Consider the following 57,671-nt stretch of genomic DNA (forward strand, 5'->3'; position numbering starts at 1 on the left):
CAGTCTCCAAGCTGGATTTATCCCCTTTTCCTGCACCCTCTTGACAAAAGTGCAATCCCTCTAACCTCTCACCGATGGGTAGGGTGAGTCCATTACCTACATTTAAATTCGGATCAATTGAGTTGATGCCAGCAGCACGACGCGCTGCTTTTTCTAACACCTGAGACGTTCTTTTTCTCCGAGCCATGATCTGAACCTTGTAATCCAATACGGTTAATATTCTTTACTTTAAAAAACTTCCGTATTGATCAGCTTGAGAGAACTCCAGCAATTATCCAATGGTTTTTGTTACATAGCGATGGTTGTCATGAATGCGCGATCTACTGAAATGAGAAAGCAATCAAGCTTTTGAGAAAACAATATGTATTTTTGCTTGCTAAATTTACTGAAATGAGAAAGCAATCAAGCATTTTGACAAAGCAATATGCCTTTTTGCTTGCTGAATCTACCGAAATGAATACGCGATATACCGAAATAAGAAAGCAATTAAGCATTTTGAGAAAGCAATATGTCTTTTTGCTTGCTGAATCTACTGAAATGAGAAAGCAATCAAGCATTTTGAGAAAGCAATATGGCTTTTTGCTTGCTCAATCTACTGAAATAAGAAAGCAATATAGCGGTTCTCGTTTACGTGAGGTACACCCGTAGGGGCACGGCACTGCCGTGCCCCTACACCTGGCAATATAATGTTGTACCGCATCTGAGTGGGAACTATATGCTTGATTGCTTATTGAAATCAACTTGAGCAGGTATTAAAACCTTCACAAGCTTAAGTAAGATATTATTCACTGTTAGACGCTCAAGGAGGGTGCTAGAGCTAAAGTTTTTGTCAGATCAGCAAGGAGAATGCGATCGCAGAGGTTAAACAATTCTACCTCGGTCTGGGTTTGTCGCATCAGCCGCAGGAAATGACCTTCAGCGTCAACACTCAGGGCAATGTAGTTGAGGAACATTTTGAGGTAGCCTACACGCGATCGCTCTGGCATAGTTGCCGCAGTGGGGGTTTGCCATAAACGATCAATATAGTTGCGTACCTCTACTAAAGGAACGGGCGTGATCGGCTCGAAGCGCAAAGCCTGCCGAATTTGGTTAAAAAGCCAAGGATTCCCGATCGCCCAGCGTCCCACCATCACACCCGCCGCACCCGTTTGAGAAAGCACTTCTTGGGCAGTTGTCGCAGAGTTAATATTGCCATTGGCAAGCACTGGACAATTGACTCGTCTGACCGCTTCACCGATCAAATCATATTTCACTGCCCCGTGGTACATATCTTTCACTGTGCGACCATGCAAACTCAGCAAATCAATGCTGTGGCGATTAACTATATCTAGAATTTCGTAAAAGTTATCTGTATTTTCAAAGCCTACGCGCATCTTGACCGTCAAAGGTCGATCGTTGATTGCCTGCCGCAGTTCTCCTAAAATCCGATCCACTTTTTCTGGTGAGAGCAACAATCCACCCCCAACATTTTTGCGATAGATTCTAGGTGCTGGACAGCCCATATTCAAGTCAACTCCAGCGATATTATAGTTGCAAAGTTCCTTTGCTGTTCTTACCAAGTCTGGAATGCTTTCGCCAATCATTTGAGCAAAAACAGGGCGACCCGTGTCGTTTTCGGTGATTGCTGCCAGAATGCTACGATTGAGCCGTGAGGTATCATTGACGCGGAAATACTCGGTGAAAAAGTAGTCAGGACTGCCGTAGTGGGCAATAACCTTCATAAACCAAAGGTTTGTCACATCCTGCATGGGCGCTAGAGCGGTGAGGGGTAAGTATGGATAGAGCGAATGGGGGAGCGATACCTGGGACGACATAGAAATGAAGAGCGTTCGACAAAGCATCACTCTATCAAATTCAGAAAAATAGTGCTTACATTCGGTAAAAGCAGATACTCAAGATGTATCCAGCAAAAACCTTCGCCTTCACCAGCCTAGCTATGCCCAAAGACTTCTCGTGTTATAGCAAGAAAGAGAGGTCGTTCTTTCAAACAGCAGTGCTCTTGCTAATCTTGGTCGATTGTTATCGCAATGGACTACGCTCCACCTACCTTAAGAGCGATCGCCTCTTAGTCTCGCTCAAGAAGCAGCCCAAAAGTTATAGAGGTGTCCCAGAAGGCTGCTGCACCCTATCGTTAACAGTTTTTGGTTCTACAAAAGCTTCTCGACCTGTAATCAATCTAGAGCGACGATTACGAGTGATATAATTCCACGCCCACTGAAATACTACTAGTAATTTAGTGTCAAACTCGATTAAGAAGTAGATGTGAACTAGTAGCCAAAATGCCCAAGCAATGAAACCTGTGAGTTTGATTAAGCTTAAATCTACAACAGCTAAATTTTGCCCAATCATCGCCAAACTACCCACATCGTTGTAATGAAATTGTGGCAAAGTCTTACCTTGAAGCCGTCGTCGAATTAGTTTACCTACATACTCTCCTTGTTGTTTAGCTACAGGTGCAACACCAGGTAAAGGTTTAGCATCTTGATGGGAGAAGTTGGCTAAATCTCCAATTACGAAAATGTTGTCATAACCCTCGATAGACAAGTCAGGTTCTACAATTACACGCCCAGAGTAATCGCGCTCTACACCTGTAGTTTCTGCTAAGACTTTCCCCATTGGCGAACCTTGAACACCTGCTGCCCACAATATAGTTTTTGAGGCAATTTCTGTAAATTCATTGTCTTGCTTGAAAGTAACAATATCACCTTCAATATTTGTCACCCTGGTGTGAGTGTGGAGTTCTACACCCAACTTTTGCAAAGATACTGCTGCTGATGCGGATAATTCTGGCACCATGTGTGGGAGGATGCGAGGGCCCCCTTGTAATAGTAAAATTTTCGTTTCTGAGGTGTCGATGCTGCGGAAATCTTCTTTGAGAGTTTTGTATGCCAATTCTGCGATCGCACCTGCTAATTCTACACCAGTCGGGCCACCCCCCACAATCACAAAACTCAGCCAAGCACGGCGTTTTTCGGGATCTGTTTCTTTTTCTGCTGCTTCAAATGCGCCAAATATCCGGCGACGCATTTCTATCGCATCTTCCACAGTTTTCAAGCCAGGAGCAACTTTTTCCCAATTATCTTTACCGAAGTAGGAATGGTTCGCACCTGTGGCAACAATTAATGTATCATAAGGTACTACTTCATCACCCAAAATAACTTGTTGCGCTTTTGGATCAATTTCATTTACTTCTCCCAACAACACCTTTGTATTCTTGCTTTTCTTAAATACAGATCGCAATGGTGCGGAAATATCAGAAGGTGATAGCGTACCTGTGGCAACTTGATATAAAAGCGGCTGAAATAGGTGAAAGTTACGTTTATCAATGAGAGTAACATTTACATTCGCTGCATTCAGACCCTTTGCTGCATACAGTCCACCAAAACCACCACCAATGATAACAACCTGATGTGGTGCATTTTTATCAAGTGAGACTTCCATAAGAAATATTGCCTTGTGTTAAGAACTTGTAACTATTCTTAACAAAGATGTAACAGCATTATGATAGAGGTTGCTGTTTATTTAGAACAATTGAAAAAATCATAAAAGTAGTCAAAGTTAGTTCTTACCCTACAAAGAAAATCCCTGTTGTTTTACTCGATTGGAACAGCTTGGTATAAGGTGACTCTCGAACCGCACGCCTCTCCAGCACCAAATTAAAACAAAAACTACTTGCGCCGTTCTGTAATGACACCTTTTTTGCTTCTGTTTGAAATTATCACAAACAGAAGACTCAACATTGTACCAAGGCATTCTATTATCTATTTTCTTTTCCTAAGCACTACCAACCGTTTTATTTTCAAGGCAGGTCTAGACAGTCAAAAGCAATTTCTTTAGAGACACTCGGCTGCATTCGTTAAGCAGTATAGGATTTGACTTTAATTGGTTGTGTCTATGCTTAAACTTCAAGCAAAGGGAGGGTGACGGTAAAGGTTGTACCAACTCCAACTTGACTATTGACTATAATCTCGCCTCCGTGTGCATCGACACATTTTTTGACGATCGCTAGTCCCAAGCCAGTACCAGGGATGTTTCCCACATTGTCTGCACGTCGGAAAGGCTGAAACAATCGCTTTTGGTCTTCTTTAGGAATACCAATTCCCCAATCTTGAATTCGGAAAATTACCGCTTTTTCCTGACCAATTAGTTCAAAGCGCACTATGCCACCTGGCAGTGAATATTTAATAGCATTGCTCAGTAAATTGCCCAAAATGTGCCGCAGCAAGCTTTCATCCCATAATGCTTCGTCTAATTGCCCAAAACTGTCGAACACTAAAGTCAGATGCTTATCACTTGCCATTAATCGAACTTCTTCGACCATTTGGCGGCAAAAAGCTTCTAAATCTAAGCAGATGAGTTCATACCCCAGCCTACCAGAATCAGCTTTCCCAATGAATGTAACTTCATCCAAGAGCTTTGCCATATTTTTGATTGCCGAGCGAATCATTTGTAAATGATTCAGTTTTTTCTCTTTGGTCAATCTTTCATCCTGGTTTTGTAGCAAACCAGCAGCCAAGAGAATAGTATTTAGGGGATTGCGGATGTCATGGGAGAGCATCGAGACAAATTCAGATTTAAACTGGTTGAGTTCATTGGCTTTCACCAGTTCCGCAGTTCGTTCTTCAACCCGAATTTGTAACGTCTCATTGACCGTGCGTAATGATTCTAAAACCTGCTTGCGCTCGATCGCATAACGTAGCGATCGCACCAACACATCTACATTTACCTGGCGCTTGACTAGATAATCTTGTGCCCCCTGCCGGACTGCCTCAATTGCCAGTTCTTCATCATTTGTATTAGTTAGGACAACAATTGGGATGCTTGGCGCTTGACTAATGAGCGGAGGTAGAGATGACAATCCTTGGCTGTCAGGTAGAGTTAAATCTAACAAAATAACATCATAATTACACTGACTTAGTTCCTGAAATGCTTCCCCCAATCGTTTCACATGAACCAGAGTAAACTCTTGGGACTGGGCTTGCGCCAGAAACTCTTGTAACAACCTTGCATAAGCTAGGTTATCCTCAATTAACAAGATTTTTACTGAGTAGCTCACAACCATAATCTTCGGGTTTCACCCCCTATTGCTCCTCTATCTTGTAATTAATCATTTGTCATTTGTCCCCTTGTCTCCCCCTGCCTCCTCTGCTCTCCCTGCTTCCCCTGTTCCCTCTGCTTTACTCCGATGGTAGCGTCACAGTAGAGAGCCAAAAATCTTCAATACTCTTGACGATTTGAAATAATTGATTGAGGTTGCGAGATTTAGTGATATAGCAATTTACGTGTAAATTGTAGCTGTGAAAAATGTCATCCTCATTTTTTGAGGTTGTTAGCACAACAACTGGAATACGCTTTAGTACTGGGTCGGCTTTTATTTCCGCCAGTACTTCTCGACCATCTTTTTTAGGCAAATTCAAATCCAGCAGGATGAGGTCAGGGCGCGCTGCATCAGCATATTCACCTTCTTGGCGTAAATAAGCCATAGCATCTATGCCATCCCTGACCGTTACCACTTGGTAGGGCACTGAACTATTTTTCAATGCTTCTTGGATTAAGCGAATGTCAGCTTTATTGTCCTCGACCAAAAAGATGGTTTTGTGTTTTTCTCCCGTTTCTACGCTCAAGTTCGCGTCCTCCAACTGGAATCGTAAAGAAGAAGGTTGCGCCTTCACCCAGTTCTGACTCTACCCAGATTCGCCCTCGGTGACATTCGACAATCTTCTTACAGATGGCTAAACCCATACCTGTACCAGTATATTCATCTCGTGTATGTAAGCGCTGAAAGATGACGAAAATGCGATCACTAAATTTTGGGTCAATGCCAATACCATTATCCCTAACTGAGAACAGCCATGCATCTTCTATTCTTTCTGCTCCCACATGGATTTGTGGCGGCTGGTCACTATGGAACTTAATAGCGTTACCGATGAGGTTTTGGAATAGCTGCATCAGTTGGGTGCTGTCAGCCATGACTATTGGTAAGGGATCGTGAGTGATAATAGCGCCAGTTTCATTAATGCGTTGACGCAAATTGCCCAACGCCCGATTTAAGGCTTTCTCTACCTCGGTCATTTGAAATGCGATCGCTTGCATATCCACTTTCGAGTATGCCAGCACATCATCAATCAACGTCTGCATCAGGCTAACTCCCTGCACAGCGTAACTAATAAACTCCTGAGCATCTTCGTCAAGTTCTTCGCTATACCGCATCTCCAAGAGCTGCACGTAATTCACAACTTGATTGAGTGGTTCTTGCAAGTCATGGGAGGCGACGTAGGCAAACTTTTTCAATTCGGCGTTAGAACGTTCTAAATCCTGCGCTAACTGGGCTAGTTCATCGGCTTGACGCAGCACAATATTAACAATTGCTTTCCGCAGTTCTAATGCTGCTTTAACTTCGACATCTTTCCAAGGTAAAGATGTCAAGCGAACCGTTTCTTTCCACAGTTCAAATGATTTGCGTGGACATAGGCGAACATTTCCTTCTGACTGGCTAACTTCAAACGCCTTATTAGGATCGCCACCCCAATTTACAGTTTGAATTACTTCCGGTCGGAACCACAAAACATAATTTCGCTTGGCGATGGGAATAGCTAACAAACCACTGGCGACATTTTTAAAACTTTCGGCATCTGGATAAATGTGTGGTAGAGAATCTGTATAGAATACTTCTTCCTCAACATTATTCTTAAGCCATTGGACTAAAAAATTCAGGTCTTCTTCTCTAGGTGTTTCACCGACTACTGTGCAATTTCCTCCAAAACACACAGCTGCGCCTTGAGCGCTGGCCAAATCTAAAAGATACTGCGGGTTTTTAACTAAACCATCAATGAAGTTTTCTTCTTGAGACATGTATTCAATCAAGACTGATTGAAGGTGTGTCAGATTTATCCGGTGATAGTAGTCTTGAGTCTCTTCTCTAGCAGAGATTTCTGCAAATATTACTCGCCCCAAAAATTCGCAAGCTTTACGCAATTCGTAAGAAACATATTTAGGGGACTGATGATGACAAGCAATTAGTCCCCAGAGTTTTTGGTCTTTAATTAAAGAGATAGTCAGCGAAGCACCAACCCCCATATTATGCAAGTACTCCATATGGCAGGGAGCAGCACTTCTGAGAATAGAGTTGGTTAAATTAATCGGGCGATCGCTAATTGGATTATTGACAGGAAAAAGTTTTACTGGCTGAGAATAAGAATCCGGTATGATTCTGATCGAGTTGGCAGCAAATAATTTTCTCGCTGGTTTAGGAATATCTGACTCTGGGTAATGGAGTCCTAAGTATGGTTCTAGGCTTTCTAGTTTTTCTTCAGCGACAACGGAACCATGTCCATCATCATCGAATTTATATAGCATTACCCTGTCAAATTCCGTTATTTTCCGAACTTCTTGAACGATAACTTGACAGAAATCACGGAGATTTGCTGTTTTTTCTAGTTGGTTTATGGAGGCTCTAGCAAGGTGATAAAAGCTTAAAAATGGAATATTTTCCTGAGTAATAGCAGGTTCTAATTCCAGAATTAAAAATCCCTCTTGATTGCGGTGAAATATTGCATCAAATACTATGTAGTCATCACCTTTTTTTCGCACCCAAACTTTTGTGGGATTGATGAAATCAAGATTTTCCCCGGATAGCCCTGTTTTAATTCTCTCTATTTGAAAGGGATCAAGTAAATCTTCTAGTTTTTTGTGCAACATATTTTCGGGAGCAATTCCGAAAATATTTAATGTATTAGTACTAACTTGTAATATTTTTAGCTCAGGCTCCTCTAAGACTAACAGGACACCATGAGGCTGAATTTGGCTAGAAATATGAATCGGTGCCTCTTTCAAGCTAATTAAATTAATACCTGGGAATTGTAAGTTCATTTCCATGACGATCCTCCTGTGTTATCCGGGAGCATCAAAACTAGAGTATCTATAATAACGGAGAATGATGAATGTAAGGAATTTTATAATTTTAAATTCATCATTTTTACTTAGTATCTAATTTCCCATGCCCTGGTGTTGCGTTTTGCAGCCTTAGTATCATCTGCTTGCGCTTTGAAAAGTCTAACAGTCGCTAAAGTTACATAGCGATAAGAAATGTGAAATGCATGTGATTAAATAATTCTGTATATGTGTAGATATGTTAAAAAACAGAATTCAGAAGCCAGAATTCAGAATCGCTCAAATTTGGCTGAAGTTAGAGAACGCGAAACATTCCAAACTCAAAAGAAAACTAAAAATCAAACTATCCTCATCAGGTTTACTTGTATTTCATAGTTTGTGACATTAAACCACATACTAACTAAGCATCTGGGGGTGATCACTAAGACATTAGGGGTAATATTGGTCAGCCAGGGATACCAAACAGAGGCAAACAGGGTTAACCCATCGGATATCTAAAGGTAAACTGGGGCTTTGAATATCACTTTGAATATCATTTACCCCAGTTTGTCTGTTTTTGATTGTCCTAAAAGGCTGAAAGCCTTGAAGGCGGCACCCGGATTTGAACCGGGGGTGGAGGTTTTGCAGACCTCTGCCTTACCACTTGGCTATGCCGCCACACCATGAAATATAGAGCTTTGTTTTGTCTACTGCTCTATAACTTAAAGAGATAAAGAGTATTTAACAATGCTAATTTAACAATAATAGCACAAGTTTAACCTAGTAAGCGCCTAAGTTTGACTTGACTTTTGACTGTTTGACTTTACCAATCGAGCATGACAACAACATCTGCCTGACGTTAAAATAAATGTATTAAATATTACATAAAAAAGCACAAATGCTAAGGAAATTATTACCAGAAATAGCAAAGGTAGTCGAGTTAGAAAATCACCAAATTTTTTGACAGATGTAAATGATGAAGATCAGTATTCGATATGACCAGCCAACCGAGAGAATCCCCTTGGCTGGCAGGATGCTGGCAAAACTGGTACGAAAGGACGAAAGAATTTGGGTGCGATCGCACCCAATCAAAAACAGATCAATCTCGTCAGAGATCACTTCTTACACCTTCACTTCATCGGCAAAATTACCCCATCGGACAAAGTGAAATGGGCCAGCGATGGAACCCCAGAGATGTTCATCTGTGTCTAAATCCCTTCCCCGATCGAGGCTAAAAAATTCTTTAGCGTCAATCTCAAATTCGTTATCTAGATAAGTATTTTTGCCGTCACGAACCACAATGCAGCATTTACCAGGTTCAACCCTACCTTTAAAGCTAGTACCTGTCCAATCTACAACCATATTGCAACCTGGCATTTTTTCCAATTGGTCAACGGATAAAACTTTTAAACGTTCGGGATCACGAGATGCGCCGTAAAATTTTTGTTCTTCTTTGATCGTGTAGTGTTCAATAACAATGTAGTTTTCTGCCGGAATCAACTTCATTACCCGCATCCGGTAAGGTTGATTGAGCATAAAATCATAAGCTTGTTCGAGAAACAAACTTACCCCTGAGAACAACTCCAAGGGAAGGGGACGGATACATACACGAATGTGAGCATACAAAGGCGGATTTTCAAAAGCTTGTTCTTGATTGCTAAAGTCAGCTGCCATCCAGCGGGCTAAGGTGGCGATATCAGTAGAATGAGTCATTACAAGATAATCAAGTAGTTGCTTAAAAATTAACTAGGATTATTTTGACACTCCACAGACTGAAAAAACTGGCTGTGATAACTTCTGGTGCGTCCGCTACGCGTAGCAAGATACCGTTCGCCCCTGTTTCCCGTAGTAAAGGTTAGAGTAGACTTTGCCTACGCAATTTTTCATAGTTCCAGAGTTTTAGTTCCAGAGTGCTTAAAATCCCATTGCCTCGGCGACTGCGCCCAGTTTTGCTGCAATTCCCTGTTTAAATTGACTGTGATTGTGTTTAATAGCTGTATCTGGGTCTTTTAGACCATTGCCTGTGAGGACACAAACCACTGTCGCCCCTGTGGGAATTTGGTCTTTCACCTGCAACAACCCGGCTACAGAAGCGGCGCTAGCAGGTTCGCAGAAGATACCTTCTGATGCTGCCAAAAGTCGATACGCATCGAGAATTTCTGCATCGGTAACGGCGTGGAAATTCCCCTGACTTGCGGTTTGCGCTGCGATCGCTAACTCCCAGCTAGCAGGGTTGCCAATACGAATTGCTGTCGCTAGAGTTTCGGGATGTGCTACTGGCTGACCATGTACTAACGGGGCTGCACCTGCGGCTTGAAATCCCATCATTCGCGGTAAGCGATCGCACTTCCCGTTTTGATGATATTGACAAAATCCCATCCAATATGCTGTGATATTCCCTGCATTGCCCACGGGGATGCATACCCAGTCTGGCGCATCACCCAGCACATCAACTATTTCAAAGGCCGCTGTTTTCTGCCCTTCTAGGCGGTAGGGATTGACCGAATTTACCAAAGTTACCGGATAGCTTTCGGACATCTCGCGGACAATTTCTAGCGCTTGGTCAAAATTACCTTTAATTGCCAATACTTCCGCCCCGTACAATAATGCTTGGGCTAACTTGCCCAGTGCCACATAACCGTCGGGAATCAGTACAAAGGCATTCATGCCCCCACGCTTTGCATAAGCGGCGGCGGCGGCTGAGGTATTTCCCGTGCTGGCACAAATTACTGCTTTTGCTCCTGCTTCCTTGGCTTTGGAAATTGCCATAGTCATCCCCCGGTCTTTGAAGCTGCCGGTGGGATTGAGACCGTCATATTTTACAAAAACCCGCACTTGTCTACCAATGCGTTCTGCGATCGCTGGCACTGGTATGAGGGGTGTGTTACCCTCCAACAAAGTGACGATCGGTGTTTTTTCGCTGACAGGCAAGTATTCGCTATAGGCTTCTATCAGTCCGGGCCAGGGTTGGCGATGAGATTTAGCAGCAGACAGGCTCAAAGTCACGGGATTTAAAATTTCTTAATGTAAGGATTGGATATTTAGAAAGGGTGGCATAGGGAAGCGCAGGATGGGGAAGAGGAAGAAAGTGAATTTTTCCTTGCCAGTTCCCAGCCCCTTAATTCCAAAAGAATATTACTTAAGAATATTATTTTTTGTGGTGTAGGCGTTTCACTTGCCATTTTTATTCAGAATGTCAGTTTATCATAACCGCCACAGCGACCTTCGGTTTAACAAATTCGGCTGGGAATGCTGACGGAGAGAAAAAAGACAAGACTCGGTAACAATTAATACAAAAATAATTTACGGGCTATCAATTAAGTATTTCTAAATACCGTCGACTGTACAGAAGCTTTGCACAGTTGGGGCGATGTGTTCTCAGGAACACAGCCATTATGTTCACCGTCTCTTATGATTGAACCTAAAAACCATTAGAGTAATTGATTGAAAATATACAATAATTTAATAAAGCTTAAAAGAGCATTATTATAATATTTACTAATGGTGTGAGTTAAGTTGTGGATTTAATTAGCGATGCCTACTTGTTTATCTAGTGTTTCCGATCGCGAGTCCCAGGCTAACTGGGTCAGTAAGTTAACCAAGTCTTATTATCAAGACGATCAGCAAGCTAAATTGATACATTTACAAGCAGAGGTAGATTCTCTGTTGCAGCAGTTGGAAAATCTGAAGCACCAACGTCTAGCCGAAACCAACCAAAAAGAATAAGTCGGTCTTGAAGATAGCGATGTCTATGACGGGCTACGCCTACGCTTTTCCCCTCTCTAATCTAAATTTGAGTAAGGGCGTGCTATTCAAAGCGCTGATTTTTCTCTGACCAGCGCCTCAAACTGTAGTTATGAGCATTTTCTACTAATAAAGCTAAGGATTGCACGCCTGAAAGCTTGGCGATCGCAGAGAGTTTTTGTAAGTAATTTCCTGTAAAATCAGTGTAAATGACTTCATTCTTATCAGACAAAATTATAGTCCGGTCACGGCGTTGCTCTGTGTTTTCCCCCTGAATTTCAGGTGTAGGCTGACTCAAGGATGCTATTGCTCCTGCTGAGATAGTCAGTATGATTTCTGGTTGAGCGTTATTTGTTAAATCAATCACTTGAACGGGCCAATCACCCAATTTTTCCTGCATCTGCTCAAAGCTAGGAATACCACCAGACGGAACTTCACCAGATTGCTGTAAAGATTGCCACAGACTCGATAACATTACCTTCATCCCTTGGGGATTTTGTTGATACAGTTCTTGTAGAGTAATGGGAGATGGTTGTACCCATTCCAGCGCTGCATTTGTCAAGGCTAAAGGTTTGGGTTGCAGAACATCGTTTTGATTCTCTGGAATTTTTGGGCCAGCAGCTAATAGGCGTAAAACTTTACCCTGTAGTTGCACCGCTTTGATAGCGGCTATCGTAATTTTTTGTTCTCCATTTGGTAACCAGACCACAATCTGGATTTCAGGGTCAGAACTGATTCCCAAAGTTTCCCAGAAAAATTTGGCGGCGGAAGTTTTGGGTGGGTTCAAATTCTCAAAGGGGGAATTTAACCAGCGTTTCCCATCATGAAATGCACTCACCTCTACCTGATACCAAACTTGGTTATCTGGGAGTTTCAAGTCTGCTGAGGATGGTTGCAGCCATTCGGTGCTAGTAACTTGAGTGATTGGTTGGACTGTACCAACAATCTGACTAGGGTGAGTCGAGGATATTTGCGACTTTTTACCCTCACCATTGAGTTTTGCTAATAGACCTTGAATATAGGCAAGGTCATCTTTTGTAATTTTTAGTTGCGCCTTCAACCAAGAATTAGCATGTCCTTCTCCTCGCTGAACAGCTAAAATCAAAGCAAACCAAGCTTGTACTTCTCGTCTATTTGGGTTCACCCGCAACGCTGCTACTGTGCGATTCCACAATCGTTTTTCATCAGCTTTGAGTAGGGTAGCAATTTCTTGGGCATTATGTGGCGACGCTTCAAACACCTGTAAAGCTTTTTCCCAACGTCCATCAATCAAATCTGCCAGCACTTCTTGACTAGGACTTGCCCAATTTTTCTGGGCTTGGGTTTTAGTAAGTTGGGAGTGCAAGCGAATCAAATCCATTTGCGCTTGCGCCGCCTCTGGCAAAACTCCTTTGCGCTGTTTCTTGATGAATTTCAACCATTCAAAGGCTGGTGTCCACAGTCCACTACGGGCAATTGACAGGGCATTTTGATATGCAGAATCCTTGAGGGCTGCTGATTGGAGGGTAATCGCTTCCAATTGAATTGGTTTGAGGAATAACTTCAGACGCTTAACTTGATAAACCTGTAAGTGCGGTTCTAAACCGACTGTTTGATCAACAACTAACTCTTTTGTACCATCACCAGTTACTTGCTGCCATTTGGGCAATTGTCCATTAGGACTAGTCCAAGACAACATTTGTAATAAGTTTGTGCGTTCTGGATTGTAGTATACGACGTGACCATAGGCGAACGCACCAGTTCCTTGTTGACGTTGACCCCGCAAATTAAACCAAACCCCTGGTAATGGTGTCCCACCTTCAATGCGTTGCACCTCAGTTAAAGGTAGGGGAATATTGATATCCTGAGATTCTGATATCCCATCAAGCAAGGGAGAAGTCACAAAGGATTCTTCTGGCCCAGTTACAGATAATTGAGTCGCCAGATAGTAGTAATTTTCTGACTGAGATTTAAACTCTAACTCCTTTGAGCGCTCGTAAACCCTGAGTTCCACAAGTTTTTCACAATCAGATTGACAATTAGCACGCTGTTGAAAAACTGGCAGTAAAAATGAGTTTTCCGCATCCTGATGTAAAGGCAGAGTTTTCCCAAATATTTGGTTTTTTTTACTCAAATCGAGTTGAATTTGTTTGAGAGTTTGGGGGCGTTCATGATTACCAAGGGGGATTTGTGCCCATGCAGGTAAAATTTTATTTAGCCAGCTTACCTGATCTGGATTGAAGATGAAGAGAACGCTAATCCAAGCAAAAGCCATAATTAGACTAGCACTACTCAACAGAATTGCGATCGCTAGCGTTGACGACAACCAACTTCCCCGTTTTAGCTTTTTCTGGGGTTTTTTAGCGACACGTTTCATCACACCTGCATGAGGTTTATTTGGTTTAGAGGCTTTTGGCGTCAGCTTACGTGAGCGATTTGCCATATTAGTTTTCAATCAATCCATTAAATTAGGCATTGGGCATTGGGCATTGGAGATTGGGTATTAGTTATTCACCACGTCCCCACATCCCCGTGGCTCGCCCATTCCCCATTCCCCAGAGCTTAATACCCTGTTATACTCGCCCTTTCAGAAGTTGCCCAGAAGCATTAAGTCTAATTTGGGACAAAATCCGTAAATTTCCCCATGTGAACGCTAGATGATCGGGAATACACTCTTCACTTAAGTATGTGAGCAGAGTGTAAAAAATTGAAAGGTAGATTTATTAGTAGCCGCAGTCATAGCAAAACCTGGATGTTCGCATGGTTACTAATTGCGGGAGTAAATGGAGTTGCACAAAAAGCAGTAGCACAAGAGTACACAAACACAATAACTACTCAGGAGTTAGAAGTTAGGAGCCAGGAGACAGAAGTTAAGAGTGATAATATTATTCCCTCATCTCCATCCCTCTCCCCAAAAGATCCGATGGCACAAGTTACATCGGTTTCTCAACTCAAAGACGTACAACCGAACGATTGGGCATTCCAGGCATTACAGTCTTTAGTAGAACGCTATGGTTGTATCGCCGGATATCCAGATAGCAGCTATCGCGGTAATCGTGCGTTAAATCGGTATGAATTTGCGGCCGGTGTGAATGCTTGTCTAGATAGAGTCAACGAATTAATCACTACAGCCACCAGCGATTTAGTCACCCGCGAAGATTTAGCAATATTACAAAAATTGCAGTCAGAATTTGCCCCCGAATTAGCAACTTTGCGGGGTCGTGTAGATAGTTTAGAAGCTAGAACCGCCGAAATCGAAGCTAACGAATTTTCAACAACAACCAAACTCAGTGGACTACTGATAGTTGGCATTCAAGGACGCACTAACAATCGTGGCGATGTTAATCCTAGAGATGGACAAAAAGATACAGATGATGCAGGGACAAACGTTAATGTTATGTCTCTGGCGCAGTTGTATTTAACTAGTCAAATCACTCCCAGTAGTTACTTGTTTATAGGTCTTATAGATGGAAAAGGTACTACTGCGCCGAGATTTACCAATAGTGTTTCCCGGAATGATGTTTTACTCGGCTATGAATTTCCTACAAATAGCTTGATTGTAAGTGACCTTAATTTTCATTGGCTAGTGACAGATAAATTAGCAGTGATGGTGGGAACGGAAGGCGTAAGTATGCCAGCTGCTTTCCGAGGCCCCAATCGAGTAGAAAGTGCTGCAACAGGACCGTTATCTTATTTTGCCCAAAGAAACCCTATTTTAAATATGGGATACGGTCACGGCGGTATAGCTATTGATTGGCAATTTGCTCAACGCGCTAGTTTGCAAGCAATTTATACTAGTTATCAACCAGGAAATCCCGGTCAAGGCAGCGGTTTATTTGATGGAACCACCACTACAGGCGTGCAATTGCTGCTGACACCAACCGATACTCTAGATTTAAGTTTGTATTACGTTAACAATTACTCCTCAGATGGTTGTTTACTAACCTTTGTTGGCGATGAATGCTTAACTTCAGTTAATACTACTACCGGAAAATCAGCACCCTTGCAAACCAACGCCGTGGGTGCGACTGTAACTTGGCAAATTTCTCCCCGCATTAGCGCAGGTGCGTGGGGTGGTTATACTAAATCTTACATTCCTGGGCGGTCTGGAAATGTAGAGACGACAAATTATATGGTGTTTCTGAATTTCCCTGATTTATTCGCTAAAGGAAATTTGGGGGGAATTTATGTCGGTCAACCTCCTAAAATCACCAGTAGCAACTTACCTTTAGGAAATAATGTCCCTGATTTTGTCAATACAGGTTTAGGACGTGCAGGTGGACAACCAGGGACAACCACTCAAATTGAGGCATTTTATCGTTTCCAGCTAACAGACAACATCAGCATTACACCAGGAATAATTCATCTCTTGGAGCCTGGTCACACACCAGATAGTGACTCAGTTACCATCGGGATTCTGCGGAGTACTTTTACTTTTTAATTTCGCTTGCACATAAATATTATTTAACTTATTGAACTTAAATATTTACAGATGTTTATACCCAATTGGACGCAACATACAATGAAAATCTCTTTTTAAATATCCTATACTCAATCCCCTATAAACCATGCTCCATTTTCAATGGATATAAAAAAGGTTTGGCTCATGGCCAAACCTCTATATAAATCCAGTGCATAACAACATCCCGAATTAATTTACTCATTATTATATTCATAGGGCATCTTCCCATAGGATGTGTGCAAATATCCTGAAACCTGATAGAACATTACCTGAGTATCTCTGAATACTAAAATAAAAAATTAATCTGCCATAGGCTAGAGGCTACGACAGATTTATTGAGATGTTAAAGTTAGTAAAATAGTTAGAAAGATTTTTACTTCCAGAACTTGCATTAAAGCGATTTTTCCAACTAGCAAGCAAAATAAAAGACGGGATGATTTATCCCGTCTAAATAGCTTGGAAGTGGCAATACACCTTGGACTCTGGAAAAAATAGCACAAATAAAATTCAATAGGTTGTAAGGCTAGCAAATAATATGAACAAAAAGAATGCTCGTTTAGTTGACTCTTAATGTTTTAATCATTTGCATTCTAGTAAATCTAACATAGTTTGATTGTAATGTAATGCCAAAATGCCAAATAATGAGCAACAAAAAAGACGGGGGTTAGCCCGTCTCCTGTATAATAAGTAAAACATCTTGGTAATTTCTGCAATATATCAAAATACTTTAATCACAATCTGCCAAATTGCCAAATACTTACCAATAAAGCATAAATATTAATTTCTCTGTAGTTGGATATTTTTATCAGCTATAAATTTTGCTCTCGCCAAAAAATAATAGTTACTCAAAGGGTCTAGTTATGAATTGCAACAAGAGAATATAGTTTTAAATTGTGGTTAATTAACGTGAATCCGACACCTCATATCGTGTCTGTTTAATTAGCCCAATCAATAGACCTCTCCTTGGTTTTACTAAACAAAACCTTCCCTCTCCGAATTGGAGCTACGGTGTATACACAAGTAGACCCAGAGCCAGTTTCCAGGCGAAAAAGGTGGATTTCTCTCGTTCCCATGCTCCGCATGGGAATGGATTATTAGGGGCTGCCGCCTCCAGTCAGATATTGAGTCAGAGACTCAATGAATGCATTCCCAGTCGGAGACTGAGAAGGAGTCAAGCCTTATCAAGCTAGGTTTTTAAGACTTGTGTGTACACCGTAGCCGAATTGGAGAGGGGCTGCCTTGAACCTTACTTAAAGGCAGGGAGAGATTCGTCGAACTCACGTTGTTCAGATAATTGCTGCATAGTTAGCCAATCAAAATTAGCCCCACAATATAAGTAGTGTGTCATTCCTTATTAGTATCAAATTAAGTCAAAAGACGGGAGAAAATCTCATTTCCAGAACCTAAAAAGGAAATGCTGCCTACATCATTTTTGCCGCGAGTCACGTAGGCGGAGGTTAGCCTCTTAATGGGCATTCCCAGTCTCAGACTGGGAACGAGGCAATTTCTCAAAGATTTGTCTAGTCAGGCTTTTACTTTATTTACTGTTCTCTATATTAACCACCGGCAACAGCGGGGACAATACTTACTTCATCACCATCTTTAAGTGGTGTATTTATACCTTCTAAATAGCGGATATCTTCGCTATCTACGTAAAAATTTACAAACCGACGTAGCTTTCCTTCTTCATCGCACAATCGGGATTTAATACCAGGAAAGCTTTGTTCTAAGGAGTCCAACAATTCAGCAATGGTGCTACCGCTGGATTCTAGAGTAGCTTGATTATTAGTCAAATTCTGAAGAGTCGTAGGAACTAAAACTGTTACAGCCATAGAAGTACAAAGTTAAGAGTGAGGAGTTAGGAATACGGTTAAAAGTTAGGAGTCATGAATAAAAAACTCATAACTCATAACTCCTAACTAAACGAGGACTTGTTGCCATTCCAAGCGATCCAGAGTACGCGATCGCTCTAGCGCACGTTCAAAACTATCGAGTTTGGCATCAATAGTCAAGGGTTCACCAACATAACCTTGGATTGCTTCTTGGGTTTTCAGACCATTGCCGGTGATGTAAATCACGGTAGTTTCATCTGGATCAATTTTGCCAGCTTCTACCAGTTTTTTCAGAACCGCCACGGTTGTACCACCAGCCGTTTCTGTGAAGATACCTTCGGTTTCTGCCAGCAACTTGATGCCATCAATAATTTCTGCATCATTAACTGATTCAATGTTACCACCAGTCTTCTGAGCTAGCTCCACAGCATAAATGCCGTCTGCTGGGTTGCCGATCGCTAAAGATTTAGCAATTGTATTCGGTTTAACTGGTTTAATAAAGTCACGTCCTTCTTTGAAGGCTTGGGCGATGGGTGAACATCCTTCCGCTTGAGCACCGCTGAAACGGACTTTCTTATTTTCTACCAAACCAACTTCTACAAATTCTTGGAACCCTTTATAGATTTTGGTAAATAGTGAACCAGATGCCAAGGGAGCAACAACATGGTCGGGTAGTTCCCAGCCTAGTTGTTCAGCTACTTCAAAACCTAGCGTCTTAGAACCTTCAGAGTAATAAGGCCGCAGATTAATGTTGACAAAACCCCAGCCATGTGTGTTAGCAACTTCCGAACAGAGACGATTTACTTGATCGTAGTTGCCCTTGACGGCCATCAGGGTGGGACTGTAGATTAGGCTACCTAGAATTTTACCGGCTTCTAAATCTGCGGGGATGAACACACAGCAGTCTAAACCGGCGTGAGCTGCGATCGCAGCTGTAGAATTTGCTAAGTTACCAGTGCTAGCGCAAGAAACAGTTGTAAAACCCAACTCCCGCGCCCTGGATAGAGCAACTGACACCACCCGATCCTTGAAACTAAGGGTGGGCATATTAACGGCATCATTTTTTATATAAAGCTTATTTAAACCCAGGCGACGGGCAAGACGGTGGGAACGAACTAAAGGAGTCATGCCAGTTCCCACATCTATAACATTGTCGGTTGCGACAGGCAAAAAGGGACGGTAGCGCCAAATTGAATTGGGCCCGGCTTTAATTGTTTCACGAGTGACAGTCAGACGTAGGGCACTGTAATCATACTTGACTTCTAACGGCCCAAAGCATAACTCACAAACATTACTGGCTTTGAGTTCATATTCCGCACCACATTCCTTACACTTCAAGGCTTGAAAGTAGGCAGTGCTGGCTTTGGTTTGGGTTGTGATTGCCTGAGTCATAAACTAGCTTTCCCTGTTTGTCTGTCACTGTCGACTGATAGTAACACGAGCAAAAATACCAGTCAAACATACCCGACAATTTTTGTCGGGTATGTTTGGTATTGAAAGGGATGATTTTTGTAAGCCTTTGATACAAGTAAGCCCCGTATCAAGCATTTACACTTACTCATTTATTGTTATAAAAAAATAAAATAGCCTTAGATAGGCAGTAATAACACTGCTAGAGAACATGATGAAATTGCATTTAAACTATGAGTAAATTACATTTATTTAAATCACTATTCCATTTAAGTGATCTAGACAACTTAGTCACCCTTCTATTTTTTATCTAAATGGCTCCACAAGGTAATATGCATAGCATGACAGCAAAGATTCAAAAGCTTTTCCAGATATAGGTTTTAATGCTTTTAGCGTCTGATTAAATCGCTAAAATTGCTATGTGTGTTGCCAAAATGAAGTTAATTTTTCAGTTTTGATGCACTCATTCATAGCTAGAGAAGTTACTTATTTATACGGAAGATTTTTTCTGCTATAAAAGCTACATTGCTATTTACATCGACAATTCAGCAAAATACAGTAATAAATTACACATATTTGCGATTGCCAGCCTTGAGTCTCAAGGGTAAGAGTAAAACAAGTAGGCAAGATATTTCTGCTTATTGCCTCAATGTAGTTTTTAAGGAGTGTCAATAATTTATTCAAATATACGCTCCCCGAAACATTAAGGTTTTGCGGAGATGTAATCGGTAATTCTTTAAGGAATTGCCGAACTTTATCCTGTCTCAAAACCCAAGATAAAAGTTCAGCAAATAAACAAACTACTTCTATGGTAAATCGAAATAAATCTGTCAACCAGCAGCGTAAACTTTATCAATCTCTAGTAGCAACAGCATTGTTAACTGGTAGCCTTTTCCAATTTCTCGCACCTGTATTAGCTGACGGAACTACTGCGGGTACATCTATCAGTAACACCGCAACAGCGACCTACGAAGATCCCAACAGTCCAGGGACAACTATAAATGCCACTTCTAATACTGTCGTTGTCACCGTGGCAGAGGTTGCTGGTATTACCGTCACTGCGTCTGGTGTAACAGATGCCACTTCTAGCCCTACTAATACAACAGTTCAGGTTGGCGACTTACTAATCTACACCTACACTCTGACCAACGTAGGTAACGACCCAAGCAAATTCCACATTCCTAACCAAGCAACAACAACTGGGCCGGGTACAGTTTCTGGCGCATTACCAAATGGTGGTACAGTTAACAGCCTGCAATATAGCACCGATGGCGGTCAAACTTGGACAAACGTTCCTCAAGGCGGTGTAGATACACCGTCAGTTCCAGTTGGTGGTACTGTACTGGTGCGTGTGCCAGTTACTGTAGAAGCTGGTGCTCAAACCAACGACATCATTACCGTTACCCTTGGTAATACCCCTGGTGATGCTCAAAACCAACTGCGGAGTCCTGATGGTGGTGACGTGTTCACTGTAGATAATCCCGATATTGGTATTACTGGTGAAGTACCTGGGGCACCAGTTAATGGTACACGGGAAGCTAGCGCTACTGAGCAAATTAAGGTTGGTTTAACGCTGAAGACCTACGCTTTAGCCACTATTCTCAAGATTCGCAGTGGCTATAACAATGCTGGCACGGCAGCGATTACAGATGATAAGCTGACCTACGATTTGAGTTTGCGAGTTGAGTCCAATGATCCCACGGGGCAGGGAATTACACCAGCAGCTTTGACGGGTACAAGCATCAATGTTGATGGTGTTGCTGGTAACTATATCTTGGTTTCTGATGCGATTCCTGCGGGTACAGATTTGGCAGTCGCACCAACGGCACCTCCTGGTTGGCGAACTGTCTATACCATTAATCCAGTTGCAACTGATGCTAATACAGCTAGTTGGACTACGACAGCACCAGCCTCTCTGTCCTCAGTCACTCGCGTTGGTTTTATCAATAATCCAGCGATTATTACTTCTATCGCTCCTGGTACAACGGTAAATGGCTTCTCGATTCAGCTAGCCGTTGAATCAACTGCATCTTCACCCTTAACCATCGCTAATATCGCCCAATTGTTTGGTCAAACACCTACCAATAATTTCCCAGTATACGACGAATCTGGTGACCAAAATCCCAGCAACTACGAAGGTTCTCCAGGTAGTATGACACCTCCTCTGGGTACAGATCCCAATGGCGATGGTGTTCCGAATACTTTACCGCCTGATAACGTTGATGATGGCTATATTAATATTCCAGGATCTCCAGAAACTGGGACTGACACGGGTAACAACAACAGTGGCACTGGTACTGGTGGTGAGGCGAACGTCTTCACAGTGCAAGCACCGGTTGCTTCTGCGATACTCAACGGGCCGCAGAATGCCCCGGATGCTACTGGGCCATCGGGTCTGACCAACGATGATTTCACTAACAAATCTTCTCTGGTTCCTGCCGGTACAGCACCTGGTAGTACACTTGATCCACAGTCAGTTGGTTTCACTAATACAGTTAAGAATAGTGGTACTGACCCAGGGGTTTTGAAGATAGAACCAACACTACCAGCAGATTTACCGAATAATACGAAGGTGACTATTACCTATGGTAGTCAGTCTGCTGTTTATACCTACAATAATGGAGCCTTTACAACACTTGGTACAGCAATTACAATCCCCAACTTTGCTCCTGGTGCAAGTATCAACTATGGCGTAGAAGTTGATTTACCTACAGGTACGCAGTTATCTACTGATATTAGCAAAGGCTTCCCAGTACCCATAACTGCTTCTATTGATAACTACACGACCGATAGCAACGCTGATGGAATCAAGGATACTGGAAACGATAATACCTTTGATTCATTTAACATCACTATTGATCGCGTGTATACTGGCTTCCTGAAATTGCTGAAAGTGTCGCGAGTCTTACAAGGAACTGGGCCTGTAGTTCAAGGGAATGATGGCACATTCAGTACCGATGCGAAGAAGCCTGCACCAGGAAACATTATTGAGTACCAAATTCAGTACACAAATATTTCCGAGCCTCAATCTGGAACCGGGAATGTGATTTTGAATGCTGACAAAGTTGTGATTATTGAAGATGGTACGCAAAGCCCCAACAATTGGGCGCTAGACAACGATAATAACACTCAAATTGATACTAGTAATATTGTTGGTTCAGCTAAGGATTCTGGGGCTGCAACCATCCAATTCTTCAGTGGTAATCCGGCTAATAGCTCTGGCATCGACCAAACCGGAATTACGGTAAACACGGACATTACTAAGTATGTGGATACTGTAACTGGCACGATCGCACCGGGTATTCAAAGAACATTTACCTTCCAACGCAAGGTGAACTAATTCGTTTGATCTCACTCCCAACCTCTCTTTGCTTGCAAAGAGGGGAGTGACTCTTTTTAAGTACAAGCAGGGAAAGATAAGTCAATAATCAACATTCTGGAAGTTTTTGAGGTTATCTATATGAGGCGTGTTTCTCTTTCAGGTTTAGGAGCGTTCGCCTTTGGCGTTGGTGGAGCGATCGCACTGATTGCTACAGTTCCATTTCTCAGTCAAATTTCGGGAATTGCAAATGTATGGCATTCAGGAAGTGCCGTTGCTCAGAATATCAAAACTCAAGGGCAAATTCAATTGCGCTTAGAAGCAGAAAAGCAAGTGGTGGCTCAAGATCAGCAGGGTAAGCAAAGCCAGAAATGGGAACCTTTGAAAGGTGTGGTGCGACCAGGAGATGTGTTGCGATATACCTTGACTGGCGAAAATAAGAGCGATCGCCTAGTGAAGAATTTGACTCTTAATCAGCCTATTCCCAAAGGAATGGTATACGCACTGAAATCTACAAATGTGACTAATAATGGAAAAATTACTTACAGCATTGATGGTGGGCGTAGCTTTGGAGAAAATCCCACTGTTAAAGTTACTCTTCCTGACGGCAAAGTGGAAACTAAACCAGCACCTGCCATTGCTTACACCCACATCCGTTTACAGGTTCCGTCAGTTCCAGCAAAGGCGACGGTCAAGGCGACTTATCAAACCCAAGTACGCTGATTGAAATTGGGATCGTTCTTTACCTTTTCTACTAAGGACAACCCTCACGCAACATTTAAGAAATCAAATCGGATTGATGTAGCGGTGGACTTTTAATAATTTTGAATTTCTACAAATAAATAAGTGTTTTTCTTAACAAGAAGCTTGGCATCCCAGAGGAGATATGTTCAGTGAGCTGTCCTCAAAACCAAAAGCAAATTACTTCTAGCAGTAGCTGGTGGCGACGGTTAACAGCTACTGTTCTTCTGGGAAGTTTTTTGCATAGTACTATACCTATACCAGCGATCGCACAACAGACTAACAATCTGGCTGCGTCTTTGCCATTAATAAATCAAGCTACTTATACTTATACAGACTCTGCTAGTAATTATAAATATCAAGGAAGTTCTAGTCAGATCAATGTTAGTCCTAGCCCATTAGTTGACCCATTAGGAAGGATTCTAGGTTGCGCTGGCACAATTTTACCTGACTATACAGGTTTTTCAGTTGGGGTATACGAACCTAACTCTAGTGATCCAACTGGGACAGAATTGGGTAGCTTGGTTGCTTTGACTCGAACAGAGTTACCAGATATTCCTAATAACAACGTTCCTGGCGGTAAATCACCAAATACTGAGAATAGTAACCCTTACTTTGTTACGAATAACCCTGCGGGTGTCTACAATTTTTTACTCGATCCGAATAAGGGTCAAACTGATCCAGGTAAAACCTACATTTTTGTAGTTAATCCACCACCGACTTCTATCTATAAACAACGACGCGTCAAAATTGAAATCCTTGCTAGCAGTGGCACACAAGGTAATGGTGTCGTGCGATATGTCGCTACTTCTTTAGATGGTCAACCAATCAGTCTCACAGGCGAAACTAGGGTAGAGCAAACAGTTGTTTTAGTTCCCAATGCAGAAGTTGTGGGACTGGATTTATTAGCCTTTGAATTCACCACAAATTTGTGTCAAGCCAATCAGTTGCAGATTATCAAAACAGGCGATCGCGCTGCTGCTGAACCTGGAGATACGGTAATCTACCGCCTGTCGGTAAAAAATCTCGCTGATGCTGGTTTGAATAATATATTTGTCACCGACGATCTACCTTTAGGATTCAACTTCTTGCCTAAATCTGTACGGGGAGAGTTGGATGGTCAACCAGTCACTATCACCTCAGAACGGAATGGTAACACCGTGACATTCCGCACAGACGTAACGATTCCCACAGAGAAAGTCCTGAATATTGCCTACGCTGCTCAACTAACAGCCGATGCGCTGCGTGGTAATGGTCGTAACAGTGCGATCGTTAATGCCCAAAGAGCTGATAACCGTTTTAGTACCAAAGATGGGCCTGCAACGCACCAATTGAAAATTCGTCCAGGAATCGTTTCTGACTGTGGGACGATTATCGGTCGGGTGTTTGTTGATAAAAACTTTGACGGTGAACAACAGCGTGGTGAGCCTGGAGTCCCCAATGCCGTGATTTTTCTGGAGGACGGGAACCGCATCACTACAGATCCTAACGGTTTGTTCTCCTTAGCCAATGCCTTACCTGGATACCACACTGGTGTACTAGACCTCAGCAGTGTAACCGGTTACGCCCTAGCTCCCAACCAAAAATTCCGCGAACGGAATAGCCAATCTCGCTTGGTGCATTTAGAGCCTGGTGGCTTGGTACGCATGAATTTCGGTGTTACCCCCACATTTCAGGAGCCAGTCAAGAAATGAAACCCAGACTGCACTGTGCAACTACATTAAACCTGAGATTGATGGGGGCGATGCCGATAATAGCTCTCAGCCTCGTTTTGTATCCTGCGATCGTCAAGGCAGAAATCACCAGTGAAAAGGAGGTTTTCACTGATTCTCCTTCGCAACGAGACAAGGATGTGGAAAACCCCTCTCCTAAAAGGGGAGAGGCTTTGAATTCTTCTCTTTCCATGCAAGGGAAGGGGGATGAGGGGTTAGGTTTCGCTTTGGTTGTTGCAGATAACGTGAAAAATCAGGTCGAAGATCAAGCCGATCAGACACCAAGTACTGATATTTCAAGGCCAGATGTACAGCCAAGTGAAACGGAAATACAAGCATTTCAACCAGCAACTTTTATTGATTTGCCTAGAGGCTTACGCAAAATAGCAGGAATCAAGAATGACAGAAGCGAAGACACAGAGACACAGTTTCAAGCTTCTCCAACGGAAATACAAGCATTTCAACCAGCAACTTCTGTTGATTTACCTAGAGGCTTACGCAAAATAGCGGGAGTGGACAAGGAGACAAGGGAACAAGGGGTGAATGAAAATCTTCCCGCGTCTGTCACTCCCATCTCCACAGCAATCAAAATTCTGACTCCGACGGCTGACAGTGTTGTAGATGTACAAGCTACCACGGTGATTGTTCAGTTTCCGTCTGGTAGTCAAGTAGAATTGCGGGTAAATAGCGCGTTGGTAGATTCTTCCTTAGTGGGACGGACGGAAACTGATGCCACCACCAACTTGGTAACGCAGACATGGTATGGTGTCTCGTTAAAAGAAGGCAATAACACCATCTCTGCACAAGTAATTGGAGGAACAGAACCCGCTGTAACGGTGCAAGTCGCAGTCCGGGGAGCGCCACAGCAACTAACCTTAGAAACAGTTGAATCCCGTATCCCGGCAGATGGACGTTCTACGGCTACAATCCGGGGTCAACTCATTGATGCAAGTGGCAACCGCTCTAATCGTGATGCTGTTGTTACTTTGATACCCACTACTGGGGAGTTGGTCGGGAAAGACTTCAAACCCGATGAACCCGGATTTCAAGTGGAGGCGAAAGGGGGACAATTTACAGCGATTTTGCGATCGCAGCTAAAAGCGCAAACTGTCACAATTCGGGCGATCGTTAATGATTTAGAAGCCTTTACTCAACTGCAATTTGAAACAGCACTACGTCCGAGTTTGGTGACAGGGGTCATAGATTTACGTTTGGGCGCTAGAGGTACAAATTATTACGGTAGTTTCCGTGATTTCCTCCCTCCTGACAAAGACAACGGAACGCAATTAGATTTTCATTCAGCAATATTTGCCACTGGTGCGATCGGGGAATGGTTGTTTACAGGTGCATATAACAGTTCTCGCAGCCTGAATGAGGATTGCAACTGCGATAATCGCCTGTTTAGAACTTATCAATTCAGTGAGCAAAACTATCCTGTCTACGGCGATAGCTCAAAAGTTGATGTGGTCGCTCCTTCCATTGACAGTTTCTTTCTACGTTTTGAGCGTTCAAGTCGTATCCCCGGATCTGATCCTGATTATGCCATGTGGGGTGACTACAACACAGAAGAATTTGCGCGGCGATCGCAGCAATTTACTTCTATCACCCGTCAACTCCACGGTTTTAAAGCTAATTACAACTTAGGAAACCTACAAATAACAGGTTTTTATGGCAACAACTTAGAGGGGTTTCAACGGGATACCATTGCTCCCGATGGTACTAGTGGTTATTACTTTCTCTCTCGCAGAATATTACAACCAGGTAGTGAAAATGTCTTTATCGAGTTAGAAGAACTCAATCGTCCTGGAACTGTACTAGAACGCAAACAGCTTAACCGAGGCCCAGACTACGAAATCGACTACGATCGCGGTACATTAATATTCCGCGAACCGATTCTTCGTACCGATATTGACAAAACTGGACAAGTGTTAGTACGTCGGATTATTGTTAGCTATCAATATGACAGCACAGACTCTGACGGCAATATCTATGCTGGTCGTTTGCAATATAATCTTTCTCGCAAACTTAACCAGGAAAGTTGGATAGGAGCAACTTACGTTCAAGAAAATCACGGAGTGCGTGACTTTCAACTCTACGGCGCAGATGCGCTGATAGCTTTGGGTGACAAGGGGAAGTTAATCGCAGAATATGCCCATTCCACTAATGATTCTGATGTTGTGGGAAAGGTCAGCGGTGATGCGTATCGCTTGGAAGCTGAGGGAGAAATTGCCAATGGTATTCAAGGTCGTGCCTATTATCGCTTTGCTGATACGGGCTTCGCTAATAATGCCACTATTAGCTTTGTCCCAGGACAAACCCGTTATGGAGCACAGGTTACAGCTAAACTCACCTCAAGTACCAATGTTAGGGCGCAATACGACCACGAAGACAATTTTGGGATTGCTCCCCAACCACTAGACACCTTTGAAGAACTGTTTGCACCCCGTTATGAGTCCATACCTGGGAGCAAAGTTGATAATTCGCTGACAACGATTACTGCTGGGATTCAACAACGCTTAGGTAGCGCTACCTTTGATGTGGATTGGATTCATCGCCATCGGGAAGACCGCATCTCTACTAACGCCCTGAGTAGTAATTCTAATCAATTGCGTTCGCGTTTCACAGTTCCCATTGCTAAAAATTTGACTTTCCAAGCCCAAAATGAACTGAGTTTATCTTCCCAAAAAGATACAGTTTACCCAGACCGTACCATCTTAGGTTTGAATTGGGCAGTAATTCCTGGTGTCAGCGTCAGTTTAGCTCAACAGTTTTATACTGGCGGTCAATTTTCGGGTAATTCCATCACCAGCTTAAGTGTTAATGGTGAACACAAACTCGGTACTGATACAACCTTGACTGGTCGTTACTCAATTCTGGGTGGTGCTAATGAACTTACTACCCAAGGCGCAATTGGTCTAAATAACCGTTGGACTATTGCTTCAGGATTGCGGCTGAACTTAGCTTACGAACACGTATTTGGCAACTTTTTCGGACGAACTGCGGCGGGTCAACAATATGCCCAACCCTACGCCTTTGGTCAAGCAGCATCTGCGATCGGTTTTGATGGTGGTGATAGTTACAGTGTTGGGCTGGAATACTCTGATAATCCACAGTTTCAAGCCAGTGCTCGGTACGAACATCGCTCCTCTTCTAGTGGTAGCAATACAGTAATTACCGCAGGGGCGGCAGGTAAAATTTCTCCGGCTCTCACAGCTTTGGTACGCTATCAACAAGCAAACTTTTCCAATCAAAAACTTTCAGGATTGGGAGATACCGCTAACCTAAAGCTGGGTTTAGCTTACCGCGACCCCAATAGCGATAAATTTAATGCTTTGTTGCGTTATGAATATCGCCAAAATCCGGCGATTATTCCTGAGACCATTCTGTTAGGCAGTGGTACGGGTTCCCAAGACCATACTTTTGCTTTAGAAGCTATTTACGCCCCTAACTGGCAATGGGAATTCTACGGTAAGTATGCTTTGCGTAACAGTACTTCTTATTTAGCTAACGATTTAGTTGGTACGAGTATGGTTAATCTGGGACAATTGCGAGCTACTTATCGTTTGGGATATAGCTGGGATTTAGTTGGTGAGGCTCGCTGGATTGGTCAATCTAATTACAGTGAGACAGGCTTTGTTGTAGAAACAGGTTACTATCTCACTCCTAATCTGCGCCTTTCGGCTGGATATGCTTTTGGTAAAGTTGATGACCGAGATTTTTCCGGGACACGTTCCGCAGGTGGGCCGTATCTGGGTTTAACAGTCAAGCTGGACGAATTGTTTGATGGCTTTGGACAGCAGAAGCCTGTGCCACGTCAGCAACCAGAATCTACGGTGCAGAGCCTGATAAAGAGATTACGAAAGTAAGTATTAGACAGACAAAGCTTGTTTGACTTCAACTGGTTCACCCGTCAAGCTAAAAGGACGAACTTCGGTAATTTTTACCTTTACTAGCTGCCCTTTCAATTCTTTGATGTCGCCACTGAAGAATGTCAAACGATTTCCGCCAGTGCGTCCCATCACCTGGGTTTGATCTTTAGGATTTTGGTCTTCTACTAAAACTTCTTCAATGCGTCCGAAGTAACGTTGCGATCGCTTGGCTACTTTCAAGTTTCCTAGATGATTGAGCCGTTGGAGGCGATCGCTTTTAATTTCTTCACTTAGCTGATTGTCCCACAGCGCGGCAGGTGTCCCTGGACGCGGCGAATATGCTGCTGTGTTCAACATGTCAAAGCCAATATCTTCCACCAGTTTCAGGGTATTTTCAAACTGTGCTTCTGTCTCCCCAGGAAAACCGACAATCGCATCGGCACTAATGGAAGCATCTGGCATATACCGCCGAATGGTATCGATGATGCGGCGATATTTTTCATGGGTATAACCCCGCGCCATCGCCTTTAAAAGTTCATTATCCCCAGATTGAAAGGGAATATGGAAGTGTTTGCAGACTTTGGGCAACTCAGCACAAGCCTTAATTAATCTCTCTGTAAAATAACGGGGATGGCTAGTAGCAAATCTTAGCCTTTCAATCCCCGGCACATCATGGACGTAATAAAGTAAATCTGTGAAGTTGTGCAGATGTCGACCTTCTGCTGTCGCTCCAGGTAAATCTCTGCCGTAAGCATCAATATTTTGACCGAGTAGAGTAATTTCTTTGTAACCTTGCCGTCCTAATTCTTCCATTTCAGCCCGGATAGCTGATGGTGTGCGAGATTGTTCCACACCACGCACATTAGGAACCACGCAATAGGTACAGCGTTCATTACAGCCGTAAATTACATTTACCCAAGCTGTTACCTTACTATCCCGTCGCGGTTGGGTGATATCTTCAATAATATGAACAGACTCGGTTGCAACAACTTGGTTACCCTCGAAGACTGACTCCAGCAAATCTTTGAGGCGGTTGGCATGTTGTGGCCCCATTACCAAGTCTAATTCTGGGACTCGCCGCAATAGTGCTTCACCTTCTTGCTGGGCAACACAACCAGCAACAATGAGCGTTAAATCGGGCTGCTCATGCTTGCGCTTCGCTTGTCTGCCAAGGTAGGAATATACCTTTTGCTCGGCATTATCCCGAATTGTGCAGGTATTGTAGAGAATCACATCTGCATTATTCGGATCTTCTGACCATTCAAAGCCCATGTCTTCCAAAACGCCAGCCATGCGCTCTGAGTCAGCTTTATTCATCTGACAACCGAAAGTAGTGATGTGGTAGTGGCGTTTAGAAGTGGTCATGGGGAATTCTGCTTAATCAGCGTAATGTATATAAGGTTTATTTTTATTCTAACCTGCGTAACGCAGTGTCTCCTCTCTACTCTCTGTCTCAGCCGTAGTCAATTCATCTGTAAATCACTGTAATATCATGTGGGGTGAATCAACCTGAGTAAAAATGTTCGTAGTCAGGACTTCAGTCCTGGTCTTGTTATGGGAATTGTGGCGGATATTATATAAATTACAATGCATTTTTTGCAACTTTATATACATAAAAATGGACTGATCAATGATAAATGCTCATATTTACGTTGTTGCTTAGTTAACCAATTAGAATGAGGTTATTCTTGAGCCTCAAAGTCAACTTTATCATAAATATCTAACAGAGAGATTTGAAATTGAATAGAGGATAATATTAGAATACTATTCTCTTCTTCATACTCTGAGAAAATCCATTTCTTTTCATCAGTTTTAGAATACTGTTCCACATGATTTTTGTACTGATCAATCAAAACATATTCTTGAAAACTGGGGATGGTGCGATAAGCCGCAAATTTTTCATCTATGTCATAGCTTCTGGTAGATTTGGATAGGACTTCACAAATAACTAAGGGATTAGTAATTGTATCTTTACGTCCCTCAGAAAATTCTAATGAACCTGCAACAACCATTACATCAGGATATGTATGAATTCGCTTTTTGGGAATCCATAGACGTTGATCAGCAACGAATACTCGATAAGGTTGTCGCTTCAAAGCAAAATTGAGGGTTGCACTCAGATTAAGAGCTATTTGGTTGTGATTTGGCGTTCCACCTGTCATAGGTATAATTTGACCATCTATATATTCATGACGATACTCGGAAATGACTTCTAGCTCTAGGTATTCTGTGGGAGAATAGTGGCGTTTTTCTTGTAATTGCATAGGGCAGGATTTTTGATTTTGCATTGACCAGATACCATTAATTATGTCTGATCAATGCGATTCGTTTTTACTGTAGCGTTGTTTCTTAAGGCAGAGGAACGCTAAGAGATTATTAGGCTGGGTTCCAAGTACCGTGAAAACTGTGGGGGATGACGCTGGGTAATCCTAGTTTGCAAACGGGTTCGGCATCCAGACGATCGCTATCAAATACCCAAACTTCACTACTATGAGAATTACCATCGTAGACAACAGTTAGTACCAAACCTTGTTCAGGGTTTTGGGTGTCTTGGGCATGGATGGGTTCTGAAGGATAACGATTTTCTCCTAAGTCTGCTTCAGTAAGGGTTTCGGTCTTGTGATCAAAACGAGCGATCGCATTTACTATTTCTTGGCTAATATCTGTTCCTGAACGGGATTTTGACATATATGTGTACCGGGAAGCTTGCCCCACGTTTTGCTGTGGTACATTCGGAAATTCGCAGTGTCCGTTGAAGAGTTGCTGAATTGACGTAACTTTGCCAGTTTGGGGATGCAGATGAACTCGTGTTAGTGTACTTTTAGCTGGGGTATGAGTCTCACCTGTAGCTACTTCCTTGAGATATTGGTTAGTTTGAAAATCTTCATAACGGGCGATATCCACAACCACTGAGCCGCTAGCATCTACATAACCATTACCAAAATGCCATTGGAACCAAGGTTCGGTTTCTCCACGACTGACTACAGATAAGGTTTGTCGATCAATAACTAAAATCTGAGTTCCTAATCTAGGTTGCCACTCTAGCGAATCACTATAGTTGTTTGTCCCTATTAGCACGGGTAAGATATTCAACCGCACTGGCGGAATGAAAAATACAATATACTGTCCTGCTAAAACAAAATCATGCACCAATGGTACACCTTCTAGCTGGTATGCGGCTTGTTGGATAATCCGGCCAGTCGAATCGCTTTTGTAAATATTTAACGTCGCATTTAGTCCAGCACTGATGCCAAAGTTAAAAATCTCCCCTGTTTGCTCATCACGTTTATAATGTGCGGAATAGTTTAATCCTTTAGTTAACCCCCCTAAATCATCTTCGCCCCAAGTTTCTAAAGTTTGTAAATCGAGGGCGTGGGGTTTACCACCTTCCCAGAGTGCCAAAAGTTTATCTGGAAGTGCTAGCACCGAAGTGTTAGCGGCATTCTTAATCGGCTTTTGCCATTGATTCCAAATTGGCCCTGGTGCAGTCATGCCATAATTACCGTAGAGTAATTTACCTGCTGCGGCTTCTTCTTGATAGCCAGAGGTTTGCACGTAGCGATAAACTCCGGTTGCAACTGCATCGGTAAAATTTACAGCAAGAATTGCTCCATCTCCATCAAACCAGTGTCCCATGTGAATGCCACCGCGTTCTAGCCGTGCGGGGCCATTGCGGTAAAGTGTGCCACGCAAGCCATCTGGAATTTTGCCAGAGATAATTGGCAGTTGGGTAGGGAAGAATTCTTTTGCCGGTTCTGCGATCGCACCTGCCCAAGCTCTTTTAGTTGACTTTTTCTCGATGGTATGCATATCTAAGTTTTACTTGATAAATTATCGATGTACATAGTTGCATTCTTACATTTTCATCTTTGTTGCAATTTTTTAACAATGCCTCTGAGTGTAGAGGGATAGAGGCTTTGGCAGGATATTACTCATTAACTGAGCTAGCTCATAGTAACTAATAGGAATAACCACTAAATTGAAGTCAATCAATATTCAAAGTGGATCAAGAAACTATGATTAGCCAACAAACAATAGATATCGTTAAATCTACAGCACCTACCTTAAAAAACAAAGGTCAGCAAATCACAACTCGAATGTATGAAATTATGTTTCAAAATCATCCAGAAATCAGAGAGCAATTTGATATGTCTGCTCAAGCAAATGGTTCTCAGCCTGCGAGGTTAGCTACAGCAGTTTATGGCTATGCTGCCCAGATTGATAATCTACCAGCGTTAAAATCAATGGTGGAAAAAATTGCTCATCGTCATGTGCAGACTCATGTTACACCAGAGCAATATCCTATTGTTGGAGGAAGTTTACTGCAAGCGATGAAAGATGTTTTAGGGGAAGCTGCTACAGAAGAAGTAATGGCTGCTTGGAGTGAAGCTTATGAGGCATTGTCTGAGGTTTTCATTCACAGAGAACATGACATATATGATGAAGAGAGAAAACAACTTGTGCATTCTTAAGGACAGAACTAAGTGTCATAACGACGGCTTAAGTGTTTTAAGACGAGGTGCTGTCTCAGAAAGTGGGAATTCTTCTAAATAAAGTTCCGTTGCTTCCCGCAAATTAGCGTAGGCGTAGCCCGTCGTAGACATCGCTTCTTCTATTGTCTCTCCTTGGCTGGCGGTTCCCACCTCTGGACATTCAGCTACATAAACATCCTCTTCCCAATGCAGGATTGCTGTAAAGGTTCGAGTTTTTGTATCCTTAGCCTGTTGTAATGAACTCATGGAGTGTTTATCTGGCTATCTTTTCATTTTTCTATTGTTACTTAACCACCTGGAACCAACAACATCCGCGCCTCAATCGCTTCCCAGGTTTGAGGCGACACCCGCACAGCTGCTTGTTTGCACTGGATGATGAGGTAATTGGCGTAGAGATAATTTCCCAGTACCATAGCTTCTTCCTTAGATAAGTTGACCATTTCTGAGCTAAGTTTGAAAGCATTGAGTAAGGTTTGTTGGAGTCGCTTAGAAAATACCCAACGCACTTCGTTGGGTTGTTTATCGTCAGGAATCAGAGCTTTCAGTGTTTCTAGTTGGGCAATCAGCATTGTAAAGTTGATATTATTGAAGATTTTTAATTGTTCAAATTGACGAGTATAGTCGATAGCTTCGGCGTTGGCGTTGACGATAGCATTGGCATAAGCACCAGCAATTACGTCAGCGCTTACGTAGGTTATAGCGATATCTCTGGTGTTCATGTAAGTACAGGCGTAGGCATCAGCGTAGGCATTGGTGTCACCGATGCTCATGGCGTAGGCATGGGCGATGCCGATGGCAATGGTATTAGCGTTGATGAGTGCAACTGCACGTTTACCCACAGGTTTAAAATCCCCTGGCGATCCAGCTGTTACATGTTCTGCCCAATTTAATAAAGCTTGTAACTTCGGTGTATTAATATACTTCTGTGCTTCCTTTTCCATCAACAACAGCAAATCATCTGCACCACCGCGCATTAACCCAGCTACTAACAAAAATACCTCTTTCCAACGTTCATCTACAAGATGTTCAGTGACTAACTTCTCAACTTGGCGATGGTCATCAATATATTGTGCTGTTAAATATTCCTGTAGCGTTAGATGAGAGAAGGAAAAGACATCCTCGGCGCGTTCTACTAAAATTCCTTGTTGAATAGCGATCGCATTCAGCACTGATTTCCCATCTAAATGCTGAGGTGCATTAAGATTACTTGCTAAAAATGTTTTGATTTGCTGAACAATATCGCGCTGTAAAAAGAATAGTCTGTCAGACTCAAAACCTGTATAAGCAATCTCTGATAGTAATATCTCTTCTAATTCTGTATGTAGTCCTTGATAAATCTCATCTCTGAGAATTCGCTTTTCTGATGCCCACTCTTCTAGTAATATCCGCAGTGCCTTCCGATAAAGAACACTGCGATTATCTGAAAAACTTTGGGAACGGTCATAAAATAAACACAGAAATGTCAACAATAAAGGTGTGTGCGCCAACTCTTTTGCAGCTTTATGTTCCGGTTTTTGCAGTAACTCCCAGCATTTATCGCCTGTCTTCGCCTGCTTGTCTGCTTCACAATGAAACCAGTTATAAATAAATTGCTGAATTTGGTTATCATCAAAGTCTGCCATTGCCACATCGCTAAAGCGACGAAAAGCGCTGCGATAAGCCGCAGTGCGACAGGAGGCAATGAAACGATTTTGATCATACTTGTCAACAAAGTTTTGAATTTCGCTAATTGCCTCAGTCAAGTTTTTTGTTGGTACTTCATCCAAACCATCCAGTAAAATTAGTAATTTACCTTCTTCTAAAGCTTTGGCTGTAAATTTATCTGAAGATGGAAAGCCACAAATACGAAACTCTTCAGCAATAAACGTTTCAATATTGATATTGCTGGATGCGAACCTTTTTAATTCGATAAAAACTGGAATGCAGGCATGTTTAAATCCTCCTTTTTTACCTTTGAGCGCTTCTAGTCCCATCTTCCGCACAAATGTAGACTTTCCTGCACCAGGCCCACCAAGTACCATCAGATATTGTTTATCATTAGCAACTTTAATTCCTACTTGTTTTTTACCATCTTGAGATTGAAACCTTCGGCTTCTAGCTTGGCGATAGACTTCTTCTAAATTCTCAATAGATTCAAAACTACGGATAGCATCATCACCTAAAAACTGTACTGCTGTATAGACCGATTCCAGTTTGACATGTTCACGCATTCCTAATACTTTAAGAATGCCATGCCGTTCTTCGTAGTTCTGGACATATTGTTTTGATGCAGTAAAAATTATCTCCCTAGTTTTTTCGTCCAGGGTTTTACCAAATATTCCTAGAACCTTACCGCCACCTCCCCAAAGGATTTGGAAAATCGGAACTGCTAAACCGCTAACGGCTTGTGCGGCTAAAGATTCTATTCCTGTCATAAGATTATCAGTTAATATACTTAAAAATTAAAGCAAAGCTGTATTATCCAACTCTAAGTTATATTATGACAACTACACCAAGCTTCAATTCCTGGGTTATCTCTCCCCAACCAAATCCTCAAGCCAACTTGCGTTTATTTTGCTTCCCCTATGCTGGTGGTAGCTCAATGATTTTTCGCACTTGGCCTAATAATCTACCTAGTAATGTTGAAGTCTGTGCTGTGGAATATCCAGGACGGGGAAGACAGATTCAGTCAGCACCCTTGACGCGATTAGAATCTCTTGTGGAAGCGATCGCTCCACTTCTATTACCATACTTAGACAAACCATTCGCCTTCTTCGGTCACAGTATGGGCGGATTAGTTAGCTTTGAGTTGACACATCTACTTCGTTCTAAGTATAGTCTTGCTCCCTTCCACCTCTTCATCTCTGCTCGTCGCGCCCCGCAAATCCCGCCCAAAAAACCACCCCTCCACGTCCTATCAGACTCTGATTTGCTTAACGAGCTACACAGTCTTAACGGTACACCCAAAGCAGTATTAGAAAACCCGGAACTAATGCAGATATTCCTCCCCATTTTGCGGGCAGATTTTGCCGTTCTGGAAACTTATATTTACACTCAAAAACAGCCACTGGAGTGTCCTATTACTGTTTTTGGTGGTTTGCAAGACCAAGAAGTTAGTCATGAGGATCTGCAAGCATGGCGAGAGCAGACAATCGCTGCTTTCTCATTACATGAGTTCGACGGTGACCACTTTTTTATTCATTCACACCAGGAATTATTATTTAAACTTATATCTCAAGAATTGCAGATGCGTAAGCGTAGCTGGTAGTAGTGATCACATACAAAGGAGTTAGGAGCCAGAATATAGAATTTTCCTGACTCTCTGAACTTCTTATATACAATATCTCTACTTTTTATTTTTGGGTAGCGATCGCTAATTTTGCCCCTTCAACTTGACGTACCCGATCCATCACGGCTACTACCCGACCATAATCAACTTTCTCATCAGCATTAATAATCACCAAAACTTCTGGGTTCGAACCAACTAAGGCACGTAGTTGCTCTGTCAAATCATCAACTGCAATTGGTTTACGGTTTATACTTACCTGTTCTTTTTCATCTACCGTAATCGTAATTTTAGTAGGAACTTGCTGTTGTTTTGCCGTAGTTGCCTTCGGTAAATTTACTGGTAAACCTTCTGAACGGGTTAAAAACAGAGTTGACATGATAAAAAATGTCAAAATTGCAAATATCACGTCAATCATCGGCACGATGTTAATCTGTAGTGGAAGTTCTGGCTCATCTTGTAGACGCATACGTTTTTTCTCCTCGTTCATAGCGACGGCGGTAAAGTAATTCTAGCTGTCCCCCATACTCCTGAATTAGTGCAATTTGCCGTTGGTAAAGTCCCCGGAAGGTATTGGCAAACAAGAGTATGAATATAGCAACTATCAATCCTGATGCTGTTGATACTAGGGCTTCACTAATCCCAGCCGTCACACTTGCCGTTTTACTACCTCCCACATCACCAAGATTTAGGGAAGCAAAGGAAGTTATCAATCCTAATACTGTGCCCAGAAGACCTAACAGTGGTGCCAGACTAATGATTGTCTCGAAAAGGTTTTGGAAACGTTTTAACACAGGTATCTCAGCCTGCGATTCGCTTTCTAACGCCAAACGAAATTCCTCCGGATTTGGCTCCTCTAATTCTAAAGCCGCCAGAAAAATCCGGGCGAGCGGCAAATCTGCGTTTTTCTGAAGTTTATCCATTGCACCGACAACATTATCGAGACGGTAGAGATTCAAAACATCTCGCACCACCCGGTTTTGACGCTTATTAATCCGTACCCAAAACCTGATCCGCTCGATAATCAGTGCCACACCCAATACCGAAAACGCCAACAGGGGCCACATGACCACACCGCCTGCTGCAAACAAATTCTGAATTCCCATGTAGTGCCTCTATAACGTCATCCACAATACAAAATCAGACTACCAGAATCTGGAGAAAAGCTGAAACTTTTTCTCAATAAAATATAAAATATAATGATAAATTTTTCAAATATAATGCTCATTATTTTTATTTACTTGTTCGTTTGTTTTACATAAATTAATTTAATTCAATTGCAACAAAAATTAATCTTGTTCAAAAACCATGATGTTGGTGGTTTGGAAAGATATTTTTGCTAGCGCAGGGTTCCGTAACATTATCCCAATTAATTTTAATTTTTTACTTGATATTTGTAACCTTGCATTCTAAGATAGCTAAATTAGTGAGAATAGGTAGCAATAGCTATGAGCTTTTCCGGCATTACTGTCGAGCAACGTTCCAAAGAAGTTGAGGCTCTCAAGTCTTTTCTGACTTACAGTCTAATAGGTTCACTGGCGCTGCATATCGGCGTACTGTCCTCAGGCATAAGTAATTATTTGACGAGAGTACCCACAGGAGAAGAAGAACCAATAGAGGTCGCGATCGTGGATTCTCCAACTGGGGAACCAGAAAAACCAATTGCAGAGATTCCAGAAGAAATAAAAAAAGAACCAGAAGTTGTCCAAAAACAGCCTATAGAAACTCCACCAATAGAAAAAGTTCAGCAGCAATTTGAACAGATTACAGCAGTCTCTCAGAAGCCACAGCCGACAAATACGCCGCCAAAAGCAATTGTTACCAAGCCAGAAGTTGCTGTGAAATCTGCACCCATTCCACAATCAACTCTATCTGGAGATTCCAAAGCAAGTTCGGCGGGTGGTGGTGGCGGTGGTGGCGGTTCTGGAATTGGTTTAGGTTCAGGTAGTGGTATTGCTGTAGGTACAAGTAGCGGTACTGGCACTGGCGGAGGAACTGGCACTGGCACTGGAGGTGGCATTGGCAGTGGAACTGGCACTGGTACTGGTAGTGGAATTGGTAGCGGTATTGGCAGTGGAATTGGTAGCGGCACTGGTAGTGGAATTGGCAGTGGCACCGGTAGTGGAATTGGCAGTGGCACAGGAAACCGTCCGACAGTAGCAACAGCACCTACACCTCCAAAAATTAACAGTTCAGGTAATGGTAATGGTCGTGCAGCCTGCCGCGAATGTAATGCCAAGTATCCAGAGGCAGCAAGACGGCGAGGAGTTGAAGGCAGAGTAGAAGTAGCTGTAGATACTGATGCACAAGGCAATGTTACCAATGTGCGGATTGCTCGCTCCAGTGGAAACCGCGACTTGGATGAAGAAACCATGAGACAAGCGCGTGACTGGAAATTAAAACCCGCAGAAGGTGGTAGACAAGGGGTATCTATAGCCACTGAATTTGCCATAAAAGGTTCACGGCGATATCGCCAAGCTCAAGAACGAAAAACACAAAGACAAGCACAAGAGAGAACCCAGCAGACAACGGCTGCCAACTCCACAGAAGAAGCTCCAAAACGTAGGCGCAGAGAGTTGACACCCTCATCTAATGAAGCTAGAGCCACAAGACCAGCAATATCTGGATTTAGTCGGCGACTGGAACCTCAAAGAGGAGAAAGTACTACTACAAACTCATCATCTGGAGCTAGGACAACTCGCACTCAAGGAACTGCAAGAGAATCTCTACGCCGTATTCGTAGTGAACGAGCGGGTAGTAATTCATCACAAAAGCCACAACCAACCGCAAATCGGCGGCGGCGAAGAGATAACGCTAGCCAGAACAAGTTGCGGGAATCTTTGCGCGGTTTACGCCAAAAACCTCAATCGCAACCTGCTGCTCCCAATCAAGAGTAGTAATCTGTCAAGTTAAGTTTGCTGGGTTTGTAGTGAGCGCTTTAGCGTTCAAGTTAAGGACTAAAGTTCTGACTACAAACTTCTAATAGAGCGGCAAAGCTTACTGGAATCATACTTTGATTAGCGATCGCACACCGCCTCCTATTTTTAGGAGGCGGTTGTTTTTTATACAGGAATAACTTTATTAAGCATTACCCCTCTACCATGAGGATGAGGGGTTAGGAGTGCAGTAATTTTATGATGGATAATTAGACACACTGGCAATAACTTGATTTGACAATCAGTGGAAGTGAATCATCCTGAACTTCCCCATTCCCCAATTTCTCTGATGAAGTCGATGAAAATCGCCTGCGCCTAAGAACTGGTAGTAGTGTTTGCTCATCACCAAATTATATGCTGAGAGAATAGTTAATAGCTAACTATCAAGTTGCTCATCTGCACTTTATGCTAGGCGTTAAATTCACTGATTTGAATAAAACTTCTACATAAACACACACTGATGCAGTTTGATTTGCTTGAATAGCTATATTGATAGGACATTGATACGACGGCAATTCACAATCCTGATTATGGCAAGTAAATTCATTGATGTTAGGGAATATACTGTCAGGGCGCACAAAAGACAGATTCATACTCGTGTTTTCCAGTTTGTCTGTAAAGAGTGTAACGATCTGACAAAGCGCGAGACGTTTGGCCCTCGACCTTTATATTGTGAGAGATGTCGGCCTCCCCAACCGCCTAAGAAATCCCAGCCAACATCTCACAAAGCAAAACCCAGAGCAATGTCTTACAAAAGTGACATCGATTTAAATTGATTGAAGCCTTATGAATCAAAATGGACAATTAGAGCCACCTCCGGGCACTTTTCTCTCACCACTGTTGGAATTACGAGACTATTATGCTCGTCTTACAGAAGAGTATGAACGCCTCTTTGTGCAGGCGCGATCGCAGCTCGATCATGTAGAAGCATTGTTGTCTAACTGGTCTTTTTCTGATACCAACAAGCAGATATCAAGACTGACGGCGGCTGATGAAACCTCAAATCTTACCCAAGAAGCCTCCCTGCGGTTTTTATCACCTCTTGATGACATCGACGAAATCAAATTGGTGGAGTCTGTACAGTCAAAACTCACAGACTCAAATCAGGTTGAGATAGATAATTCTTTTTCTGCTGCTGTTGATACAAAAGAGAGTCAACCTCTAACTACATCGCCAGATGCAAAGATCGCCCCAGAGAACAACGATAGTTCAACGAAGGTGGCGGAAATTCCCATGCTACCCCAGTATAATCACGCTCTCTCACGCATGGAAGCCATAAAACAGCTATTGCAAGAGCAGATAGGCACTGTCTGTCATATCGATTTTATCGTGCGATCGCTTTATGGAGAGTTAGATTCCAATCTATTCAAAGTAGTTAAAGGTAGGGTTCAATCTTCCCTCACTCAAGGCAGAGAAAGGAATTATTGGGTAACTATTCCTGATGAGCCAGGTTGTTATACTCTGGATTTAAGTTTGGTAGCCCCAAGTAACCGCAATGGTGCTTCTAGGAGCATCAAAAACAAAAATAAGAAGCCTTTTGTACCCCCGACAAAAACAGTACCGATGCTCAAAGCCTTTGAGGGTCAATTCTTAATTGATGCCCTCACCTCTCTGTTTGAAGAAAATCCAGGTAAAGTTTTCAGCGTTGCTGAAGTCATCGCTGGAATTTATGGAGAACTAGATTCTCAGCAACTTCGAGAGATCAAAAATAAGGTGCTAAATGAATTATCTAGAGGCTATCGGACAGGCAGATTCTCTAGGGTTCCTAACCAAATTGGCTTCTATACTTGGGACTCTAATCTGATATTGGGGGCTAGTTCTCGCTAAATTGGCATGGGGAAGAGGTAGAGGGGCAGGGGGGGCAGGGAGCAGAGGGGAAAGAGGTAATTATTCTCCCCTTTGCCCCCTGTCCCCTGCTTCTTCTCCACTCCCCTATCCCAAAAACAGCTTGTATGCCGGATTCTTGTTTTCATCCCAATAGCGATAGCCAAGGTTATCGAGAAAAGCTTGCCACTCTTCCATCTCGTGGGGGGGAACCTGGATACCAACAACGATTCGACCGTAGTCTGCGCCATTGTTGCGGTAGTGAAAAAGACTAATATTCCAGTCGGGACTCATGGAAGTAACAAACTTCATCAATGCACCGGGACGTTCGGGAAACTCAAAACGGTAGAGCAATTCATTGTGAGCCAGGGGAGAGTGCCCACCCACCATGTGGCGCAGATGTAATTTAGTTAGTTCGTCATCCGTTAAATCAAGAGTTTCAAATCCTTGAGCTTCAAAGTTTTCTACCATTTTGGCAGCATCAGCACGATTTTGAATTTGCACACCGACAAAAATATGGGCTGTTTTTTGATCAGCAATGCGATAATTAAACTCGGTAAGATTACGTTTGCCAATACATTCACAAAACTGGCGAATACTTCCCCGTTCCTCAGGAATTGTGACTGCAAAGATCGCTTCGCGGCGTTCGCCCAACTCTGCCCGTTCTGCCACAAAGCGCAGGCGATCAAAATTCATGTTTGCACCGCAGGCTACAGCAATTAAGGTTTGTCCCTCGATTTGTTCTCGTTCTGTATAGGCTTTGGCCGCTGCGATCGCTAATGCACCAGCTGGTTCTAGAATGGAGCGCGTATCCTCAAATACGTCTTTAATCGCAGCACAAGTATCGTCTGTATCCACCAAAATAATTTCATCTACATACTGCTGACATAAACGGAAGGTTTCTTCACCTACTTCTCGCACCGCTACGCCATCAGCAAATAACCCCACTTGAGATAAGCGCACCCGATGTCCCGCTTTTAGCGATTGAGACATAGCATCAGCATCTACTGGTTCAACGCCAATAATCTTGATTTCGGGACGCAAGCGTTTTACATATGCACCAATCCCAGAAATTAATCCGCCCCCTCCAATCGCTACAAAAATTGCATGGATGGGTTGCTGATATTGTCGTAAAATTTCCATCCCAATTGTTCCCTGTCCAGCAATGACATGGGGATCATCAAAGGGATGAATAAAGGTCAATCCTTTTTCTACTTCTAATTCACGGGCATAGCTATAAGCATCGTCGTAGGTGTTTCCATGTAACACGACTGCTCCGCCCCTCATTCTAACCGCGTCTACCTTGACTTGGGGTGTAGTTATTGGCATGACGATAATCGCTTTAGTTCCCAAGCGATTGGCTGCAAGGGCAACTCCCTGAGCATGGTTACCCGCAGACGCTGCAATTACACCCTGCGCTAATATATCTGGTGGCAGTTGCACCATCTTGTTATAAGCACCCCGCAGTTTAAAGGAAAATACTGACTGCATATCCTCACGTTTCAGCAGAAGTTGATTATTTAGCCGCGCAGACAAATTTGGGGCATACTCCAGTGGTGTTTCCTGGGCAACATCGTACACACGGGCAGTGAGAATTTGGATGAGGTAGTCGCAAAACATGGGCGTCAAAGTGTTAGCAAATGCCGGATGGAAATTAATTTTACGTTACAAGCGATCGCACTGGTTTTATTTAATTACACTCCCTCAAAATTTTGAGTGAATAAAATTTAAAAAATACTAATACTATTTGAAGAGAAAGAAGTTCAGTAACTGATTTTTTTTAGTGACCTCAAATTCAGTGCGATCGCTGATAGATTGATTTTAAAAGAGTTTCGCCAACTGTTCGAGTATTTAAATCAACAGATAGGTATAGTGTTGCTTATGAACATAACTTCTCAATTTATGTTAAGGTATTTATGGAAGATTAAATTCGGCTGTGCAGTTTGTTTTTATATATACTTGTATTACAGACCTCTCCGGATCTAAATCTCTACACCCCCTGATTCTGGAGACATTCTTATGTCAATTTACGTCGGTAACCTATCTTATGAGGTTAAAGAAGATGACCTCCGGCACGTCTTTGCAGAATATGGAACGGTAAAAAATGTTCAATTGCCTATCGACCGAGAAACAGGTCGGATGAGAGGCTTCGGCTTTGTAGAAATGGAATCAGACGCACAAGAAACAGCAGCGATTGAGGCCCTTGATACTGCTGAGTGGATGGGTAGGAGTTTAAAAGTCAATAAAGCCAAACCCAAAACAGACGGAGGTTCCTCTGGCGGTAGACGAGGTGGTGATGGTGGTTCCTCTCGCCGCTATTAAGGATTAAAACTAATAATTTAACTCTACAGTCTTGAGGGCAGACAAGGCGTCTGCCTTTTTTTGTGCTTTGGTTGACTGGAGCAATTACCACAACCCAACCACAAACTAAGTCAATTTAGTAGAAATTATAATATGGCGCAAATAATACTAGGCAAAAATGAAGGGATTGAATCGGACTTACGTTGATTTAAGCGAGAAGTATCCAACGCGGGGGTTTTTCCAGATATCAGAAAGCACCGACACTTTGAAACGCCTCTGCAAAAGCTCAAAAGCAAAGCAATTGCTAAGGATAAACAGCGTAAGAGAAGTTTCCACAATTGATAATCTCTATCTCTTATGAAGCCATGCGCTCATTTTTGTAACAGGTGTAGTAACCATGAACCCAGAAGCTAAACATATTGTTAGCGAACTAAGGCGTGAGTTCTACTCTAACTTTGCTGCTGCGATGGATATGCCAGTGCTCATAACTGGTACATCTTATAGTAGTAATTCACCGATCGCATCTTGGATGGATCATAGGCAGAGGCTGAATTATGTAAATGTATATGCTTATACAGCACCTGATGAATTTGTCCCATTCCGCCCATTTATTCTTCGACTGGCTATTAATAAGAGTGCTGGTAGAGTCACGACGTTTAGAAAAGGACAAGTCTGCCGAGGTCTTAATTTGGTGTGGGACTTTGAATTAACTGTACTACCAAAAGAAATCTTAGACTTTCTTCCCTGGATAGTTAATTTAGTTGAAGCTCATGATAAAGGTTCGCCCTTGTTGCTAAAATCACCACCTCATTCATTTGAATTAGAAGTACCAGAGGTTGGGTTATTTAATAATGCATGGACTCAGAAAGCTTGGCTCCTTGCAAATTCGACAATATCCTAATGGTTGGCGCTAATCGCTCTTTTAGCAACCGACTAAAAATATATGTGCTTGGGCTAAGTTTACCCAATAATAAAGTAGGCTCGCTACTTTGGAGAACCTCCCAAACCTTTGTAAATTTTTAAAACAAAATAGGTAACGTTGCACTATTGCTAAAAGGTTCTCCTCATTTGCTTAGTAATCATGCTACTCGCGCGTTAATGCCTACTATATGCCTGATAATTAATAAGGCAATTTACAGAGAGCAAAGATGCAGACTCTCCAAAAACTCTCCCTCCCAAGCATGGGCTGTGGGACTTGGGCCTGGGGCAACCAACTGCTTTGGGGATATAACGAAAGTATGGATGACCAGTTGCAAGCGGTGTTTAACCTTTGTGTAAGCAACGGTGTGACTTTATTTGATACAGGTGATTCTTACGGAACAGGGAGATTGAATGGACGAAGTGAGCTACTCTTGGGACGATTCAGCCGAGAATATGTAGGTTCAGGCAAAGACAATATTTGTATTGCTACTAAGCTTGCTGCTTACCCGTGGAGATGGACACGTCATTCAATGGTAAAGGCTTGCAAATCATCTGCCCAACGCCTGGGAAGAAACGTAGATTTGGTACAGATGCACTGGTCGACAGCAAACTATGCTCCTTGGCAAGAGGGAGGGCTGTTAGATGGTCTTGCCGATCTTTATGAGCAAGGACTAGTTAAGGGAGTAGGACTATCTAATTTTGGGCCTCAGCGGCTTAAGCAAGTGCAGAAAAAGTTTGCTGAACGAGGCGTTCCTATTACTACTCTGCAAGTTCAATACTCTCTGTTGTCTACATATCCTGTCACCCAACTAAAGCTCAAAGACCTTTGTGATGAGTTGGGAATTAAATTGATTGCCTACAGTCCTCTGGCTTTGGGTCTACTGACAGGAAAATACTCTGAGCAAGGCCCTTTGCCCAAAGGCATCCGAGGTCTGCTGTTTAGGCAGATATTGCCAGGAATGCGTAGAAGCGGAGCGGCTTCTGCTGGCAGATCACTTTTGGCAACTTTGCAAGAGGTGGCACAGTCCAGAAACAAAACTATGTCACAGGTAGCAATTAATTGGTGCATCTGTAAAGGAACCATTCCTATCCCTGGAGCAAAGAGCGTGGAACAAGCAAGGGAGAATATTGGTGCATTGGGTTGGCAATTAAATGCCAGTGAGATTGCAGAGTTGGATAAGGCGGCGGCGAATGTAGACAAAAAAATGGTACAGAATATCTTTCAAACTAAGTAAAATTTAAAGGTTACTGAATTTGAATATGAATCATTGCAAAAACCTGGTTTAAATCTGAGAAGGAAAATACTTGGATTTTACACGCATTCAGACATAAATCTCTTAATTATGTCTGATTAACTAATAATATAACTTACTCTTTTTCGATTGCAATAAAGTGCTATTTTAGCGAGTGTATTGTCAAAAATAGCTTTTATAGCGGTTCTTGCATGGGTAAGGTACAGAAAAAAGAATTAACCACAGATGAACATAGATACGCGTAAGGGCACGGCAATGCCTTGCCCTTACGCGTGTACATCATTTAAATGAGAATCGCTATATATCAAATATATTCGTAATTAAAATTTCGTAAAAACTATTTTTAGATAATATTTTAAAAAGACTTAAATCAAGGAGTTATGTCCTAATATTTGTTCTGAGGAGCTTGATTTTTAAAGTTTTCTAAGAAAGAATGAATATTGAGTCTAACATCTTGTAGACACTCTTGGTGACAACTTAACCTTATCCAATGTCCATAGTCCGCGAAAGCGGACTTTTTTTATGCAGCTTCAAGTTTTAACCGATTGTTAAGTAGATATGCATACATAAAAAACGCTTTGTAGTAAGCACTTTAGTTGAGAAAATCTTTAGTGAAGCCTACAGCTGGCGGGTACGCTTAACCTAATTATAATCGCCTCTAGGTGTGCTTATTTTCTAGCAAAAGCCAAGTCACTTTCAATTAATTTGGCACCTGTTAGGTTAGCCCCACTCAAATTGCAGAAGTGAAAATTTGCCCCTCTGAGGTCTGCTAGTGATAAATTAACTCCTGTTAAATCTGCATCAGTGAGGTTAACTTCACTTAAGTTAGCGCTACTTAGGTTAGCCCCACTTAGGTTAACTAGTTGCAGGTTTGCGTTGGTTAGGTTAGCCCTCATTAGGTATGCTTTACTCAGGTCAGTTCCACTTAAATTAGCTTCACTTAGGTCTGCTGCCGTTAAATCAGCTTTACTTAGATTGGCTTGGCTTAGGTCTGCCCAACTCAACTTTGCATAACTTAGGTTAATTTCACTCAGTTTTGCTGATGCAAGTATTGCACACCTCAAATTAGCATTAATAAAATTTCTTTCTCCCATTGCATAACGGCGTAAAACTTCATCAGTTGTTACTCTGTTTAGAACAGCTTTTGATGCGCCTTGATAACACCATGCAGCTTCTAATAGTTTGGTAGCAGTGTTAACAGCTATCTCATCACATTTAGCGATTATTACCCCATTGCAGCCATCCCACTGACCGTTAAGCATAAGGGCAATCTCACTAGCAGCAGCAATTGAGTCAAATAGTAGAATAGATTCTTCATGCCGTTCTAACCAGCTATTCCAAACAATCGAGATAATATTTTTCATTTCTATTAAGTGTTGGCGCGTTAAGTGACGATTACGGCTCTAACTTCAAGATATTATTAAACTCTGCTTACCTATCTCTGCCTTGAATTATTTATTCAAGGTTATTTCCACCAGCTACCAGCCCAAAAGATTGGGCTTCCTTTTTCAAGACTACCTCTTGCGCCAGTTAATGACAGAGCGCTGTACAAAGACCTACAACACTGATGCAGTCAATTTACAGCACCCAGTCACAAAGAAGTTACAATCGGCTTAAGTACAAAGTCTGCAAGAACTAAATCCTAAGCGGCTGAGTCTGAGCGTTCTATTTGCTGCCGAATGGTCTCAATAGAAGCATTAATGCCAGCTAGTTTAGACTCTAAATCATCTCGCATCCAAATCAAGAATTTTAATTTCCGCTCTAAGCTAGCTTTGTGCGAAATGGGTTCGCTTCCATAACAGGCATTACCCCAAAAAGGAAACATAGTTTACCTCTGTATTTAGCTTTTGTAACAGTGCAATATATTGCACCACTACACTACATTATGACTAATCACAATCAGGCTGGTGTGTGTAACAACCGATCTAAATTGTACGTGCTTAACGAACTTTGTTAAAAGTTATCTATCGAACTAGCAAAGTTTTCTATACTGCCATCAATTCTTTCTATTCGCCCTTAAAGAAAAATTGCAGTGATGGTGGCACTTCAGCTAAAGACAAAAAGATTCTGCCAATTTGGCATTACAAGTCTCTGTTTTGCGGTTTAAATGAGATATCAAGAGAACGGGACAGCCCAAAGGTTACATGAGGAATGGTTTACCCTATGCCTCAGTACCTTCACAAATCGCCAGTTGTTGACCCAACGCTGTAGAATATCTTCTCAGGCAACTTACAGCGCTCGGTCATCGCTTCGCTACAACTGGCTAGTAATTTACTAGAAAACACATAGCAATTAACGGTTCTCGTTTATGTGAGGTACACCCGTAGGGGCACGGCAGTGCCCGTGCCCCTACACCTGGCGATATAATGTTGTACCGCATCTGAGTGGGAACCGCTATAAATCTATCTAGTAGTTAGATTTGGCAGATATCACTGCTGGCATATTTCCTCTCTTCTCTACGAGACGCTACGCGAACGCTTAAATGAAGAGGATGAAGTCCGATGATCTTTTTACATACTGAGCTTATGAAATTATACTCAATCTTATAAGGAAGAAAAGCTTAAGTGAACTGTATTGGATTTAAGAGGGTTAAAGCAGAATAGGATGATGGGGTAATTACTGATTTGCCTTTATAAGCTTAGTAAACTCTTGCAAAGTTTTCTGATACTTTTCTTCAGCCACCCCAAATAAATCATTATGATTTGCTTCTTCAACCCACAAAGAAAGTTTTGGCGATATTGCAGCATTGAACAGCTTTTCTCCATGAGCAAAAGGAATAATCTCATCTGCTTTTCCATGAATCACTAAGATTGGGCATTTTACTTTTTTGATATTCTCCAGATTGGGAAATTTATCAAAAGGTAAAATTCGAAATATTACTATTACTTGAAAAGCGGAAATAAACGAACTTTCAATAATTAAACCAGCTACTGGTTTCTGCATTGCTAAGTTTACCGCAGAACCACCGCCAACCGAACGCCCTAAAACTATAATTTTTTCAGGTAATATTTTTAAATTTTGGGTCAAATAATTGTAAGCGCTATTGATATCTTCATATGCGTGACTTTCTGTTGCCTTTCCTTGACTCGTACCATAACCACGATAATCATAAGCAAAGACACTAAAACCCCAGGCGTGTAATTTTTCTAATATCTGTTTGATATCTCCTAAATCTTCGGAATTACCATGAGAATAAAGGATAGTATAATTAGCTTTATTGTTCAATAAGTATGTAGCTGAGATATTTGTATTTGCCCCACTTTTTAACTTAATAATTCCAGGATTATCCTGATAGCTAGAAGGTTGAGACAGAAAAATCATGCTATCTGCCCGAAGATATACATATCCGCTAAAAAATATATAAATAAATATTAAAGATTGAAGCAATCTTTGCCAACTAAAATCACCAATTAGCAATTTTATAAGTTGCTATTTTTCCATTATATTTTATTTTTAGGGTAAAGCTTTATTAATAATGAAGATATCAGTCGTCAGAATTTAGTTACTTATTCTATACGACTAAAGGACTATTTTGATTTTCGTGCCGATTTGGGCGGTGTTCGGTGTGCGCCAAAATACTTCTCACTGCGATAGCGTAGCCATACCCGCAACACTTGGGGAATCTGCTCTTTTTGTTCCTTGCTCAGTGTATTATAAAGGGCTAATGCGCGATCGCGCTCACCCCTACAAGCAGCGTTGTTGTGAGCATCCCAATAACTGCGGGCTACCCGAATCCGGCGACAGACTTCCTTTATCAGCGCTTCTGTTGTAAGTGGAGCTTCCTGCTTTGCCATATTCAGATGCAATAAATTTCTAATGCCATCGTAGTATTCTCTGATAAAAGTTGCGATGTTCTTATAGTCTCTTTAAGACACAAAGATTAGAGTAATATAGCAGCGGTGGTATCATTGCATCAAAATGATACCGTAATTTTGTCTAGATTATAGAATGCTATCGCCCTGGCAACGGTAGATTATTTCTTAAAGGAGTTTGCTGCAATGTCCACAACACCAACGACTCGACTAATTTTGGAGACTTTGCTCCCCCATCTCAAAGTAGCAGCAGCCTATGCCCATTTTCTTCAACCAAAAATTGCTGCACTTCCCCCCAAAGAACAAGGAAAAAACTTTTTTACTGCCGCGCTTACTGATGCGGATTTGGCTATTCAAAATCTGATAGAAGTTGTACTACTGGCCACTTTTCCAGAGATTCGCTTTTTTGGGGAAGAGTATGAAAGTTCTAACAATACTAAGTATTTTCGCGCTACCGAACTCGGTTTAGATGGTGATTATTTAGTCACACTCGACCCAATTGATGGCACGAAGTTTTACATTGATGGACATTCTAATTACCAAATTATCCTCAGTATTCTAAATTCGGATGACTTTGAAGCAGTAGTAGCTATTTCCCCTGCCCAAAATGTTTATTTTTACGCTGTTCGAGGCGAAGGTGCTTTTAAAGGGACGCTGGAGATGAGCTTAGAAGCCTGTGCCCCGTTACAGATAACATCCCCCAAACCTTCTATTTTGTTGGGATGGGGAATGAATTCTGTTGCACATTTACTAAAAGATCGATATAAAGTAATCGATATAGCCACTGATTACTCTAGTGATATTCAAATTCCCAATCTCAATGGTATTCTTAGTGGCGACTTGAGTGGAGCAGTGACCAAATCGGGCAAATTTATTGATAGTGCTGCACTTGCTTTTATTGCGAAAGAGGCTGGCTGGATTGTAACTACTCTGGATGGTTCGACTTTACCGCCACTGCATACTTGTCAAAACTATAGCCTGCCTGGATTGATAGTAGCTGCCTCACAATCTGTTCATCAAGACCTACTGAAAGCGATGCAAAGCGTAGCTGTTTGAGGGTAAATAACTAGTTAATTATTTGCTAACTATCCCTAAACAAAATGAAAATCTGTATTGTTGGCGCGGGTGCGATTGGTGGATATTTAGGGGCAAAACTGGCACTGGCTGGTGAAAAAGTGACACTGATTGCTCGTGGTTCTCATTTGGAAGCAATTCAAAAAAATGGGCTGAAGTTGCTCATGGCAGATGGTTCTAGCCAAATTGCTACTCCATCTCTGGCAACTAATGATATCCAGTCAGCGGGGGTACAAGATGTAGTAATTTTAACTGTCAAAGCTCACAGTGTGCCTGCGATCGCACCTTCTCTCCCTGCACTCTACAATCCTCACACGATGGTGGTAACAGCCCAAAATGGCGTTCCTTGGTGGTACTTTCGCAAGTATGGCGGTGAGTATGAAGGGACACGGATTCAATCTGTTGACCCAGATGGGATTATTGAAGCTAATATCGGTGCTGATCGTGCCATCGGTTGTGTTGTTTACCCGGCAACTGAAATCATTGAACCAGGTGTGATTAAGCATATTGAAGGCGATCGCTTTACTCTCGGTGAAATCGATGGTGCTAAAACAGAACGTATCCAATTATTGGCACAGGCTTTAAAACAGGCAGGATTTAAAGCACCAATTCGCAATCAAATTCGCACGGAAATTTGGATCAAATTGTGGGGTAATGTAGCGTTTAATCCCATCAGTGCCCTGACTGGTGCGACTCTAGAGGATATTTGCCGCTATCCCCTTACCCGTGAACTAGCGCGGCAAATGATGACAGAAACTCAAGCGATCGCCCAAAAGTTAGGTACTAAGTTTGGCATTACTTTGGAACAGCGAATTAATGGGGCAGAAAATGTTGGTGCCCATAAAACCTCGATGCTACAAGATATTGAAACCGGACGCTCCACGGAGATAGATGCTATTGTTGGCGCGGTGGCAGAATTGGGAAAACTTACTCAAATTCCCACGCCTTATATTGATGCTATTTATGCCAGCGTTAAGTTGCTGGAGGCGACCAAAGTAAGAGTTTGACGAACCACAGAGGCGCAGAGAACACAGAGTGAGGAGGAATAGAGAGGATTTTTGCGTCAGTTGTGGGATATTTTTTTATTTGGAATTCTCTTAAGGTGCGGAATGTAAATTATAGAATTATCAAGTTCATGAAGAAAAAGAAAGCATGGCTATTAACAATACTGGTTGTAGCTGTAGTAGGAATTAGTATCATTACAGGACATAGTAATTCTCTCAAAGCTGTCTCATCTTTAGGGAAAGACACGCTGACGATGATTACTTCCCCAGATTATCCTCCTTATGAGTTTTATGATACTAAAGGAGGCGATCGCCAAATCGTTGGCTTTGATATAGATATTGCTAAGACCCTTGCTGAAAAACTAGGGTTTAAACTTCAGATAATGGAATCTGATTTTAATGGATTAATTCCTGCACTCCAAGCAAATCGCGCTGATTTTGTAATGGCTGGGATGACTCCGACTCCAGAACGTCAGAAAAATATTGATTTTTCAATTATTTATTACGAAGCTAGAGATACAATTGTCGCTTCTAAGGGTAGCAACCTGAAGCAGCCCCAAGACTTATCAGGGAAGAAGGTTGGTGTACAACTAGGAACCATACAAGAACAAAATGCTCAGAAAATTGCTGAAAAAGTTGCGGGTATTCAGCTAAAGCAACTCAACAGAGTGCCGGAAGTAGTTCAAGAAATCAAATCTGGGCGAATTGATGCAGCAATTGTTGAGGATACCGTCGCTAAGGGATTTGCCCAAGCTAACCCAGATTTAGAATTTAATATTATTCCTTCAGAGGAGGCAAGTGGATCAGCGATCGCTTTTCCCAAAGGTTCTGCCTTAGTAGAACCGTTTAACAAAGTCCTTCAAGAAATGAAGGACAATGGCACGTTGGCTAAACTAGTAACCAAGTGGTTTTCACAAAACACTACCGCCAATCCTGCATCTTCAACTCCTGCCAAAGGCGGATTGAATCTTGATTTCACTAGAATTCTTCCTGATATTCCCTTTATTCTTCGGGGAATCCCTTTAACTTTGTTGTTTACGCTATTGTCTGTCTCCTTGGGGTTAATCTGGGGAACAATCCTGTCTCTATTAAAAATTATCGGCATCAAGCCGCTTACCTGGGTTGCTAACGCCTACACCTCTGTTTTTCGAGGCACACCTTTGCTATTACAGTTGGCGTTGGTTTACTACGCAACACCCCAGCTTACAGGCTATGACATTTCGGCATTGCAAGCTGGGGTGCTAACTTTTACCCTGAATTCTGGCGCTTATATGTCGGAAACCATCAGGGGTGGAATTCAGGCGGTGGATAAAGGGCAAAGTGAAGCGGCGATGTCTATGGGTGTTCCCTATTGGTTGATGATGTGGGATGTGATTTTACCCCAAGCATTGAAGAATATTCTCCCCGCATTGGTAAATGAAACTATTGGACTGCTCAAAGATTCGGCGCTGGTGTCAACCATTGGGGTAGTGGAAATATTACGCAGCGCCCAAATCGTTGGTGCAAATAAGTATATTTATTTTGAACCACTGCTATTTGCAGGGTTAATTTACTATGTTTTAGTAATGGGTATGACTTTGGGTGCATCTGCTTTAGAAAGGAGGTTACGGGAAAGTGAGTAATGTAATCATTCGCACGGAATTCTTATGTAAATCCTTTGGCAAACTCGACGTACTCAAAGATATTTCCACTGAGTTTTATCAGGGAGAAGTGGTTGCCATCTTAGGCCCTTCTGGTTCAGGGAAATCTACCTTTCTGCGATGCATAAACTTGCTAGAACAACCCACTAGAGGAAGAATCTACTTTCACGAGCAAGAAATTACCAAGCCTAAAGCAAACATCGCTAAAGTACGGCAGCATTTGGTGATGGTATTTCAACATTTTAATTTGTTTCCCCACATGAATGTGCTGCAAAATGTCACCTACGCACCCATAAAGGTGAAAGGAATAAACAAGCAAAAAGCAGAAGAACATGGCTTAGAATTGCTTGCTAAGGTAGGTTTAGAGCCAAAAGCTAATGTCTATCCTTCTAAACTATCTGGGGGACAGAAACAGCGAGTAGCGATCGCTCGGGCATTAGCAATGGAACCAGAGATGATTTTGTTTGATGAACCCACCTCTGCCCTAGATCCAGAAATGGTTAAGGATGTGCTGGAAGTGATGAAAGCTTTAGCGCTATCTGGAATCACAATGGCGATCGTTACCCATGAAATGGGCTTTGCCAGAGAAGTTGCCAATCGAATTATGTTCCTCGACCAGGGAAGTTTAGCAGAAGATACTACTCCTGGCGAGTTTTTCCAAAATCCTAAGTGCGATCGCGCCAAGCAGTTCTTGGAAAAAATGCTTTAGAACAATTGAAATTCGCCGCTTTTTTTGTATTCTTGAAACTTTTCAAAAACAGGGCGATCATTTGGCATTAACGTAGGTAAGTCAGCCAAATCAAAAAATTCCAGCGCCAGCGATTCTCCATCTAGGCAAGCGAGACTGCCTTCCCATTCAACAGCTCGCAAAATTAAAATGAAGGTTTGGACGCGATCGCCATTGGGATAGGTTACAGTTTCAAAGGCTGGATTGGAAGAAAAGCCCACAGGTGCAAACCGCTTAACCGTTAAACCAGTTTCTTCAAAAACCTCTCGTGCTGAACATTCTTCGGCAGATTCACCGACTTCTGGACAGCCACCAGGTAGCCCCCAAAGTTTGAAATCACTTCGCTTTTGCAACAAAACGCGCCCCAAGTTATCCTCAATAATCACACGTGCGCCAAATAATAGAAGTAGGCGATCGCCTACAACTTGTCGTAACTTGCCGAGATAAGAGTCTGACCAACTTGCCATAATCTGAGAGAAAGTTTGTAAAGAAACTCTAAAGGTAGCAAATAGCGATCGCCTGAAAACAGGATAATGCAGCTGAACTGGCCAATCCTTCAGATTCAACCTAGAACTATGGCATCTATTGAGCAGTTAGGCGATGGCTTAACAAAGATATTGCTGAAGCTCAACTATAGCGGTTCTCGTTTACGTGAGGTACACCCGTAGGGGCACGGCACTGCCCATTGGTGTCAACTTAAGCTTAAACCCTTTTCAAATCTCGTTTCCAGCCTCTGGCTGGAAATGCACTTCAATTGCGGCTCTGCCGCAAGTCTAGAGGCGGAGCCTCAACTACGGGCATTCCCAGTCGGAGACTGGGAACGAGACATATCTAAAAGCTTGTTCTAAGATGGCTTTCACGTTAAGTTGACACAAATGGGCACTGCCGTGCCCCTACACCTGGCGATATAAATAATGTTGTACCGCATCTGAGTGGGAACCGCTATAAAGTCTTCAGGTGTTCAGTAAATAACGAACACCTAATATTTATCTCTGTGAAAATGCCGAAGAGTCTGGTGAAAAACTTTGGTGTGGAAAGCGTAGGCGTATCCCGTTGGAGACATCGCTACTTGTCAACTCATCGGGAATTTTGCTGAGACAAATCCATCAAATTTGCCAGCTTGTAAACTACCCGCGCCCCGACATTACCATCCCACTCAGCATCACCGACTTCGCAGATATCAAAGCCAATAATTTTTCTCCCACTATTAACCAACTCCCGGAACAGACAAAAAGTTTGCTCTAATTCCAATCCACCTGGAACAGGAGTACCTGTACTCGGACAGAGTTTTGGATCTAGACCATCGACATCAAAGCTAATGTAAACATACTCAGGTAGATGACTGATAATTTCTCGGCATAAATCAAGCCAAGTTGTTCCAGAGTAAAGCTTTTGTTTAATGGCAGTGTCGTAATAAGCAATAATGCGACTATCAGATTCGTCAATCATTTGCACTTCATCATGACTAATATCACGCAAACCCACCTGTACTAGCTTGGAAATCTGCGGTATTTTCATCGCATTAAACATAATCGACGCATGGGAAAACTTAAATCCCTCATAGGCATCGCGTAAATCTGCATGGGCATCAATGTGCAAAATGCCATAGTTGGCGTAGTTAGCCGCTAATGCTTGGAAATAACCTAAAGGCGAACTGTGATCTCCACCAATGACTGCAACTCGTTTACCATTATTAATTGCTTCTTGACAATTTTCAAACAGCCATTGATTAACCTGTTGGCCAGCCTGATTAATTTCTGTCAAGACAGGAGTTAAATCTGGTGTATCTGAGAGTTGTTTACCTTGGGCTAATCGCTCGATAATTTTTGCTGCCAAGGTGCGATAGTATGTGTTCTTCTCTAAAATATCTTGGGGAATTTCCACCATGAAAATTCCCTGCTTCCAACCATCAGGGTTATCAAAATCGAACAAATCCAGTTGAGTCGAAGCATCGAGAATTCGCTGTGGGCCATTAGCAGTGCCTGCGCCATAAGAAACAGTGACTTCCCACGGCACACCAAAGACAATCAAGTTTGCAGACTCGTAATCGCAGGGCAAACCTAAGAGGTTGCCATTTATTTCACCTACGCCGCTAGGATTGTAGTCTTGTAATTGATTACTCATCGATTATCTTCTCGATTTACGTGGATAGACAGCACGCCGCCTAGTGGACATCTGCATTGTAATAAAAATTTTTCACAGGCGGTAAACTAGGTTTGAATTCTGAGGTGGAATGGTAAGGGTTTGAGGTGGAGCCACATTTTTATACTGCTTACGAGCTAAATTGGTAAATAGCTTGATTTATCTTTCTCTAGCACTCTGATGCAACCCTTGATACCCGCTAAATTAGTAATTAGCTCGATGTTACTGCTGCAAGTGCCTTGGTGGAAAGCTTGCCCATGACCAACGAAGAACTGCTGCAAATAATTGAAAAAGCTGCTAGAGACAAAGCAACAACATTAGATATTTCTGGAAAAGACTTAACAACGCTGCCAGCAGAGATTGGTCAACTCTCCAACCTCAGCCACCTTGACCTCAGCTACACTCAACTGACAACGCTGCCAGCAGAGATTGCTCAACTCTCCAACCTCAGCCACCTTGACCTCAGCTACAATCAACTGACGACACTGCCAGCAGAGATTGGTCAACTCTCCAACCTCAAACAGCTTGACCTCAGCTACAATCAACTGACGACGCTGCCAGCAGAGATTGGTCAACTTTCCAACCTCAGCCATCTTGACCTTACCTACAATCAACTGACGACACTGCCAGCAGAGATTGCTCAACTCTCCAACCTCAACGTCCTTGACTTTGGTTCCAATCAACTGACGACGCTGCCAGCAGAGATTGCTCAACTCTCCAACCTCAACTTACTTGACCTCACTTACAATCGACTGCCGACGCTGCCAGCAGAGATTGGTCAACTCTCCAACCTCAGTCAGCTTGATCTCAGATCGAATCAGCTGACGACACTGCCAGCAGAGATTGGTCAACTCTCAAACCTCAGCCAGCTTGATCTCAGATCGAATCGACTGACGACACTGCCAGCAGAGATTGGTCAACTCTCCAACCTCAACGTCCTTGACTTTGGTTCCAATCAACTGACGACGCTGCCAGCAGAAATTGGTCAACTCTCCAACCTCAGCCTGCTTGATCTCAGATCGAATCAACTGACGACACTGCCAGCAGAGATTGGTCAACTCTCCAACCTCAGTCAGCTTGATCTCAGATCGAATCAACTGAAGACGCTGCCAACAGTGATTGGTCAACTCTCCAACCTCAGTCTGCTTGACCTTACCTACAATCAACTGGCGACGTTACCAGCAGTGATTGATCAACTTACCAACCTCAGCGTCCTCGAATTTATCGGCAATCCCTTAGAATCAGTTCCATCAGAAATCATAACGGGAGGATTCAGAGCAATTGTGAACTTCTACAGGCAACAGCTAGAACAAGAAAGCGATCGCCTCTACGAAGCCAAGTT

Annotated in this window: 46 protein-coding genes, 1 tRNA gene and 2 pseudogenes (1 of these 49 running past the window's edge); 23 read left to right on the plus strand and 26 right to left on the minus strand. The window is 42.4% G+C overall.

Features of this window, described 5'->3' with window-relative positions; translation table 11 throughout:
• Positions 1–187: pseudogene (locus ACEYW6_RS18090) on the minus strand (hypothetical protein); the annotation flags it as partial.
• Between the two features lie 161 nt (positions 188–348).
• Here ACEYW6_RS18090 and ACEYW6_RS18095 point away from each other — a divergent pair.
• The gene (locus ACEYW6_RS18095; protein WP_412980816.1) at positions 349–648 is read left to right on the plus strand and encodes a hypothetical protein; all 300 of its coding nucleotides are present in this window, start codon (positions 349–351) and stop codon (positions 646–648) included.
• A 143-nt stretch (positions 649–791) separates the two neighbouring features.
• On the opposite strand, the gene ACEYW6_RS18100 is transcribed toward ACEYW6_RS18095, so the two are convergent.
• From ACEYW6_RS18100 to thrC (ACEYW6_RS18135), 8 genes are all read right to left on the minus strand, one after another.
• Positions 792–1,814 carry a tRNA-dihydrouridine synthase family protein gene (locus tag ACEYW6_RS18100; RefSeq protein WP_412980817.1) on the minus strand — a complete coding sequence of 341 codons (1,023 nt, stop codon included), beginning with the start codon at positions 1,812–1,814 and terminating at the stop codon, positions 792–794.
• Positions 1,815–2,094: 280 nt separating this feature from the next.
• A complete protein-coding gene (locus ACEYW6_RS18105) occupies positions 2,095–3,441 on the minus strand; it encodes an NAD(P)/FAD-dependent oxidoreductase (protein WP_412980818.1) in 1,347 nt (448 codons plus the stop codon).
• Between the two features lie 457 nt (positions 3,442–3,898).
• Complete coding sequence (locus ACEYW6_RS18110; RefSeq protein WP_412980819.1) at positions 3,899–5,062, minus strand: ATP-binding protein; 1,164 nt, start codon at positions 5,060–5,062, stop codon at positions 3,899–3,901.
• A 115-nt stretch (positions 5,063–5,177) separates the two neighbouring features.
• Positions 5,178–5,624, minus strand: coding sequence for a response regulator (locus ACEYW6_RS18115; RefSeq protein ID WP_190895571.1), 447 nt, complete (start codon positions 5,622–5,624; stop codon positions 5,178–5,180).
• Positions 5,569–7,875 (minus strand): ATP-binding protein, encoded by a 2,307-nt coding sequence (locus tag ACEYW6_RS18120; RefSeq protein ID WP_412980820.1) that lies wholly within the window; start codon positions 7,873–7,875, stop codon positions 5,569–5,571. Before ACEYW6_RS18120 ends, ACEYW6_RS18115 begins: the two co-directional genes overlap by 56 nt.
• 601 nt (positions 7,876–8,476) lie before the next feature.
• Positions 8,477–8,547, minus strand: a tRNA-Cys gene (locus ACEYW6_RS18125).
• Between the two features lie 444 nt (positions 8,548–8,991).
• Positions 8,992–9,582 carry a chromophore lyase CpcT/CpeT gene (locus tag ACEYW6_RS18130; RefSeq protein WP_190895574.1) on the minus strand — a complete coding sequence of 197 codons (591 nt, stop codon included), beginning with the start codon at positions 9,580–9,582 and terminating at the stop codon, positions 8,992–8,994.
• A 201-nt stretch (positions 9,583–9,783) separates the two neighbouring features.
• Positions 9,784–10,875, minus strand: a complete 1,092-nt coding sequence (thrC, locus tag ACEYW6_RS18135; RefSeq protein WP_412980821.1) for a threonine synthase — start codon at positions 10,873–10,875, stop codon at positions 9,784–9,786.
• A gap of 528 nt (positions 10,876–11,403) precedes the next feature.
• Between thrC (ACEYW6_RS18135) and ACEYW6_RS18140 the strand changes: the two genes are divergently transcribed.
• Positions 11,404–11,595: a hypothetical protein gene (locus tag ACEYW6_RS18140; RefSeq protein WP_190895576.1), complete on the plus strand. Its 192-nt coding sequence runs from the start codon at positions 11,404–11,406 to the stop codon at positions 11,593–11,595.
• An 82-nt stretch (positions 11,596–11,677) separates the two neighbouring features.
• Here ACEYW6_RS18140 and ACEYW6_RS18145 read toward each other — a convergent pair whose 3' ends face one another.
• The gene (locus ACEYW6_RS18145; protein ID WP_412980822.1) at positions 11,678–14,035 is read right to left on the minus strand and encodes a hypothetical protein; all 2,358 of its coding nucleotides are present in this window, start codon (positions 14,033–14,035) and stop codon (positions 11,678–11,680) included.
• Between the two features lie 309 nt (positions 14,036–14,344).
• Between ACEYW6_RS18145 and ACEYW6_RS18150 the strand changes: the two genes are divergently transcribed.
• On the plus strand, positions 14,345–16,033 hold the full coding sequence (locus tag ACEYW6_RS18150) for an iron uptake porin (RefSeq protein ID WP_412980823.1): 1,689 nt from the start codon (positions 14,345–14,347) through the stop codon (positions 16,031–16,033).
• A gap of 1,577 nt (positions 16,034–17,610) precedes the next feature.
• Here the strand turns inward: ACEYW6_RS18150 and ACEYW6_RS18155 are convergent.
• Positions 17,611–17,886 carry a MoaD/ThiS family protein gene (locus tag ACEYW6_RS18155; protein ID WP_190901029.1) on the minus strand — a complete coding sequence of 92 codons (276 nt, stop codon included), beginning with the start codon at positions 17,884–17,886 and terminating at the stop codon, positions 17,611–17,613.
• An 87-nt stretch (positions 17,887–17,973) separates the two neighbouring features.
• A complete protein-coding gene (gene thrC, locus ACEYW6_RS18160; RefSeq protein WP_190901028.1) occupies positions 17,974–19,278 on the minus strand; it encodes a threonine synthase in 1,305 nt (434 codons plus the stop codon).
• Between the two features lie 826 nt (positions 19,279–20,104).
• On the opposite strand from thrC (ACEYW6_RS18160), the gene ACEYW6_RS18165 reads away from it, so the two are divergent.
• From ACEYW6_RS18165 to ACEYW6_RS18180, 4 genes are all read left to right on the plus strand, one after another.
• The gene (locus tag ACEYW6_RS18165) at positions 20,105–22,636 is read left to right on the plus strand and encodes a beta strand repeat-containing protein (protein ID WP_412980824.1); all 2,532 of its coding nucleotides are present in this window, start codon (positions 20,105–20,107) and stop codon (positions 22,634–22,636) included.
• Positions 22,637–22,756: 120 nt separating this feature from the next.
• Entirely contained in the window at positions 22,757–23,338 is a 582-nt protein-coding gene (locus tag ACEYW6_RS18170) for a hypothetical protein (protein ID WP_412980825.1), read from the plus strand.
• A 170-nt stretch (positions 23,339–23,508) separates the two neighbouring features.
• Positions 23,509–25,050, plus strand: coding sequence for a hypothetical protein (locus tag ACEYW6_RS18175; protein ID WP_412980826.1), 1,542 nt, complete (start codon positions 23,509–23,511; stop codon positions 25,048–25,050).
• Positions 25,047–28,934, plus strand: coding sequence for a TonB-dependent receptor (locus tag ACEYW6_RS18180; RefSeq protein ID WP_412980827.1), 3,888 nt, complete (start codon positions 25,047–25,049; stop codon positions 28,932–28,934). The genes ACEYW6_RS18175 and ACEYW6_RS18180 overlap by 4 nt, the downstream gene beginning before the upstream one ends.
• 3 nt (positions 28,935–28,937) lie before the next feature.
• Here ACEYW6_RS18180 and miaB read toward each other — a convergent pair whose 3' ends face one another.
• The 3 genes from miaB to ACEYW6_RS18195 form a co-directional block, all read right to left on the minus strand.
• Entirely contained in the window at positions 28,938–30,302 is a 1,365-nt protein-coding gene (gene miaB / locus ACEYW6_RS18185; RefSeq protein ID WP_412980828.1) for a tRNA (N6-isopentenyl adenosine(37)-C2)-methylthiotransferase MiaB, read from the minus strand.
• Positions 30,303–30,619: 317 nt separating this feature from the next.
• Positions 30,620–31,201 carry a Uma2 family endonuclease gene (locus tag ACEYW6_RS18190; RefSeq protein ID WP_412980829.1) on the minus strand — a complete coding sequence of 194 codons (582 nt, stop codon included), beginning with the start codon at positions 31,199–31,201 and terminating at the stop codon, positions 30,620–30,622.
• Between the two features lie 112 nt (positions 31,202–31,313).
• Positions 31,314–32,747 (minus strand): carotenoid oxygenase family protein, encoded by a 1,434-nt coding sequence (locus ACEYW6_RS18195; RefSeq protein ID WP_412980830.1) that lies wholly within the window; start codon positions 32,745–32,747, stop codon positions 31,314–31,316.
• A 191-nt stretch (positions 32,748–32,938) separates the two neighbouring features.
• Here ACEYW6_RS18195 and ACEYW6_RS18200 point away from each other — a divergent pair, with 191 nt between their 5' ends.
• Positions 32,939–33,409: a globin domain-containing protein gene (locus tag ACEYW6_RS18200; RefSeq protein WP_412980831.1), complete on the plus strand. Its 471-nt coding sequence runs from the start codon at positions 32,939–32,941 to the stop codon at positions 33,407–33,409.
• A gap of 15 nt (positions 33,410–33,424) precedes the next feature.
• On the opposite strand, the gene ACEYW6_RS18205 is transcribed toward ACEYW6_RS18200, so the two are convergent.
• Together ACEYW6_RS18205 and ACEYW6_RS18210 are read right to left on the minus strand one after the other, a co-directional pair.
• Entirely contained in the window at positions 33,425–33,676 is a 252-nt protein-coding gene (locus ACEYW6_RS18205; RefSeq protein WP_412980832.1) for a type II toxin-antitoxin system HicB family antitoxin, read from the minus strand.
• A gap of 41 nt (positions 33,677–33,717) precedes the next feature.
• Positions 33,718–35,844 carry an NACHT domain-containing protein gene (locus ACEYW6_RS18210; protein WP_412980833.1) on the minus strand — a complete coding sequence of 709 codons (2,127 nt, stop codon included), beginning with the start codon at positions 35,842–35,844 and terminating at the stop codon, positions 33,718–33,720.
• A 65-nt stretch (positions 35,845–35,909) separates the two neighbouring features.
• On the opposite strand from ACEYW6_RS18210, the gene ACEYW6_RS18215 reads away from it, so the two are divergent.
• Positions 35,910–36,677 (plus strand): thioesterase II family protein, encoded by a 768-nt coding sequence (locus tag ACEYW6_RS18215; RefSeq protein WP_412980834.1) that lies wholly within the window; start codon positions 35,910–35,912, stop codon positions 36,675–36,677.
• Between the two features lie 85 nt (positions 36,678–36,762).
• Here the strand turns inward: ACEYW6_RS18215 and ACEYW6_RS18220 are convergent, their stop codons facing one another.
• Complete coding sequence (locus tag ACEYW6_RS18220) at positions 36,763–37,164, minus strand: ExbD/TolR family protein (RefSeq protein WP_196512689.1); 402 nt, start codon at positions 37,162–37,164, stop codon at positions 36,763–36,765.
• Positions 37,148–37,801, minus strand: coding sequence for a MotA/TolQ/ExbB proton channel family protein (locus ACEYW6_RS18225; protein WP_412980835.1), 654 nt, complete (start codon positions 37,799–37,801; stop codon positions 37,148–37,150). The genes ACEYW6_RS18220 and ACEYW6_RS18225 overlap by 17 nt, the downstream gene beginning before the upstream one ends.
• 342 nt (positions 37,802–38,143) lie before the next feature.
• Here ACEYW6_RS18225 and ACEYW6_RS18230 point away from each other — a divergent pair, with 342 nt between their 5' ends.
• The 3 genes from ACEYW6_RS18230 (at position 38,144) to ACEYW6_RS18240 (ending at position 41,458) form a co-directional block, all read left to right on the plus strand.
• Entirely contained in the window at positions 38,144–39,592 is a 1,449-nt protein-coding gene (locus tag ACEYW6_RS18230) for an energy transducer TonB (RefSeq protein WP_412980836.1), read from the plus strand.
• 569 nt (positions 39,593–40,161) lie between these two features.
• Positions 40,162–40,407, plus strand: coding sequence for a hypothetical protein (locus tag ACEYW6_RS18235; RefSeq protein WP_094327534.1), 246 nt, complete (start codon positions 40,162–40,164; stop codon positions 40,405–40,407).
• A gap of 10 nt (positions 40,408–40,417) precedes the next feature.
• Positions 40,418–41,458, plus strand: coding sequence for a hypothetical protein (locus ACEYW6_RS18240; RefSeq protein ID WP_190899634.1), 1,041 nt, complete (start codon positions 40,418–40,420; stop codon positions 41,456–41,458).
• A gap of 105 nt (positions 41,459–41,563) precedes the next feature.
• Here ACEYW6_RS18240 and ilvA read toward each other — a convergent pair whose 3' ends face one another.
• A complete protein-coding gene (ilvA, locus tag ACEYW6_RS18245) occupies positions 41,564–43,075 on the minus strand; it encodes a threonine ammonia-lyase, biosynthetic (RefSeq protein WP_412980837.1) in 1,512 nt (503 codons plus the stop codon).
• 399 nt (positions 43,076–43,474) lie between these two features.
• Between ilvA and ACEYW6_RS18250 the strand changes: the two genes are divergently transcribed.
• The 4 genes and pseudogenes from ACEYW6_RS18250 (at position 43,475) to ACEYW6_RS18265 (ending at position 45,912) form a co-directional block, all read left to right on the plus strand.
• Positions 43,475–43,777: an RNA recognition motif domain-containing protein gene (locus tag ACEYW6_RS18250; protein WP_190899630.1), complete on the plus strand. Its 303-nt coding sequence runs from the start codon at positions 43,475–43,477 to the stop codon at positions 43,775–43,777.
• Positions 43,778–43,909: 132 nt separating this feature from the next.
• Positions 43,910–44,098: pseudogene (gene rpsU, locus ACEYW6_RS18255) on the plus strand (30S ribosomal protein S21).
• Between the two features lie 55 nt (positions 44,099–44,153).
• Positions 44,154–44,657, plus strand: coding sequence for a hypothetical protein (locus ACEYW6_RS18260; RefSeq protein ID WP_412980838.1), 504 nt, complete (start codon positions 44,154–44,156; stop codon positions 44,655–44,657).
• 247 nt (positions 44,658–44,904) lie between these two features.
• Positions 44,905–45,912, plus strand: coding sequence for an aldo/keto reductase (locus ACEYW6_RS18265; protein ID WP_412980839.1), 1,008 nt, complete (start codon positions 44,905–44,907; stop codon positions 45,910–45,912).
• 686 nt (positions 45,913–46,598) lie between these two features.
• Here ACEYW6_RS18265 and ACEYW6_RS18270 read toward each other — a convergent pair.
• Positions 46,599–47,294 (minus strand): pentapeptide repeat-containing protein, encoded by a 696-nt coding sequence (locus tag ACEYW6_RS18270; RefSeq protein ID WP_412980840.1) that lies wholly within the window; start codon positions 47,292–47,294, stop codon positions 46,599–46,601.
• A gap of 278 nt (positions 47,295–47,572) precedes the next feature.
• Complete coding sequence (locus ACEYW6_RS18275) at positions 47,573–47,755, minus strand: hypothetical protein (RefSeq protein ID WP_190899622.1); 183 nt, start codon at positions 47,753–47,755, stop codon at positions 47,573–47,575.
• 282 nt (positions 47,756–48,037) lie between these two features.
• On the opposite strand from ACEYW6_RS18275, the gene ACEYW6_RS18280 reads away from it, so the two are divergent.
• Complete coding sequence (locus ACEYW6_RS18280) at positions 48,038–48,208, plus strand: hypothetical protein (protein WP_412980841.1); 171 nt, start codon at positions 48,038–48,040, stop codon at positions 48,206–48,208.
• A gap of 338 nt (positions 48,209–48,546) precedes the next feature.
• Here ACEYW6_RS18280 and ACEYW6_RS18285 read toward each other — a convergent pair whose 3' ends face one another.
• Positions 48,547–49,251: an alpha/beta hydrolase gene (locus tag ACEYW6_RS18285; protein WP_412980842.1), complete on the minus strand. Its 705-nt coding sequence runs from the start codon at positions 49,249–49,251 to the stop codon at positions 48,547–48,549.
• Positions 49,252–49,457: 206 nt separating this feature from the next.
• A complete protein-coding gene (locus tag ACEYW6_RS18290; RefSeq protein ID WP_412980843.1) occupies positions 49,458–49,724 on the minus strand; it encodes a Precorrin-3B methylase in 267 nt (88 codons plus the stop codon).
• A gap of 204 nt (positions 49,725–49,928) precedes the next feature.
• Between ACEYW6_RS18290 and ACEYW6_RS18295 the strand changes: the two genes are divergently transcribed.
• From ACEYW6_RS18295 to ACEYW6_RS18310, 4 genes are all read left to right on the plus strand, one after another.
• The gene (locus ACEYW6_RS18295; RefSeq protein WP_412980844.1) at positions 49,929–50,798 is read left to right on the plus strand and encodes an inositol monophosphatase family protein; all 870 of its coding nucleotides are present in this window, start codon (positions 49,929–49,931) and stop codon (positions 50,796–50,798) included.
• 44 nt (positions 50,799–50,842) lie between these two features.
• Positions 50,843–51,823, plus strand: coding sequence for a 2-dehydropantoate 2-reductase (locus ACEYW6_RS18300; RefSeq protein ID WP_412980845.1), 981 nt, complete (start codon positions 50,843–50,845; stop codon positions 51,821–51,823).
• A 128-nt stretch (positions 51,824–51,951) separates the two neighbouring features.
• Positions 51,952–53,442 carry an ABC transporter permease subunit gene (locus tag ACEYW6_RS18305; RefSeq protein WP_412980846.1) on the plus strand — a complete coding sequence of 497 codons (1,491 nt, stop codon included), beginning with the start codon at positions 51,952–51,954 and terminating at the stop codon, positions 53,440–53,442.
• Positions 53,435–54,169: an amino acid ABC transporter ATP-binding protein gene (locus ACEYW6_RS18310; RefSeq protein WP_412980847.1), complete on the plus strand. Its 735-nt coding sequence runs from the start codon at positions 53,435–53,437 to the stop codon at positions 54,167–54,169. Before ACEYW6_RS18305 ends, ACEYW6_RS18310 begins: the two co-directional genes overlap by 8 nt.
• On the opposite strand, the gene ACEYW6_RS18315 is transcribed toward ACEYW6_RS18310, so the two are convergent.
• Positions 54,166–54,654: an NUDIX hydrolase gene (locus ACEYW6_RS18315; RefSeq protein WP_412980848.1), complete on the minus strand. Its 489-nt coding sequence runs from the start codon at positions 54,652–54,654 to the stop codon at positions 54,166–54,168. The genes ACEYW6_RS18310 and ACEYW6_RS18315 overlap by 4 nt on opposite strands.
• A 66-nt stretch (positions 54,655–54,720) precedes the next feature.
• On the opposite strand from ACEYW6_RS18315, the gene ACEYW6_RS18320 reads away from it, so the two are divergent.
• Complete coding sequence (locus tag ACEYW6_RS18320) at positions 54,721–54,855, plus strand: hypothetical protein (RefSeq protein ID WP_412980849.1); 135 nt, start codon at positions 54,721–54,723, stop codon at positions 54,853–54,855.
• 409 nt (positions 54,856–55,264) lie between these two features.
• On the opposite strand, the gene speB is transcribed toward ACEYW6_RS18320, so the two are convergent.
• Entirely contained in the window at positions 55,265–56,311 is a 1,047-nt protein-coding gene (speB, locus tag ACEYW6_RS18325; RefSeq protein ID WP_412980850.1) for an agmatinase SpeB, read from the minus strand.
• Positions 56,312–56,586: 275 nt separating this feature from the next.
• Between speB and ACEYW6_RS18330 the strand changes: the two genes are divergently transcribed.
• Positions 56,587–57,671: the beginning of a COR domain-containing protein gene (locus ACEYW6_RS18330; RefSeq protein ID WP_412980851.1), read on the plus strand. The gene runs 1,879 nt beyond the window's last position; only the first 1,085 of its 2,964 coding nucleotides appear in the window; its start codon is at positions 56,587–56,589; its stop codon lies beyond the right edge, outside the window.

Source organism: Nostoc sp. UIC 10607, assembly GCF_047228265.1.
GTDB classification, from domain to species: domain Bacteria; phylum Cyanobacteriota; class Cyanobacteriia; order Cyanobacteriales; family Nostocaceae; genus Nostoc; species Nostoc foliaceum_A.

What these genes read in the sequence shown, in the direction of transcription:
- ACEYW6_RS18240 (WP_190899634.1), top strand. Translation starts at nt 40,418, where the DNA reads ATGAATCAAAATGGACAATTAGAGCCACCTCCGGGCACTTTTCTCTCA.
- ACEYW6_RS18250 (WP_190899630.1), top strand. Translation starts at nt 43,475, where the DNA reads ATGTCAATTTACGTCGGTAACCTATCTTATGAGGTTAAAGAAGATGAC.
- ACEYW6_RS18170 (WP_412980825.1), top strand. Translation starts at nt 22,757, where the DNA reads ATGAGGCGTGTTTCTCTTTCAGGTTTAGGAGCGTTCGCCTTTGGCGTT.
- ACEYW6_RS18215 (WP_412980834.1), top strand. Translation starts at nt 35,910, where the DNA reads ATGACAACTACACCAAGCTTCAATTCCTGGGTTATCTCTCCCCAACCA.
- ACEYW6_RS18305 (WP_412980846.1), top strand. Translation starts at nt 51,952, where the DNA reads ATGAAGAAAAAGAAAGCATGGCTATTAACAATACTGGTTGTAGCTGTA.
- ACEYW6_RS18150 (WP_412980823.1), top strand. Translation starts at nt 14,345, where the DNA reads ATGTTCGCATGGTTACTAATTGCGGGAGTAAATGGAGTTGCACAAAAA.
- ACEYW6_RS18100 (WP_412980817.1), bottom strand. Translation starts at nt 1,814, where the DNA reads ATGTCGTCCCAGGTATCGCTCCCCCATTCGCTCTATCCATACTTACCC.
- ACEYW6_RS18275 (WP_190899622.1), bottom strand. Translation starts at nt 47,755, where the DNA reads ATGTTTCCTTTTTGGGGTAATGCCTGTTATGGAAGCGAACCCATTTCG.
- ACEYW6_RS18105 (WP_412980818.1), bottom strand. Translation starts at nt 3,441, where the DNA reads ATGGAAGTCTCACTTGATAAAAATGCACCACATCAGGTTGTTATCATT.
- ACEYW6_RS18155 (WP_190901029.1), bottom strand. Translation starts at nt 17,886, where the DNA reads ATGGCTGTAACAGTTTTAGTTCCTACGACTCTTCAGAATTTGACTAAT.
- ACEYW6_RS18315 (WP_412980848.1), bottom strand. Translation starts at nt 54,654, where the DNA reads ATGGCAAGTTGGTCAGACTCTTATCTCGGCAAGTTACGACAAGTTGTA.
- ACEYW6_RS18110 (WP_412980819.1), bottom strand. Translation starts at nt 5,062, where the DNA reads ATGGTTGTGAGCTACTCAGTAAAAATCTTGTTAATTGAGGATAACCTA.
- ACEYW6_RS18265 (WP_412980839.1), top strand. Translation starts at nt 44,905, where the DNA reads ATGCAGACTCTCCAAAAACTCTCCCTCCCAAGCATGGGCTGTGGGACT.
- ACEYW6_RS18180 (WP_412980827.1), top strand. Translation starts at nt 25,047, where the DNA reads ATGAAACCCAGACTGCACTGTGCAACTACATTAAACCTGAGATTGATG.
- ACEYW6_RS18285 (WP_412980842.1), bottom strand. Translation starts at nt 49,251, where the DNA reads ATGATTTTTCTGTCTCAACCTTCTAGCTATCAGGATAATCCTGGAATT.
- ACEYW6_RS18235 (WP_094327534.1), top strand. Translation starts at nt 40,162, where the DNA reads ATGGCAAGTAAATTCATTGATGTTAGGGAATATACTGTCAGGGCGCAC.
- ACEYW6_RS18260 (WP_412980838.1), top strand. Translation starts at nt 44,154, where the DNA reads ATGAACCCAGAAGCTAAACATATTGTTAGCGAACTAAGGCGTGAGTTC.
- miaB (WP_412980828.1), bottom strand. Translation starts at nt 30,302, where the DNA reads ATGACCACTTCTAAACGCCACTACCACATCACTACTTTCGGTTGTCAG.
- ACEYW6_RS18190 (WP_412980829.1), bottom strand. Translation starts at nt 31,201, where the DNA reads ATGCAATTACAAGAAAAACGCCACTATTCTCCCACAGAATACCTAGAG.
- ACEYW6_RS18220 (WP_196512689.1), bottom strand. Translation starts at nt 37,164, where the DNA reads ATGCGTCTACAAGATGAGCCAGAACTTCCACTACAGATTAACATCGTG.
- ACEYW6_RS18195 (WP_412980830.1), bottom strand. Translation starts at nt 32,747, where the DNA reads ATGCATACCATCGAGAAAAAGTCAACTAAAAGAGCTTGGGCAGGTGCG.
- ACEYW6_RS18295 (WP_412980844.1), top strand. Translation starts at nt 49,929, where the DNA reads ATGTCCACAACACCAACGACTCGACTAATTTTGGAGACTTTGCTCCCC.
- ACEYW6_RS18205 (WP_412980832.1), bottom strand. Translation starts at nt 33,676, where the DNA reads ATGAGTTCATTACAACAGGCTAAGGATACAAAAACTCGAACCTTTACA.
- ACEYW6_RS18165 (WP_412980824.1), top strand. Translation starts at nt 20,105, where the DNA reads ATGGTAAATCGAAATAAATCTGTCAACCAGCAGCGTAAACTTTATCAA.
- ACEYW6_RS18290 (WP_412980843.1), bottom strand. Translation starts at nt 49,724, where the DNA reads ATGGCAAAGCAGGAAGCTCCACTTACAACAGAAGCGCTGATAAAGGAA.
- ACEYW6_RS18230 (WP_412980836.1), top strand. Translation starts at nt 38,144, where the DNA reads ATGAGCTTTTCCGGCATTACTGTCGAGCAACGTTCCAAAGAAGTTGAG.
- ACEYW6_RS18225 (WP_412980835.1), bottom strand. Translation starts at nt 37,801, where the DNA reads ATGGGAATTCAGAATTTGTTTGCAGCAGGCGGTGTGGTCATGTGGCCC.
- ACEYW6_RS18145 (WP_412980822.1), bottom strand. Translation starts at nt 14,035, where the DNA reads ATGGCAAATCGCTCACGTAAGCTGACGCCAAAAGCCTCTAAACCAAAT.
- ACEYW6_RS18320 (WP_412980849.1), top strand. Translation starts at nt 54,721, where the DNA reads ATGCAGCTGAACTGGCCAATCCTTCAGATTCAACCTAGAACTATGGCA.
- ACEYW6_RS18140 (WP_190895576.1), top strand. Translation starts at nt 11,404, where the DNA reads ATGCCTACTTGTTTATCTAGTGTTTCCGATCGCGAGTCCCAGGCTAAC.
- speB (WP_412980850.1), bottom strand. Translation starts at nt 56,311, where the DNA reads ATGAGTAATCAATTACAAGACTACAATCCTAGCGGCGTAGGTGAAATA.
- ACEYW6_RS18120 (WP_412980820.1), bottom strand. Translation starts at nt 7,875, where the DNA reads ATGGAAATGAACTTACAATTCCCAGGTATTAATTTAATTAGCTTGAAA.
- thrC (WP_190901028.1), bottom strand. Translation starts at nt 19,278, where the DNA reads ATGACTCAGGCAATCACAACCCAAACCAAAGCCAGCACTGCCTACTTT.
- ilvA (WP_412980837.1), bottom strand. Translation starts at nt 43,075, where the DNA reads ATGTTTTGCGACTACCTCATCCAAATTCTCACTGCCCGTGTGTACGAT.
- ACEYW6_RS18300 (WP_412980845.1), top strand. Translation starts at nt 50,843, where the DNA reads ATGAAAATCTGTATTGTTGGCGCGGGTGCGATTGGTGGATATTTAGGG.
- ACEYW6_RS18280 (WP_412980841.1), top strand. Translation starts at nt 48,038, where the DNA reads ATGAGATATCAAGAGAACGGGACAGCCCAAAGGTTACATGAGGAATGG.
- ACEYW6_RS18210 (WP_412980833.1), bottom strand. Translation starts at nt 35,844, where the DNA reads ATGACAGGAATAGAATCTTTAGCCGCACAAGCCGTTAGCGGTTTAGCA.
- ACEYW6_RS18130 (WP_190895574.1), bottom strand. Translation starts at nt 9,582, where the DNA reads ATGACTCATTCTACTGATATCGCCACCTTAGCCCGCTGGATGGCAGCT.
- ACEYW6_RS18270 (WP_412980840.1), bottom strand. Translation starts at nt 47,294, where the DNA reads ATGAAAAATATTATCTCGATTGTTTGGAATAGCTGGTTAGAACGGCAT.